The sequence below is a fragment of the Geotalea sp. SG265 genome (assembly GCF_022808985.1).
In the GTDB taxonomy this organism is placed as follows: Bacteria; Desulfobacterota; Desulfuromonadia; order Geobacterales; family Geobacteraceae; genus Geotalea.
Map to the genome: position 1 here is coordinate 57,672 of NZ_JAKZFT010000013.1, position 55,725 is coordinate 113,396.

At 54.7% G+C, this 55,725-nt stretch carries 62 protein-coding genes (2 of these 62 running past the window's edge); 45 read left to right on the top strand and 17 right to left on the bottom strand.

Annotated features, from left to right (window positions below; genetic code table 11):
• The 15 genes from ML541_RS14425 to gltX all read left to right on the top strand — a co-directional run.
• Positions 1 to 113 carry the final stretch of a DHH family phosphoesterase gene (locus ML541_RS14425; RefSeq protein ID WP_243373905.1) on the top strand. Its footprint begins 961 nt before the window's first position, so only the last 113 of its 1,074 coding nucleotides appear in the window; its start codon lies beyond the left edge, outside the window; its stop codon occupies positions 111 to 113.
• Between the two features lie 18 nt (positions 114 to 131).
• Positions 132 to 1,271, top strand: coding sequence for an aminotransferase class V-fold PLP-dependent enzyme (locus ML541_RS14430; RefSeq protein WP_243373906.1), 1,140 nt, complete (start codon positions 132 to 134; stop codon positions 1,269 to 1,271).
• A gap of 14 nt (positions 1,272 to 1,285) precedes the next feature.
• A complete protein-coding gene (locus ML541_RS14435; RefSeq protein ID WP_243373907.1) occupies positions 1,286 to 1,555 on the top strand; it encodes a hypothetical protein in 270 nt (89 codons plus the stop codon).
• 19 nt (positions 1,556 to 1,574) lie between these two features.
• Complete coding sequence (locus tag ML541_RS14440; RefSeq protein ID WP_243373908.1) at positions 1,575 to 2,891, top strand: PhoH family protein; 1,317 nt, start codon at positions 1,575 to 1,577, stop codon at positions 2,889 to 2,891.
• A gap of 63 nt (positions 2,892 to 2,954) precedes the next feature.
• Positions 2,955 to 3,980 (top strand): tRNA (adenosine(37)-N6)-threonylcarbamoyltransferase complex transferase subunit TsaD, encoded by a 1,026-nt coding sequence (gene tsaD, locus ML541_RS14445; protein ID WP_243374006.1) that lies wholly within the window; start codon positions 2,955 to 2,957, stop codon positions 3,978 to 3,980.
• Between the two features lies 1 nt (position 3,981).
• Complete coding sequence (gene rsmA, locus ML541_RS14450; RefSeq protein ID WP_243373910.1) at positions 3,982 to 4,809, top strand: 16S rRNA (adenine(1518)-N(6)/adenine(1519)-N(6))-dimethyltransferase RsmA; 828 nt, start codon at positions 3,982 to 3,984, stop codon at positions 4,807 to 4,809.
• A 102-nt stretch (positions 4,810 to 4,911) separates the two neighbouring features.
• Complete coding sequence (locus ML541_RS14455) at positions 4,912 to 6,264, top strand: UDP-glucose/GDP-mannose dehydrogenase family protein (protein WP_243373913.1); 1,353 nt, start codon at positions 4,912 to 4,914, stop codon at positions 6,262 to 6,264.
• A gap of 21 nt (positions 6,265 to 6,285) precedes the next feature.
• Complete coding sequence (locus ML541_RS14460; protein WP_243373915.1) at positions 6,286 to 7,224, top strand: UDP-glucuronic acid decarboxylase family protein; 939 nt, start codon at positions 6,286 to 6,288, stop codon at positions 7,222 to 7,224.
• Positions 7,225 to 7,242: 18 nt separating this feature from the next.
• A complete protein-coding gene (locus ML541_RS14465; protein ID WP_243373916.1) occupies positions 7,243 to 7,542 on the top strand; it encodes a septum formation initiator family protein in 300 nt (99 codons plus the stop codon).
• A 101-nt stretch (positions 7,543 to 7,643) separates the two neighbouring features.
• Entirely contained in the window at positions 7,644 to 7,817 is a 174-nt protein-coding gene (locus tag ML541_RS14470; RefSeq protein WP_243373917.1) for a hypothetical protein, read from the top strand.
• A complete protein-coding gene (argS, locus tag ML541_RS14475) occupies positions 7,817 to 9,502 on the top strand; it encodes an arginine--tRNA ligase (protein WP_243373918.1) in 1,686 nt (561 codons plus the stop codon). Before ML541_RS14470 ends, argS begins: the two co-directional genes overlap by 1 nt.
• Before the next feature lie 11 nt (positions 9,503 to 9,513).
• Positions 9,514 to 10,182 (top strand): SPOR domain-containing protein, encoded by a 669-nt coding sequence (locus ML541_RS14480; protein WP_243373919.1) that lies wholly within the window; start codon positions 9,514 to 9,516, stop codon positions 10,180 to 10,182.
• A gap of 16 nt (positions 10,183 to 10,198) precedes the next feature.
• The gene (locus tag ML541_RS14485; protein ID WP_243373921.1) at positions 10,199 to 11,188 is read left to right on the top strand and encodes a GDP-mannose 4,6-dehydratase; all 990 of its coding nucleotides are present in this window, start codon (positions 10,199 to 10,201) and stop codon (positions 11,186 to 11,188) included.
• Positions 11,181 to 11,357 (top strand): DNA gyrase inhibitor YacG, encoded by a 177-nt coding sequence (locus tag ML541_RS14490; RefSeq protein ID WP_243373923.1) that lies wholly within the window; start codon positions 11,181 to 11,183, stop codon positions 11,355 to 11,357. The genes ML541_RS14485 and ML541_RS14490 overlap by 8 nt, the downstream gene beginning before the upstream one ends.
• Before the next feature lie 32 nt (positions 11,358 to 11,389).
• Positions 11,390 to 12,799: a glutamate--tRNA ligase gene (gene gltX, locus ML541_RS14495; RefSeq protein ID WP_243373925.1), complete on the top strand. Its 1,410-nt coding sequence runs from the start codon at positions 11,390 to 11,392 to the stop codon at positions 12,797 to 12,799.
• A gap of 47 nt (positions 12,800 to 12,846) precedes the next feature.
• Here the strand turns inward: gltX and ML541_RS14500 are convergent, their stop codons facing one another.
• Positions 12,847 to 13,674, bottom strand: coding sequence for a response regulator (locus ML541_RS14500; protein ID WP_243373927.1), 828 nt, complete (start codon positions 13,672 to 13,674; stop codon positions 12,847 to 12,849).
• A 239-nt stretch (positions 13,675 to 13,913) separates the two neighbouring features.
• Between ML541_RS14500 and ML541_RS14505 the strand changes: the two genes are divergently transcribed.
• Positions 13,914 to 15,365: a sigma-54 dependent transcriptional regulator gene (locus ML541_RS14505; protein WP_243373928.1), complete on the top strand. Its 1,452-nt coding sequence runs from the start codon at positions 13,914 to 13,916 to the stop codon at positions 15,363 to 15,365.
• Between the two features lie 45 nt (positions 15,366 to 15,410).
• Here ML541_RS14505 and ML541_RS14510 read toward each other — a convergent pair whose 3' ends face one another.
• Positions 15,411 to 16,457 (bottom strand): HD domain-containing phosphohydrolase, encoded by a 1,047-nt coding sequence (locus tag ML541_RS14510; RefSeq protein ID WP_243373929.1) that lies wholly within the window; start codon positions 16,455 to 16,457, stop codon positions 15,411 to 15,413.
• A 316-nt stretch (positions 16,458 to 16,773) separates the two neighbouring features.
• On the opposite strand from ML541_RS14510, the gene ML541_RS14515 reads away from it, so the two are divergent.
• The 5 genes from ML541_RS14515 (at position 16,774) to ML541_RS14535 (ending at position 22,984) form a co-directional block, all read left to right on the top strand.
• On the top strand, positions 16,774 to 17,955 hold the full coding sequence (locus ML541_RS14515) for an efflux RND transporter periplasmic adaptor subunit (protein WP_243373930.1): 1,182 nt from the start codon (positions 16,774 to 16,776) through the stop codon (positions 17,953 to 17,955).
• 31 nt (positions 17,956 to 17,986) lie between these two features.
• Complete coding sequence (locus ML541_RS14520) at positions 17,987 to 21,130, top strand: efflux RND transporter permease subunit (RefSeq protein WP_243373931.1); 3,144 nt, start codon at positions 17,987 to 17,989, stop codon at positions 21,128 to 21,130.
• The gene (locus ML541_RS14525; RefSeq protein WP_243373932.1) at positions 21,120 to 22,169 is read left to right on the top strand and encodes a flagellar hook-length control protein FliK; all 1,050 of its coding nucleotides are present in this window, start codon (positions 21,120 to 21,122) and stop codon (positions 22,167 to 22,169) included. Before ML541_RS14520 ends, ML541_RS14525 begins: the two co-directional genes overlap by 11 nt.
• On the top strand, positions 22,150 to 22,443 hold the full coding sequence (locus ML541_RS14530) for an EscU/YscU/HrcU family type III secretion system export apparatus switch protein (protein WP_243373933.1): 294 nt from the start codon (positions 22,150 to 22,152) through the stop codon (positions 22,441 to 22,443). Before ML541_RS14525 ends, ML541_RS14530 begins: the two co-directional genes overlap by 20 nt.
• Before the next feature lie 97 nt (positions 22,444 to 22,540).
• A complete protein-coding gene (locus ML541_RS14535) occupies positions 22,541 to 22,984 on the top strand; it encodes a tetratricopeptide repeat protein (RefSeq protein WP_243373934.1) in 444 nt (147 codons plus the stop codon).
• A gap of 14 nt (positions 22,985 to 22,998) precedes the next feature.
• Here the strand turns inward: ML541_RS14535 and purN are convergent, their stop codons facing one another.
• Complete coding sequence (purN, locus tag ML541_RS14540; RefSeq protein ID WP_243373936.1) at positions 22,999 to 23,613, bottom strand: phosphoribosylglycinamide formyltransferase; 615 nt, start codon at positions 23,611 to 23,613, stop codon at positions 22,999 to 23,001.
• 6 nt (positions 23,614 to 23,619) lie between these two features.
• Positions 23,620 to 24,666 carry a phosphoribosylformylglycinamidine cyclo-ligase gene (purM, locus tag ML541_RS14545; protein WP_243373938.1) on the bottom strand — a complete coding sequence of 349 codons (1,047 nt, stop codon included), beginning with the start codon at positions 24,664 to 24,666 and terminating at the stop codon, positions 23,620 to 23,622.
• Between the two features lie 121 nt (positions 24,667 to 24,787).
• On the opposite strand from purM, the gene rimI reads away from it, so the two are divergent.
• From rimI to ML541_RS14565, 4 genes are all read left to right on the top strand, one after another.
• Positions 24,788 to 25,243: a ribosomal protein S18-alanine N-acetyltransferase gene (gene rimI / locus ML541_RS14550; RefSeq protein WP_243373940.1), complete on the top strand. Its 456-nt coding sequence runs from the start codon at positions 24,788 to 24,790 to the stop codon at positions 25,241 to 25,243.
• 17 nt (positions 25,244 to 25,260) lie between these two features.
• A complete protein-coding gene (locus ML541_RS14555; protein ID WP_243373942.1) occupies positions 25,261 to 26,076 on the top strand; it encodes a dihydroorotate dehydrogenase electron transfer subunit in 816 nt (271 codons plus the stop codon).
• An 18-nt stretch (positions 26,077 to 26,094) separates the two neighbouring features.
• The gene (locus tag ML541_RS14560) at positions 26,095 to 27,012 is read left to right on the top strand and encodes a dihydroorotate dehydrogenase (protein ID WP_243373944.1); all 918 of its coding nucleotides are present in this window, start codon (positions 26,095 to 26,097) and stop codon (positions 27,010 to 27,012) included.
• Between the two features lie 74 nt (positions 27,013 to 27,086).
• Positions 27,087 to 28,130: a KamA family radical SAM protein gene (locus ML541_RS14565; protein WP_243373946.1), complete on the top strand. Its 1,044-nt coding sequence runs from the start codon at positions 27,087 to 27,089 to the stop codon at positions 28,128 to 28,130.
• Here the strand turns inward: ML541_RS14565 and epmA are convergent.
• The 3 genes from epmA to infA form a co-directional block, all read right to left on the bottom strand.
• A complete protein-coding gene (gene epmA / locus ML541_RS14570; protein WP_243373948.1) occupies positions 28,125 to 29,048 on the bottom strand; it encodes an EF-P lysine aminoacylase EpmA in 924 nt (307 codons plus the stop codon). The genes ML541_RS14565 and epmA overlap by 6 nt on opposite strands.
• 3 nt (positions 29,049 to 29,051) lie before the next feature.
• Positions 29,052 to 29,615 carry an elongation factor P gene (efp, locus tag ML541_RS14575; protein WP_243373950.1) on the bottom strand — a complete coding sequence of 188 codons (564 nt, stop codon included), beginning with the start codon at positions 29,613 to 29,615 and terminating at the stop codon, positions 29,052 to 29,054.
• 110 nt (positions 29,616 to 29,725) lie between these two features.
• On the bottom strand, positions 29,726 to 29,944 hold the full coding sequence (infA, locus tag ML541_RS14580; protein WP_012647861.1) for a translation initiation factor IF-1: 219 nt from the start codon (positions 29,942 to 29,944) through the stop codon (positions 29,726 to 29,728).
• Positions 29,945 to 30,127: 183 nt separating this feature from the next.
• On the opposite strand from infA, the gene ML541_RS14585 reads away from it, so the two are divergent.
• From ML541_RS14585 to ML541_RS14675, 19 genes are all read left to right on the top strand, one after another.
• Complete coding sequence (locus tag ML541_RS14585) at positions 30,128 to 30,532, top strand: hypothetical protein (protein ID WP_243373952.1); 405 nt, start codon at positions 30,128 to 30,130, stop codon at positions 30,530 to 30,532.
• The gene (rlmD, locus tag ML541_RS14590) at positions 30,520 to 31,830 is read left to right on the top strand and encodes a 23S rRNA (uracil(1939)-C(5))-methyltransferase RlmD (protein WP_243373954.1); all 1,311 of its coding nucleotides are present in this window, start codon (positions 30,520 to 30,522) and stop codon (positions 31,828 to 31,830) included. The genes ML541_RS14585 and rlmD overlap by 13 nt, the downstream gene beginning before the upstream one ends.
• A gap of 10 nt (positions 31,831 to 31,840) precedes the next feature.
• Positions 31,841 to 32,848: a tetratricopeptide repeat protein gene (locus ML541_RS14595; RefSeq protein WP_243373956.1), complete on the top strand. Its 1,008-nt coding sequence runs from the start codon at positions 31,841 to 31,843 to the stop codon at positions 32,846 to 32,848.
• A 42-nt stretch (positions 32,849 to 32,890) separates the two neighbouring features.
• Complete coding sequence (locus tag ML541_RS14600; protein WP_243373958.1) at positions 32,891 to 33,166, top strand: HU family DNA-binding protein; 276 nt, start codon at positions 32,891 to 32,893, stop codon at positions 33,164 to 33,166.
• Positions 33,167 to 33,225: 59 nt separating this feature from the next.
• Positions 33,226 to 34,818, top strand: coding sequence for an OmpA family protein (locus ML541_RS14605; RefSeq protein WP_243373961.1), 1,593 nt, complete (start codon positions 33,226 to 33,228; stop codon positions 34,816 to 34,818).
• Complete coding sequence (locus ML541_RS14610; RefSeq protein ID WP_243373962.1) at positions 34,815 to 35,240, top strand: hypothetical protein; 426 nt, start codon at positions 34,815 to 34,817, stop codon at positions 35,238 to 35,240. The genes ML541_RS14605 and ML541_RS14610 overlap by 4 nt, the downstream gene beginning before the upstream one ends.
• Before the next feature lie 37 nt (positions 35,241 to 35,277).
• Positions 35,278 to 35,913 (top strand): hypothetical protein, encoded by a 636-nt coding sequence (locus ML541_RS14615; RefSeq protein WP_243373963.1) that lies wholly within the window; start codon positions 35,278 to 35,280, stop codon positions 35,911 to 35,913.
• Positions 35,914 to 35,934: 21 nt separating this feature from the next.
• On the top strand, positions 35,935 to 37,620 hold the full coding sequence (locus ML541_RS14620) for a Na/Pi cotransporter family protein (RefSeq protein ID WP_243373964.1): 1,686 nt from the start codon (positions 35,935 to 35,937) through the stop codon (positions 37,618 to 37,620).
• A complete protein-coding gene (locus tag ML541_RS14625) occupies positions 37,617 to 38,522 on the top strand; it encodes an exopolyphosphatase (RefSeq protein WP_243373965.1) in 906 nt (301 codons plus the stop codon). Before ML541_RS14620 ends, ML541_RS14625 begins: the two co-directional genes overlap by 4 nt.
• Before the next feature lie 142 nt (positions 38,523 to 38,664).
• Positions 38,665 to 40,419, top strand: a complete 1,755-nt coding sequence (gene iorA, locus ML541_RS14630) for an indolepyruvate ferredoxin oxidoreductase subunit alpha (protein ID WP_243373966.1) — start codon at positions 38,665 to 38,667, stop codon at positions 40,417 to 40,419.
• Positions 40,416 to 40,997: an indolepyruvate oxidoreductase subunit beta gene (locus tag ML541_RS14635; RefSeq protein ID WP_243373967.1), complete on the top strand. Its 582-nt coding sequence runs from the start codon at positions 40,416 to 40,418 to the stop codon at positions 40,995 to 40,997. Before iorA ends, ML541_RS14635 begins: the two co-directional genes overlap by 4 nt.
• A gap of 29 nt (positions 40,998 to 41,026) precedes the next feature.
• Complete coding sequence (locus ML541_RS14640) at positions 41,027 to 42,331, top strand: phenylacetate--CoA ligase (RefSeq protein ID WP_243373968.1); 1,305 nt, start codon at positions 41,027 to 41,029, stop codon at positions 42,329 to 42,331.
• A gap of 40 nt (positions 42,332 to 42,371) precedes the next feature.
• Positions 42,372 to 42,803, top strand: a complete 432-nt coding sequence (locus tag ML541_RS14645; RefSeq protein WP_243373969.1) for an ACT domain-containing protein — start codon at positions 42,372 to 42,374, stop codon at positions 42,801 to 42,803.
• 54 nt (positions 42,804 to 42,857) lie between these two features.
• On the top strand, positions 42,858 to 43,997 hold the full coding sequence (locus tag ML541_RS14650) for an ABC transporter substrate-binding protein (RefSeq protein WP_243373971.1): 1,140 nt from the start codon (positions 42,858 to 42,860) through the stop codon (positions 43,995 to 43,997).
• A gap of 83 nt (positions 43,998 to 44,080) precedes the next feature.
• Positions 44,081 to 44,962, top strand: a complete 882-nt coding sequence (locus tag ML541_RS14655; RefSeq protein ID WP_243373973.1) for a branched-chain amino acid ABC transporter permease — start codon at positions 44,081 to 44,083, stop codon at positions 44,960 to 44,962.
• A 2-nt stretch (positions 44,963 to 44,964) separates the two neighbouring features.
• Entirely contained in the window at positions 44,965 to 45,933 is a 969-nt protein-coding gene (locus ML541_RS14660; RefSeq protein ID WP_243373975.1) for a branched-chain amino acid ABC transporter permease, read from the top strand.
• Positions 45,926 to 46,681, top strand: a complete 756-nt coding sequence (locus ML541_RS14665; protein WP_243373976.1) for an ABC transporter ATP-binding protein — start codon at positions 45,926 to 45,928, stop codon at positions 46,679 to 46,681. The genes ML541_RS14660 and ML541_RS14665 overlap by 8 nt, the downstream gene beginning before the upstream one ends.
• 2 nt (positions 46,682 to 46,683) lie before the next feature.
• Positions 46,684 to 47,427, top strand: a complete 744-nt coding sequence (locus tag ML541_RS14670; RefSeq protein ID WP_243373978.1) for an ABC transporter ATP-binding protein — start codon at positions 46,684 to 46,686, stop codon at positions 47,425 to 47,427.
• A 16-nt stretch (positions 47,428 to 47,443) separates the two neighbouring features.
• Positions 47,444 to 48,748 (top strand): phenylacetate--CoA ligase, encoded by a 1,305-nt coding sequence (locus tag ML541_RS14675; protein WP_243373979.1) that lies wholly within the window; start codon positions 47,444 to 47,446, stop codon positions 48,746 to 48,748.
• 312 nt (positions 48,749 to 49,060) lie between these two features.
• On the opposite strand, the gene ML541_RS14680 is transcribed toward ML541_RS14675, so the two are convergent.
• The 6 genes from ML541_RS14680 to ML541_RS14705 all read right to left on the bottom strand — a co-directional run bounded on the left by ML541_RS14680 (position 49,061) and on the right by ML541_RS14705 (position 53,172).
• A complete protein-coding gene (locus ML541_RS14680; RefSeq protein ID WP_243373982.1) occupies positions 49,061 to 49,753 on the bottom strand; it encodes a carbonic anhydrase in 693 nt (230 codons plus the stop codon).
• Positions 49,754 to 49,819: 66 nt separating this feature from the next.
• The gene (locus ML541_RS14685) at positions 49,820 to 50,515 is read right to left on the bottom strand and encodes a Bax inhibitor-1/YccA family protein (protein WP_243373984.1); all 696 of its coding nucleotides are present in this window, start codon (positions 50,513 to 50,515) and stop codon (positions 49,820 to 49,822) included.
• Between the two features lie 43 nt (positions 50,516 to 50,558).
• Positions 50,559 to 51,173 carry a tRNA-uridine aminocarboxypropyltransferase gene (locus ML541_RS14690; protein ID WP_243373986.1) on the bottom strand — a complete coding sequence of 205 codons (615 nt, stop codon included), beginning with the start codon at positions 51,171 to 51,173 and terminating at the stop codon, positions 50,559 to 50,561.
• Positions 51,130 to 52,455, bottom strand: coding sequence for a DEAD/DEAH box helicase (locus ML541_RS14695; protein WP_243373988.1), 1,326 nt, complete (start codon positions 52,453 to 52,455; stop codon positions 51,130 to 51,132). The genes ML541_RS14690 and ML541_RS14695 overlap by 44 nt, the downstream gene beginning before the upstream one ends.
• A 74-nt stretch (positions 52,456 to 52,529) precedes the next feature.
• Positions 52,530 to 52,730, bottom strand: a complete 201-nt coding sequence (locus ML541_RS14700) for a cold-shock protein (protein ID WP_243373990.1) — start codon at positions 52,728 to 52,730, stop codon at positions 52,530 to 52,532.
• A 151-nt stretch (positions 52,731 to 52,881) separates the two neighbouring features.
• Positions 52,882 to 53,172, bottom strand: a complete 291-nt coding sequence (locus tag ML541_RS14705) for a putative quinol monooxygenase (RefSeq protein WP_243373992.1) — start codon at positions 53,170 to 53,172, stop codon at positions 52,882 to 52,884.
• 186 nt (positions 53,173 to 53,358) lie between these two features.
• Between ML541_RS14705 and ML541_RS14710 the strand changes: the two genes are divergently transcribed.
• Positions 53,359 to 53,814 carry a DUF6328 family protein gene (locus tag ML541_RS14710; protein ID WP_243373993.1) on the top strand — a complete coding sequence of 152 codons (456 nt, stop codon included), beginning with the start codon at positions 53,359 to 53,361 and terminating at the stop codon, positions 53,812 to 53,814.
• A 30-nt stretch (positions 53,815 to 53,844) separates the two neighbouring features.
• Here ML541_RS14710 and ML541_RS14715 read toward each other — a convergent pair whose 3' ends face one another.
• From ML541_RS14715 to ML541_RS14730, 4 genes are all read right to left on the bottom strand, one after another.
• On the bottom strand, positions 53,845 to 54,255 hold the full coding sequence (locus ML541_RS14715; RefSeq protein WP_243373994.1) for a YidB family protein: 411 nt from the start codon (positions 54,253 to 54,255) through the stop codon (positions 53,845 to 53,847).
• 135 nt (positions 54,256 to 54,390) lie between these two features.
• On the bottom strand, positions 54,391 to 54,795 hold the full coding sequence (locus tag ML541_RS14720) for a PIN domain-containing protein (RefSeq protein WP_243373995.1): 405 nt from the start codon (positions 54,793 to 54,795) through the stop codon (positions 54,391 to 54,393).
• Positions 54,788 to 54,997: a DUF2191 domain-containing protein gene (locus tag ML541_RS14725; protein WP_243373996.1), complete on the bottom strand. Its 210-nt coding sequence runs from the start codon at positions 54,995 to 54,997 to the stop codon at positions 54,788 to 54,790. Before ML541_RS14725 ends, ML541_RS14720 begins: the two co-directional genes overlap by 8 nt.
• 92 nt (positions 54,998 to 55,089) lie before the next feature.
• Positions 55,090 to 55,725: the 3' portion of a hypothetical protein gene (locus ML541_RS14730; RefSeq protein ID WP_243373997.1), read on the bottom strand. Its footprint extends 135 nt past the window's final position; 636 of the gene's 771 nt are visible here — the last part of the coding sequence; the start codon falls outside the window, past its right edge; the stop codon is at positions 55,090 to 55,092.

A 55,725-nucleotide genomic window follows, 5' to 3' on the forward strand; every position in this document is an offset into this window, starting at 1 on the left:
AACTGGAACGAATACTGACCGACCGACTTTTCGAGGCTCTTGCCATTCACAGGGAAAAGCCGGAAAAACTGATACATCTGAGGCCCATGAAAGAGTTGCCAAACAGACCTTAAAATGTTACTAAATGAAGAATGTCAGTCTATCTGGACAATGCAGCCACAACTTTTCCGAAACCTGATACTGTTTACAGCGCTGTGGAACATGCCCTCAGGGAGATTGGCGTAGGGCCTGGCAGAGGTGGTTATAAAAGAGGTTTGGCTGCATCGAGGCTGGTTTTCGAGGCTCGCGAGTTACTGGCTTCTTTCTTCGGAATTAGCGATTCTTCCCGCCTGGTTTTCACTCACAATGCCACCGAAAGTCTGAACATCGCCGTTAAGGGGCTGCTGCAGCCCGGGGATCATGTCGTTACGACGACCATGGAGCATAATTCCCTCGTTCGACCGCTGCATGACGCAGAGATCAGAGGCGTCGAAATAACCTGGATTCCTGCCGATACATGCGGCAGGGTCGAGCCTGCCTCGGTTGCTGCGGCTCTTCGCTCGAAAACGAAACTGGTAGCCCTGTCCCATTGCAGTAACGTGACCGGCACTGTTCAACCAATTGCCCAGATCGGCGCTATTACCAGACAAGCAGGCGTCGTTTTCCTGGTTGATGCGGCCCAGAGTGCCGGATACCTGCCCGTGGACGTGGCGGACCAGAATATCGATCTGCTGGCTGTACCGGGTCACAAGGGGCTGCTGGGACCACAGGGAACGGGCCTTCTGTATGTGGCCGAGCATGTGGATTTATCGCCTCTTCTTTTTGGGGGGACAGGTACTTCCTCATCGGATGCGGCCCAGCCGGAAACGATGCCGGAAAAGTTCGAGAGCGGCACAATGAATACGCCGGGCATAGCCGGACTCAAAGCGGGAGTGGAATTCATCCTGGAAACCGGCATGGAAACCATCAGGCAGAAGGAGATGCGGCTGGTCTCGCTGCTCATCGATGGCCTGAATCGGCTTCCAAGAGTGAATACCTATGCTTCGGCTGATGCCGAAGCGCGTGGCGGAGTCGTCTCCTTCACGGTTGACGGTATGGACCCTTCGACCTTGGGTTTTCGTCTGGATGCCGATTTCGACATCAGCGTCAGAGTCGGCCTGCACTGTGCGCCCATGGCCCACAGGACCATCGGCACCTTTCCCGATGGCACCGTCAGGGTAAGCCCCGGTTTCTTCAACACCGAGAAAGAGATCGCTTTCTTTCTCGATGCCGTGGAGAGTATGGTTCATTGAGGAAAGGACGGTATATGAAAAGAGTTGTCTATGCTGTTGTCTCCCTGATCTTGCTGTTTATCATGGGGTGTTCCCTGCCTCCGGAGCGCCCGGTGAAAAAGGACGAGCTGTATCGCACCGGCATCTACAACTATTACAAGATCCAGGAATCGCCAGAGCGGGTGCTTGCCGCACTGAACAAGGACGGGGAGGTCGTTCTGGAAGTGGAATACAAGAAGCAGCCGCTCTACCTGAAGATTCTCGCCACATCAAAGGGGCTGGTGCTCTCCGTCTCGGAAAGATAACTGAAACAGAAAGGACTGCATGAAACACTTCATACTGGATACCAATGTACTTCTCTACGATCCCCAGGCGGTTTTCAAGTTCGAGGAAAACAACATCATCATTCCCATTACCGTGATCGAAGAAATCGACCGTTTCAAAAAGGACATGAACGAAACAGGGCGCAATGCCAGGCAGATATCCCGCCTTCTTGACGACCTGCGCAAGGAAGGATCGCTGTCGGAAGGAATACAGCTGGAAAACGGCGGCAATCTACGGGTCGAGATCTATGAGGAGCAGGTGATGAAGAGACTCCCTCCCGAACTTCGCGAGGAGCGGGGGGACAACCGGATTCTTGCCGTAGCCTTTGATGTCAAGGCGAAGAATGAAAACGCACCGGTCATTTTCGTCACCAAGGATACCAACCTGCGTATCAAAGCCGACGCCATCGGCCTCGTCGCCGAGGATTACGAGTCGGACAAGGTTGTTATCGAGGACCTTTATTCTGGTTTTTTGGAGATAGATGCCGAAGCCGATCTGATAGACCGCTTCCATGGACAGGGATGGTTACCCATGGAAGATACCATGTATCCCAACCAGTTCGTTTCCTTCAGGGATCGATTGAACGCTACCCACACCGCCATCGGCAGGTATGACGAAAAGGAGAAAAAGGTCGTTGCCATCAAAAGGGCCGGCAAAGAGGGTATCTGGAGCATTCATCCCCGAAATCGCGAGCAGGCCTTTGCCCTGGAAGCGCTGCTTGATGATAATATCAAGCTGGTGACACTTGTGGGTAAAGCGGGTACGGGCAAGACGCTGGTTGCCATAGCTGCAGGTCTCCACAAGACTGCCGAAGAAAACGTCTACAACCGCCTCCTCGTTTCCCGCCCTGTGTTTCCCATGGGAAGGGATCTGGGCTTTCTGCCTGGGGATATCGAAGAGAAACTCACTCCTTGGATGCAGCCCATCTTCGATAACGTGGAGCTTCTGCTCACCGGTCATGAGGGTGAAAAACGCCACAGCAAGGGCTATAAGGAGTTGATGGCCATGGGCATCATGGATATAGAGCCTCTGACCTATATCCGCGGCCGATCCATCCCCAACCAGTACATGATCGTGGATGAGGCCCAGAACCTGACTCCCCACGAAATAAAAACCATCATTACCCGTGCTGGCGAAGGGACCAAAATCGTCCTGACCGGCGACCCCTACCAGATCGACAACCCCTATGTTGACTCCTCAAGCAATGGCTTGACCTATGTGGTGGAGAAATTCAAGGGGCAAAATATTGCCGGACACATCACCATGACTAAGGGTGAGCGTTCCGAGCTTGCCGAACTGGCAGCCAATCTGCTGTAATCGACAGATTTTCTCCAAACTACTGCGAGGTATGAGGGCGTGTTATCCACGCCCTTCCCGTTTATGCTCCTGCTATCCATAGAATCTTCATGTGACGAGACTGCGGCATCCGTGGTCAGGGACGGGAGAGACATCCTTTCCAGCATCGTTGCTTCGCAGATCAGTATCCATGCCGACTACGGCGGCGTGGTGCCCGAAATCGCTTCGCGCAAACACCTGGAGGCCATTTCCCTGGTCATCGAAGAGGCTTTGCGCACGGCGGGTGTCTCCCTGCCTGCCATTGAGGGCATTGCCGTGACTCGCGGCCCCGGTCTGGCCGGCGCTCTGCTCGTAGGCATCTCCACCGCCAAGGCGCTGGCCTATGGACTGAACATTCCCGTTGCCGGTGTGAACCACATCGAATCCCACATCCTGGCCGTCAAGCTGGAACGGGATGTGGCATTTCCCTTCATTGCCCTGGCTGTCTCAGGTGGGCATACACATCTTTACGAAGTTCACGGCATCGGCCGGTACCGGACCATCGGCCAGACCTTGGACGATGCTGCCGGAGAGGCCTTCGACAAGGTGGCCAAACTTCTGGGCTTGCCCTATCCAGGTGGTGCTCTCATCGATCGCCTCGCTGCCGATGGCGATCCCCGGGCCGTGAAATTGCCGCGGCCGTTGATGCATGATGATACCTGCAATTTTAGTTTCAGCGGGCTGAAAACTGCAGTTCTGAACTATGTGAAAAAGAATCCGTCCGTCGCTGAGGGTGCCGCCTTGCATAATATTTGTGCCTCATTCCAGTCTGCCGTCTGCGACGTGCTGGTGAGCAAGACCCGGGCGGCAGTCCTTCGAAGCGGCATCAGAAGGGTAGTCGTGGCCGGCGGTGTCGCCTGTAACAGCGGAGTGCGCCGGGAGATGGCCGCTTTTGCAGACAAAGAAGGGGCGGAGCTTTTCATCCCTTCACCGTCGCTCTGCTCCGACAATGCCGCCATGCTTGCCGTACCCGGCGACTACTATCTTTCCGGCAGAGCTGTAGCCGGTTTCGATCTGGATGCCCTTCCCGTATGGCCCCTTGATGCCATCTCTTCACCGGAAGGACCCTGAAATGGAGCGTTTTCGAGCCAAAAAATCAATGGGGCAGAATTTCCTGGTGGACGGGAATGTGCTGGCACGGATTGTCGAGGCAGTTGACCTGGCAGCGGGCGACCGGGTGCTGGAGATCGGTCCCGGCCGGGGAGCCTTGACCTCACTCTTGGTGAAGAGAGCCGAACAGGTGCTGGCCGTTGAGCTGGACCGGCAGCTGGTTCCCTTGCTGGAAAAGGAATTCTCCTCCTCGGACAATGTGGAATTTGTCCAGGGGGATATTCTCAGGATTGAGCTTCCTGTTGTGTTGGGCAGTCGCTGGAGCGGCAGATGGAAAGTGGCCGCCAACCTGCCCTACAATATTTCCAGTCAGGTGATCTTCAAATTTCTCGACAACGTCTCCCTATTCTCATCGCTGGTGCTCATGCTGCAAAAGGAGGTAGGGGATCGCCTGATCGCCTCTCCCGGTACCAAGGACTACGGTATCCTCTCGGTATTTTGCAATCTCCATTTCGATGTGTCACGGGTTCTGATCGTCAGGCCGGGGTCTTTCCGGCCCATTCCCAAGGTGGATTCGGTGGTGCTCAAGTTCGTGCCGTTGCCGGCACCCCGGCAGGATGTGGGAGACGAGGCCCTCTTCAGACAGGTGGTCAAGGCAGGTTTCGGCCAGCGCCGCAAGACCCTGATCAACTGTCTGAAATCAGCAGGGATTGCCGGAAGTAGCGATATTAATGATATTCTTTGCCGGGCTGGCATCGACGGCGGACGCAGGGGGGAGACCCTCTCTCTGGAAGAATACGCCCGGTTAACCAAAGAAATTATGCACGCCCAAAAACAGGGAATGTTCTGAAGTGCTGAACATTTCACGTTTTTATCCCGAAAGGGGTGGCGGAACGGCATCTTCTGTGGTATATAAAACTGCTACACTATCCGCGCTAGGAGGCATTCTGTCATGAAAATCTGCATTATCGGAACAGGCTATGTGGGACTGGTTGCCGGAACCTGCTTTGCCGAAAGCGGTAATGACGTTATCTGTGTTGATGTGGACGAAGCCAAGATCGAAGGGCTTAAACAAGGTGTCATCCCCATCTACGAACCCGGCCTCAAGGAACTGGTCGTCAGAAATTTCGGCGAGGGGCGGCTTTCCTTTACCACCGACCTTGCTGCAGCCGTCAAAGCATCCCTCATAAATTTCATCGCTGTTGGAACCCCGCCTGGTGAAGACGGTTCCGCCGACCTTCAATATGTGCTGGATGTGGCCCGGGTGATCGGCCGCAACATGGAAAGTTTCAAGATCGTGGTGGACAAGTCGACGGTACCTGTCGGCACGGCCGACAAGGTCCGCGGCGTCGTCAAGGAGGAGCTCGAAAAACGGGGCAGGGATATCGAGTTCGACGTGGTTTCCAATCCGGAATTCATGAAGGAGGGGGCCGCCATCGACGATTTCATGAAGCCGGACCGGGTCGTGATCGGCACCGACAATGTGCGCACCGCCGAAATCATGAAGGAACTTTACTCTCCGTTCATGCGCAAGACCAACCGGTTGATCATCATGGACATCCGTAGTGCCGAGATGACCAAATATGCAGCCAACGCCATGCTCGCCACCAAGATTTCCTTCATGAACCAGATCGCCAACCTCTGCGACCGCATGGGTGCCGACGTTTCTGCAGTCAGGGAGGGGATTGGCTCCGATTCCCGCATCGGCTACGATTTTCTCTTTCCGGGTGTCGGCTACGGCGGGTCATGTTTCCCCAAGGATGTGAAAGCCCTGGTCAAAACCGCCGAAGAGAACGATTACGACTTCATGCTCCTCAAGGCGGTGGAAGCGGTCAACGAGCGGCAGAAACTGGTCCTGACCGACAAGATTACCGGCTGCCTCGGAGACTGCTCGACCCAGTCACTCAAAGGGAAGACAATCGCAATCTGGGGGCTTTCTTTCAAACCCCGGACCGATGATATGCGGGAGGCGCCATCCGTCGTCATAATCCACCGGCTGCTTGAGCTCGGCGCAAAGGTTGCCGCCCACGACCCGGAGGCGATAAATGAAGCGCGTAAGATCTTCGGCGAACGCATTATTTACAGTAACAACCAGTACGAGATCCTCAAAGGGGCCGATGCACTGGCCATTGTCACCGAGTGGAACGAGTACCGGACTCCCGATTTCGACAGGATAAAGACCCTGCTGAACCGGCCGCTCATCTTTGACGGCAGGAACCTCTATGAACCATCCCGTATCAAGGAAGCCGGCTTTGAGTACTTGCCCATAGGGCGGAACGGCAAGCATTTCAGCACGGCCAGCTGAATCGGGGGGAAAGCAACTACCATGCGTATACTCGTTACCGGCGGCGCCGGTTTTATTGGTTCCCATCTTTGTGAAAGACTTCTTGCCGAGGGCAACGAGGTAATCTGCCTCGACAATTTCTTTACCGGCAGCAAGCAAAATATTGAAAAACTGTGTGACGATCACCGGTTTGAACTAATCCGTCACGATATTACAGAGTCGATCCTGCTGGAGGTGGACCGTATCTACAACTTGGCCTGTCCTGCTTCTCCCATCCATTACCAGTACAACCCGGTAAAGACCATCAAAACCAGTGTCATGGGAACCATCAACATGCTGGGGCTGGCAAAGCGGGTGAGGGCGAGGATACTCCAGGCTTCCACATCGGAAGTGTATGGCGATCCCCAGGTTCATCCCCAGCGCGAAGAATACTGGGGCAACGTCAATCCCATCGGCATACGAAGCTGCTATGACGAAGGCAAAAGGGTGGCCGAAACCCTGATGATGGATTACCATCGGCAAAACGGGGTGGATATTCGTATCATCCGCATCTTCAACACCTACGGGCCGCGCATGGCCGTCAACGACGGCAGGGTTGTCTCCAACTTCATCGTCCAGGCCTTGAAGGGGGAAGATATAACGGTCTATGGAGAAGGCAAGCAGACCCGTTCCTTCTGCTATGTGGATGATCTGGTGGACGGAATGATCAGGATGATGGAATGCGACGGCTTCACCGGCCCGGTCAATCTGGGCAATTCCGCGGAGACCACCATTGTGGATTTTGCACGCTGGATCATTCGCCTGACCGGCTCCAGCTCCAAGGTTGTTTATAAAGAACTTCCGGCAGACGATCCGAAGCAGCGGCAACCCGATATCTCCCTGGCCCAGGAAAAACTGGACTGGCGGCCGAAAGTCGATGTGGAAACGGGACTGAAGAAGACTATTGACTATTTTTCCTCTCTCATTCCGAAGGGGCATTGATCCTAGGGGACGTGAACCATGCGGAAGCGGATGCTTCTTCTACCAGCCGGCATCATCCTCTTTATCCTGTTTTTTACCGTTTTTGGTGACAGGGGACTGTTGCGCATATACCACCTGAACAAGGAAAACAAGGAGATTCAGGAACACCTCCGGCTGTTGACGGCGGAAAATGAGCAGCTGAAGCGGGAGATCGAGGCGTTGCGCAGCGACCGGCGCTACCTGGAGAGCATTGCCAGGCGGGACTTCGGTCTCGTGAGACAAAACGAAGTCATTTATCAGTTTCCCCAGGAGAAAAAAGATCAGTTGACGCAGAAATAAGCCGGGTCTGCCCGTGAGGGAAGCCGCACCTGATTACCCCACTGACTGTTAGACGTCGATTCCATTTATTCAACTAGGCAGACCAATTCGAGGATTGAACCGTGAGTAGCAACAACTCTCTGCAATGCTGCGCCATCTGTGCATGGCGTGAAAATTGCGCCAAAAAATTCTGTGTTCCCGACGGCGGCGCCCATTGCCCTGACTTTACCAGGGATATTTCCATCAAACATCCTGTTCACGAGAACAGTTCATCCAAAGAGAAACAGGAGAAGTAATGAAGGAACTACTCCGCACGCTGATCTCCAAGGGGCTTGCCGACTGTTATGCCGATGGCAGCCTTTCTTCCGGGCAATTCCCATCCATAGTCATGGAAACGCCTGCCCATGCCGAACATGGTGACTTTGCGACCAATGTGGCGATGCTGCTGGCCAAGGCGGAAAAAAAAGCGCCACGCATGGTTGCCGACACGCTGGTCAGGCATTTTACCGATGAAGCCGGAATATGCGAGAAGGTGGAGATTGCCGGTCCTGGATTTATCAATTTCCACCTGAAAGACGCCGCATGGAGAAAGTCGTTGCTGGATATCGACCGTCTCGCCGGCGATTACGGCAAAAGTGCCGTCGGTGGCGGCCGAAAGATTCAGGTGGAATTCGTCAGTGCCAACCCTACCGGCCCCCTGCATATCGGGCATGGCAGAGGGGCTGCCCTGGGTGACACCATCTGCAGGCTGCTCGCCTTTTCGGGGTGGGACGTAACCCGCGAATTTTATTACAACGATGCCGGACAACAGATCGCCAACTTGGCGCTTTCCGTACAGGCACGCTGCCTGGGCAAGGGACCTGAGGACCCCTCCTGGCCGACAGACGGCTATCAGGGTGAATACATCATCGACGTTGCCCGTGCCTATATGGCAGGCGAGAAAGTGGATGCCGACGATCAGCATGTGGTTGCCGCAGGCGATCCCCTGGACCTGGAGGCCATCCGCCGCTTTGCCGTCGCCTTCCTTCGCCGCGAACAGGATCAGGATCTTACCGCCTTCGATGTGCACTTCAATGTCTACTCCCTGGAATCCGATCTTTATAAGGATGGAACGGTGGACATGGTCGTCCGGCGTCTCGTGGAAAGCGGCCATACCTTTGAGCAGGATGACGCCCTCTGGTTGCGCACCACCTCCTTCGGCGATGACAAGGACCGGGTTATGCGGAAATCGGGTGGGGGATATACCTATTTCGTTCCCGATGTGGCGTATCACCTGCGCAAATGGGAGCGGGGGTTTACTAGGGTCGTCAACGAGCAGGGGGCGGATCATCACAGCACCATCACCCGCGTCCGGGCCGGATTGCAAGCTCTCGGAGCAGGTATACCAGCCGGATGGCCTGAGTATGTGCTGCACCAGATGGTGACAGTCCTGCGTGGCGGTGAAGAGGTAAAGATCTCCAAGCGTGCCGGCAGCTATGTTACACTGCGCGACCTGATCGACGAGGTTGGCCGCGACGCCACCCGCTTCTTTTTCGTCATGCGCAAGCCAGATTCGCAACTGGTATTCGACATCGACCTTGCCAAGCAGAAATCCCTGGACAACCCGGTCTATTATGTCCAGTATGCCCATGCAAGGATCTGCAGCATCTTCGAAAACGCCGCAGAAAAGGGCTTTGCCGTGCCCGATGCCGGTAGCGTGGATCTCGACCGTCTGACGGAGCCTGAAGAAATGGCGCTGATCAAGGCCATTGCCGCCTTTCCCGAAGTGGTTGAAGGAAGTGCCGCCAATTTCGAACCCCATCGCGTCGCCAACTATCTCCAGGAAGTGGCCGGTCTTTTCCATGGTTTCTATAATAAAAACCGGGTCATTACCGAAGACAGCCAGCTGACCTCAGCCAGGCTCTTTCTGTTGCAGTGCGTTGCACTGACCCTGAAAAACGCTTTGACGCTCCTGGGGATTTCAGCTCCGGAGAAAATGTAGCAGAGGCTTGTATGGTGCTGGATTATTGCGAACGCAGACCAGTAAGTAAGAACCGTCCCAAAAAGCAGCCGGTCGGCATGCTGGTGTTCATTATTGTCGGTGGGGCTGCCATTTCCTTCGCGGCAGGCTTTGCCGGAGGTTGGTATTTCGGCGGCCGGGCCGCAAAAAAGAGCATCGAAGCGGCCGCCGTCACCAAGGCTGTGGCAACGGCGGCGACTGTACCCCAGGCAAAGCCTGCAGGGCAGGATGTGCCCTTAACCTTCTACCAGACGCTGCCGAACGGAGCGAAGGCGGTCATAGGGAGCGGCCTTAATCCATCGAAGGCGCATGAGGAGCAGAAAAAGATTGCCGAGCCATCGAGTCCTGAACGCAAGCCTCTTCCGCCGACCGCCGCTGGTACCGGTCCTGAGGCAGCCGCCGATCCCAAGCCCATGGTCAAGGGGCAACAGGCCGGAGGAGGCTCCTACTGTGTTCAGGTAGCTTCATTGAAGGACAAGAAAGAAGCCGAGGCCATCAAAGCCAAACTTTTGGCCAAAGGACAAGCGGCTTACATTCTGGAATCCACTGTGCCAGATAAGGGAGTCTGGTACCGGGTGCGCTTGGGCAGGCATTTGAACCAATCTGAAGCGGGCGAGCTTGCTGCTAAGGCAGGCAAGGGCGCCATCGTTATTGCCGAATGAGATTCGGAGGATTCTTATGCGAATAGTGATAACCGGAGGCGCTGGTTTCATAGGATCTCACCTTGCAGAGCGGCTGCTTACTTCCGGCCATGATATTGTCATAATCGACAACTTCAACGATTTCTACTCGCCAGCCGTTAAACGGCGCAATGTGGCAGAGATTGCCGGGAACGCCGACGCCAGCGGAAAAACACTGCTTGTCTGCGAAGGGGATATTCGTGATGGTGAATTCGTTCAGGCGATATTCGCCCAGGAACGGCCCGATGCCGTGATACACCTTGCAGCGGCTGCCGGCGTCAGGCCTTCCATAGAGAACCCCCTCCTGTACGAAGAGGTGAACATCCGGGGGACGATGAACCTGCTTCAGGCGGCAAAGGAAGCAGGCCTGCGGCTTTTTCTTTTCGCATCCAGTTCTTCAGTATATGGCAACAACCCGAAAGTGCCCTTTGCCGAGGCCGATCCCGTCGATCATCCCATTTCGCCATATGCTGCCACGAAAAAGGCGGGAGAACTCATCTGTCACGCCTATCATCACCTGTACCACATCAACATCGCCTGTCTCAGGTTTTTCACCGTCTATGGACCACGACAGCGTCCGGACCTGGCCATCAGCAAGTTCGTCCGGCTGATCGACCAGGAAAAACCGGTGCCGTTCTACGGCGATGGCAGCACCAGCCGGGATTACACCTATGTTGCCGACATCGTTGCCGGAATAGAAGGGGCGCTGCACTGGATAAGCGGCGGCGGAAAGCGCTATGATGTCTTCAATCTGGGGGGCTCCAGTCCTGTTTCCCTTAATCGGCTCCTTACGATGATCGAAGCTAGGCTAGGGAAAAAAGCGATCCTGGAACGCCTGCCCATGCAGGCGGGGGATGTGGAGCGCACCTTCGCCGACCTGGAAAAATCATCCTCGATCCTGGGATATGGACCGGCGACCGCCATTGAAGATGGCATTTCCCGCTTCATCGACTGGTATCATGAAACGAAACAACGCTGCCATGAATGAGACTGCTCATCATCTTTGCCCCCACTGCCACAGAGAAACAACCTGGCAGGACAACCCCTATCGTCCGTTCTGCTCCGAACGGTGCAAGATGATAGATCTGGGTGCCTGGATTGCCGAAGAATACACCATACCCGGCGAGAAAAAACCCGCCGAAGAAGACAGCCATTAGCTGCGCATAATTTTCCCGGAAGGAGTTCCACCATGTCACACGTTCGTCTCCGTTTCGCTCCCAGCCCGACCGGCTACCTCCATGTCGGTGGAGCGAGGACCGCTCTTTTTAACTGGCTTCTGGCCAGGAAGCAGAAGGGGACATTCATTCTCCGCATCGAGGACACGGACGTGGTCCGTTCGACCCAGGAATCGGTGGATGCTATCCTCCAGGGGATGGAGTGGCTTGGGCTGGACTGGGACGAAGGCCCCTTCTACCAGTCGGATCGCTTCACCGTGTACAAGGAGTTCGTCCAGAAATTGCTCGATTCGGGCAAGGCCTACAAATGTTACTGCTCTGCCGAAGAACTGGAGGCGAAACGGGAAGCGGCCCTGAAGGAAGGGCGGAAACCGAAGTACGACGGCACCTGCCGCAATCTGTCCGCCGGTGCTGCCGACGACAGGCCCTACGTGGTGCGTTTCAGGGCACCCCAGGAAGGTGTTACTGCCTTTGACGATCTCATCAAGGGGAGAATCTCCTTCAATAACGATGAGCTGGACGATCTCATCATCCAGAGGAGCGACGGTACCCCCACCTATAATTTTGTCGTCGTCATCGATGATGCAACCATGGGGATTACGACGGTCATCAGGGGGGACGATCATGTGAACAACACCCCGCGGCAGATCCTTCTCTATGAGGCACTCGGCTATTCGGTTCCTGCTTTCGCCCACGTGCCGATGATCCTCGGCGCCGACAAGACGCGGCTCTCCAAGCGCCACGGTGCCACCAGCGTCATGGCCTACCGCGATATGGGATTCCTTCCTGAGGCCCTGGTGAATTATCTGGTGCGGCTGGGCTGGAGCCATGGCGACGAGGAAATCTTCAGCAAGGAAGACCTGATCGAGAAGTTCAATATTGAGCAGGTGGGGAGGTCCGCCGGGGTTTTTAACCCGGACAAGCTGCTCTGGCTCAATGCCCATTACATAAAGACTGGCGACGCTGTCCGTCTTTCCGAACTGCTGAAACCGTTTATGGCAGAGAAAGGAATTGATGCGGGCACCGGCCCGGACCTGGTCCAGGTGGTGAAAACCCTGCAGGAGCGGGCCAGAACCCTTGTGGAAATGGCCGAAGGGGCGGTATTCTATTACCAGCGGGATTTTGCCTACGAAGAAAAAGCGGTGGATAAGTTTTTAACTGCTGATACTCCCTCCCTATACCGTCTGCTCATAGAAAAGCTCTCTTCACTGGCTTCATTCGACCATGACGGCATCGAGTCCATCTTCAAGGGGATCTGCGAGGAGAAAGGCCTGAAGTTGGGGCAAGTGGCCCAGCCGGCCCGCATTGCACTTTGCGGAGGTACTGCCGCACCAGGTATTTATGAAGTAATGGCTGTCCTGGGGAAAGAGGAAACCTGCCTGAGGCTGGAGCGGGCGGCTGCTTTCGTGGAAAAGAAGGGTTAATGCCCCCGGTCTCCTGTTGCTTAGGCTGCCGCCGAAAGGAAGGCAGCCTATTTTTTTATCTGCTTGAGTAGATGCATTGCCCTTTCTACGCGGGAAACGACCCGCATGGGCATGACCGGCTTGGCGATGAAGTCGAGAAAACCCGACTTCAAGGCTGCATGTTCCTCCTCGGGAGAGGCCTTCGAAGTCAGCAGGATAACGGGAATATCGACGGTATCGGCATTGGCCCTGAGGGAACGTATGAAGGCGAAGCCATCCATGCGGGGCATGACGGAATCGCAGATGATGAGCGTGGGCTTGTGGTGAATGGCCAGTTTCAGGCCTTCCACCCCGTCGCTGCCGACAACCACGTCGTACCCTTCCTTCTCCAGTGCCACCTGGATGATGGTCGCCACTGGTTTTGAATCATCCACCACCAGGATCAAGGTCCTTTCCGATTTTTCCACCCCTTTCAGATAGAATTTTTTCACTGCAGCCATGATATCTTCGGGGGTGGCCAGAACCGGTATGGTTTTACAGCCGGTTTTCTTCCCAAGATACTCCAAGGTGTCAGTATCGAAGGGGTCGGTGATGGCAATGGCCAGCATTCCGTCTTTCAGCTTCAGAGGAAACACGAGTTTCTGCAGAGCCATGTCTTCCGGGACCAGGTCCAGTAGCTCCTGAGGATAGCTGAAAGATGCGATGTTTTTCACCGTCTTCATGGCGAATTGTGCGGCAACGGCTGTAACCAGTTCATCGCCGGTGACCACTCCCATTTCCTCAAGGACGGTCCCGAGCCGCTTCCCGGTACCTTTTTGCCGCTGTAGGGCCCGTTCCAGAGTGGTATTTGTAATGATTCCCGCTTCTACCAAAAGGTCACCCAACTGTTTTTTCATAGCTCCCGTCCATCCGCTGTTTGATTTGCCTGCCTCACCTGTTCTATGGGCATTGCCATGGGATTATACACTATAAAATGAAAAAAAGGCCCCTTTTAGCCGCCTTTGCTTAAGGCGGCTTTTTTCTATGTGCCATTATTGACGTCTATTTTCAATGAACCAGCAATAGTTTTTCAAAGCCTGCTAAAGGAGTGCATTTTGCAGCCGATACGTATCCCAAGAAAAGGAGAATCCTGCCCATGTTTGCAAAGCTGCTGATCCTCGACGACGACCCTGATATTCTCCGGATGCTGAAGGCCGTTTTTCAGAGCGAAGAGATGGAGGTCATGCTGGAAAACGAGAGCGAAACCGCTCTTAAATTGATATTGACGGAACGCCCAAATGTGGCCATCATCGACATCAACATGCCTGGCAAGTCCGGGTTTCAGGTGCTGCATGAGGCAAAAAAAATTGACCCGGGACTGTCAATTATTATGACTACCGGTCAGAAAACCACACAGAACGCCATAGAAGCCATGAAATTTGGCGCGTACGATTATGTTACAAAACCTTTCGACAACGCAAAGCTCCGATCTTCTGTGCAAAAGGCGCTGGAATGCAACCTGCTCAACAGGAAGGTGCGGTATACCAAAGATACGCACCAGCTGGGGATGGAAGAAGACGCCGATGACATCATGATCGGCTCCTCCGCGGAGATGATCGAGATCTGGAAGATGGTGGGGAAGGTTGCCGATTCCGACGCCACCGTCCTCATCCAGGGGGAGAGCGGTACGGGCAAGGAACTCCTCGCCCGCGCCATTTACAACAATTCACGGCGCAAAAACCGCTCCTTTCTGGCCGTCAACTGCGCGGCACTTCCCGAAGCACTGCTTGAATCCGAGCTCTTCGGTCACGAAAAAGGAGCATTCACCGATGCCCATGCCAGGAGGATCGGCAAGTTCGAGCAATGCAACGGCGGCACCATCTTCCTTGACGAGATAGGAGAGATGAGCCTTGCCAACCAGGGTAAACTGTTGCGGGTGCTGGAAAGCCAGGAGTTCGAGCGGGTAGGGGGGAACGAAACCATACGGGTGGATGTGCGGATCATTGCCGCCACCAATCGGAGCCTCGTCACTTCAGTCAAAGAAAAGACTTTCAGGATGGATCTCTTCTACCGCTTGCGGGTGGTCAATTTTTTCCTTCCCCCCCTCAAAGACCGGACAGAGGACATTCCCCTTCTTATAGATCTGTTTGTCAAGAAGTTTTCCCGCAAATACGGCAAGACCATCAGGCGGATTGCTCCGGAGACGATGGATCTGCTGCAGAAGCATCCTTGGGAGGGTAACATTCGGGAGCTGAAGAACGTCATCAACTCGGCGACCGTCTTCTGCAAAAGCGACGTGCTCATGCCGGAAGACCTGGAGTCGTTTTTAACTGCCAAAGCCGGATTCAAGGAAGTGGATCTGGATAGCGCCGGGGATGATTATTACGAGGTCTTCTGGAAGATGCTGGAGCCGGTTTTCGACGGCATCTGTCTGAAAAACAAGGGAACCATTTACGAGAGTGTCAACATGGGACTTGAAAAAGCGCTCATTCATATGGCCATGGAGAAGAGCAACAACAACCAGGTCTTTGCAGCCAAGCTGCTCGGCATCAGTAGAAATACCCTTCGCGATCGTCTGGAGCGGTACAAGATCGGCTTGAACGAGTAGTTGCCGTTATTCCTGAGCCGACGGTATCTGCCGTGGCTTCAGGGTCTATGCGAACATTTTCCCTGCCGCAGTTTCCCATTCCCCTTTACCGATTCCAAGGAAGACGTCCACCAGTTCAGGATCGAACTGGTAACCTCTGCATCTGACGACTTCATCGATGACTGCCTGGAAGGGAAGTGCCTTCCGGTATGGCCGATCCGATGTCATGGCATCGAGGGTGTCGATCAGCGCGAAAATCCTGGCGCTTATGGGAATGTCCTTGCCTTTGAGGGCATGGGGATAACCATTGCCGTCAAAACGTTCATGGTGACACAGTACCAGCTCGGCCGCACCCTTGAAGTACCTGATTCCCTTGAGGATGTCGTAGCCCACCTGGGGGTGGCGCCTCATCAGTTGCCACTCTTCGTCGCTCAGCTTACCCGGTTTAAGCAGTATGTTGTCGGAAATGCCGATCTTGCCTATGTCATGGAGGAGGGCTCCCTTTGCCATGGCAGTGGAATCCTCTTTGTCGATGCCGAGTCTTTGCGCCATGAGCACGGTATAGGTCATGACACGTTCAGAATGTGAGCCGACCTCTTTTTCCCGTGCATCCAGTGCCCGAATGAGGGCGGTCAAGGTATGCTCATAGGCGAGGTTTACTTCTCCCATGGCTTCCCGAATGACCTCTGTCTGTTCGCGGACCTTTAATTCCAGATTTGTCTGATATTCCCTGTTGTCCTTTATCAGGCGACGTTTTTCCGAGATATTCCGCACTGTCAGCAGAACCCGGTCCAGATTGAAGGGTTTGGTGATGTAATCCTCGGCGCCCAGATGGATGCAGGACAGAGCCGTATCCATGTCATTCAACGCCGTTATCATCAGGACGCTGATGTCGGGTTTTTTGCTCCTGGCGTCCTTGAGCAGCTCGACCCCGGAGCGCCCGGGCATCATGATATCGAGAAAAGCAATTTCTATGGGCTCGCTTTCCAGCATGGCCAGTCCTTCATCGGCATTGCTCGCCTGATGGCAGTGATACCCCTCTTTCCCCAGGGTGGCACTGAGAAGGTCCCTGATCATCTCCTCATCATCGGCAATGAGTATGTGCTCTTTCATCTCTTGACTCCTAGTTCGGTTTTAGCGGTATGATTAGCGAGCGATTCGTTTATTTTATCCACCAGCATTCTATTGGCAAATGGCTTGGCTATGAAAGGAGACGATCACAGCTCTTATCGGGACAGAACCGGAATATATTTAGGAAATTGTTTGCCATGACAGCAACAATGATGAGCTTTTGCCGATTCATGCCGGTTCATGCTTTGCTGCGGATTGGATTTCCTGCACAGGAAGAATGCCTCAGATAAGGAGAACTTGTTTAACAAATCCGATAAATATGCTAAAAGCAGATGACTATCATCGTCGGAGGATCTGGGTGGTTGCATCTTTCTTTAAACCGGGCTATTCCCCGTGTATTCAAATCGTCTTCGTGCTGCTTTTGCCTTATCTCCTGCTGGCCGGCTGTTCAAGTAAAAAGGAAAAGCCCAAGGGAAGGCCGCCGGTACCTGTTGCCGTCGCTGCTGTCGAGCAGAAAACCGTACCGGTAACGGTCAATGCCATCGGCACTGTGGAAGCCTTTAACAGCGTTCCGGTCAAAACCCAGGTCAATGGGGTCATTGCTCAGGTCCATTTTCGCGAAGGGCAGGATGTGCGGAAGGGCGACCTGCTTTTTACCATCGATCCCCGTCCATTCAATGCCGCATTGAAACAGGCCGAGGCAAACCTGGCGCGGGACCTGGCCCAGTCAAAGAACGCTGCGGAACAGGCGCGGCGCTACGCGGGCCTTCTTCAGGATGGAATCGTCACCCTGGAACAGTACGATCAACTCAAGGCCAATTCAGAGGCCTTTTTGGCAACGGTGGCTGCAGACCGGGCGGCAGTAGATAACGCCAGAATACAGCTATCATATTGCTATATCCGCTCACCCATCTCTGGCCGTACCGGGAGTTTCCAGATAAATGTGGGGGCTTTGGTCAAAGCTAACGATACCGCTGCACTGGTGACCATCAATCAAATTTCTCCCATCTATGTAAGTTTCACCGTTCCCGAGAGACAGCTTGCCGTCATCAAACCCAAGGCGGCGGAGGGTAGGATGGTCGTCCAGGCCAGGGTGCCCAACGACCCGAAGGAGGGCGAGCAGGGCGTGGTCAGCTTTCTGGACAATTCGGTAGACACGGCTACCGGCACCATTCGTCTCAAAGGCACCTTCCACAATGGGGACCGGCGGCTGTGGCCCGGGCAGTTCGTTAACGTTTCGCTGATTCTGGGTTCCAGGCAGAATGCCGTGCTGGCTCCTGCCGCAGCAGTCCAGAACGCCCAGCAGGGGCAGTTCGTCTTTGTCGTCGGCACCGATAAAAGGATTGAACAGCGGCCCGTCGTAACCAGCATCATGGATAACAACAGACTTGTCATCGACCGTGGGCTGCGTCCCGGTGAAGTCGTCGTTACGGACGGCATCATGAACCTGACGCCGGGGACAAGAATCGAAGTAAAAAGAGAAGGACCGGTTACTATCCAGGCCTCGGCCAACCAAAGGGGCGCAGGAGTATCGCGGTAACGACCGTCACATGCACTTCGGAATTCGGTAAATGCACCTTTCGGAACTTTTCATAAAACGACCGGTCATGACATCGCTGGTAATGCTGGCGGTCATGGTTTTCGGCCTGTTTGCCTACCGGCTCCTGCCGGTCAACGACCTGCCCCGCATCGACTACCCAACCATTCAGGTCACGGCAAATCTCTCGGGGGCAAGTCCCGAGACCATGGCCAGCGCCGTGGCGACACCGTTGGAACGGCAGTTTTCCACCATCTCCGGCCTGGACTCCATGAGTTCCACCAATGGCCAGGGCGTTTCCAACATCGTCCTTAAATTCGATCTGGATAGGGACATTGACGCTGCCGCCCTGGACGTGCAGGCGGCAATATCCAAGGCCGCCCGTCAGCTGCCCCGTGACATGACCACGCCGCCGTCGTTCCAGAAGGTCAACCCCGCGGATCAGGCGGTGCTCTATCTGGCACTGAGCTCACAGACCTTGCCGCTCTCCGCGGTCAACGAATACGCCGATACCATTATCGCACCGCGCATATCCATGATCAGCGGCGTTGCCCAGGTTCAGGTCAACGGCTCGCAGAAATATGCGGTGCGGGTCCAGGTGGACCCCAATGCTTTGGCTTCATTGAAAATCGGTCTGGACGAAGTTGCCGCGGCACTGGATAAATGGAACGTAAATCTGCCTACCGGCGGCTTGCAGGGAGAACGTCAGGCTTTTACCATCCAAGCTTCCGGCCAGTTGTATGACGCAGAAGCATTTAAAGGCCTAATTGTCACCTACCGGGGCAATTCTCCCGTCAGACTTGCCGACATCGCCACCGTTACCAACAGTGTGGAAAACGACAAGGTCGCTGCCTGGTACAACACCAAGGGAAAATCCACCCGGGCTATTGTCCTGGCCATTCAGCGGCAGCCAGGCACCAACACCATCGAAGTGGTGGACAGCATTAAAAAACAGATTCCCAGTTTCCGCAGTCAGATTCCTGCTTCCGTAAACCTGGACATTCTCTTCGACCGAACGGAGACTATCCGGGAATCGGTTGCCGATGTTAAATTCACCCTGCTCCTGACCATCGCCCTGGTCATCATGGTCATCTTCCTCTTTCTACGCAACTTGTCCGCTACGGTTATTCCCAGCCTCGCATTACCCCTTTCCATCATCGGCACCTTTGCCGCAATGTACGCCTTCGGCTTTTCCGTCAACAACATCACACTCATGGCCTTGACACTGTCGGTGGGATTCGTTGTGGATGATGCCATCGTCATGCTTGAAAACATCGTCCGTCACATGGAGCATGGCGATAATCCGCGGCAGGCAGCGTTGCGCGGTTCAAAGGAGATCGGTTTCACCATCGTTTCCATGACTATCTCGCTGGTGGCGGTCTTTATCCCAGTGCTGTTCATGTCTGGAATGCTGGGGCGCATGCTCCACGAATTCGCGGTTACCATAACCGTGGCCATTCTTATCTCAGGCCTTGTCTCCCTTTCCTTGACCCCAATGCTGTGCAGTCGGTTCCTTAAGCCGCCTGCCGACATCGAGCACGGCAAGTTTTATTATCTCATGGAAGCATTTTTCGAGAAGATGCTTGAGCTGTACAGGCAGATGTTGTCGAGGGTTCTCCAATACCGGAGGACGACCGTTGCCGTAACGGTAATCATGACGGGAATAACGGTCTGGTTGTTTTGGACTATGCCCATGGGCCTCTTGCCCCCCGATGACATAGGCGCGATTCAGGCCACCACAGAGGGTGCCCAAGGCGTATCTTTCGAGGAGATGAAACGGCACCAGCAGGAATTGGCTCGGGAGGTACTCAAGGAGCCCAATATCGAGGCCTTCATGTCATCGGTGGGAGCCACCGGCTCCCGCGTCGGGTCCAACAGCGGTTCAATGTTCATCAAGCTGAAGCCACGGCACCAGAGGAAGCTTAACGCTGATGAAATCATTCAAAAGCTGCGACCGAAAGTGACCAGTATTCCCGGCATTACCATGTTCATGAACAATCCTCCACCGATCCGCCTTGAAGCCAGCTCATCCAAATTGCAATATCAGTTTGTACTGCAGTCTCCGGACAAGGAAACTCTTTACGAAAATGCTGCCGCTTTTGAGGGAAAGTTGCGTGGGCTTCCCCTGTTGCAGCAAGTAACGAGCGACCTGCAAATCAAGAATCCGCAAATCAACATGGATATCGATCGCGATCGGGCCGCAGCCCTAGGAGTAACGGCGGAACGTATCGAGGATGCCCTTTATTCTGCCTACGGCAGTCGTCAGGTGTCGACGATCTATACGCCAAACAACCAGTATCGCGTCATCATGGAACTGGCTCCCCAATACCAGACAGACCCGTCAGCCCTGTCCATGCTCTACGTCAGATCCAATGTCGGCCAGCTGGTGCCAATTTCTTCCCTGGCGACCCTCACCAACGGACTCGGTCCCCTGTCGGTCAATCACCTGGGGCAGATAACCTCGGTAACCATTTCATTCAATATCAAACCGGGAACTCCCTTGGGTGATGCAGTTGCAGCGGTTGAAAACGAAGCCAGATCATTGCCCGCATCCATAACCACCGGTTTCCAGGGGACGGCCCAAGTTTATCAGAAATCCACCAAAGGATTGGCGCTGCTGCTGGTCATGGCCATTCTGGTCATCTACATCGTGCTTGGTGTGTTGTACGAGAGTTACATCCACCCGCTGACCATACTTTCGGGCCTTCCATCAGCAGGCTTCGGAGCCCTGATCACCCTGCTAATATTCGGCAAGGACCTCAATCTTTATTCCTTTGTCGGCATCATCATGCTGGTGGGAATCGTCAAGAAAAACGCCATCATGATGATAGATTTCGCCCTGGATGCCCAGCGCAACGAAGGCCTGCCCCCCCTGGACGCCATATATCAGGGTTGCCTTGTGCGTTTCCGGCCGATCATGATGACCACCATGGCGGCATTGATGGGGACGCTTCCCATCGCCCTCGGTTTCGGTGCCGGGGCGGAATCCCGGCGGCCCTTGGGTTTGGCGGTTGTCGGGGGGCTTCTGGTATCGCAGCTTCTGACCCTCTTTATCACGCCGGTCGTCTATTATTACATGGACCGCTTTCAGCAGTTTCTCCGCAATAGGGTGGTGAAACGCGCATCGGCTCCGGGATCCACCATACGTGAGTTGACAGGAGCCAGGAATGCTGATTAACGACGAAGCGCAGAGGCAGCTGCTCCAGTTATTCGCAAGGTCCTCGAACATCCCGAAGATCGAAGCCGAGCAGCAGTCGGCCTCGCAGCTGCAGTTGACACCAGGGCAGCAGGTCCAGGCCGAGGTGATGGCAAAGCTTCCCAACCATCTTTTTCTGGCGCGCATTGCCGGCGAACTCTTCAAGATGGAACTCCCCCTGAATGTGCAGCCGGGGGAGACCATGCACCTGACCTTTGTCAGTGCCGAGCCCCGTTTCATTTTTGAACTGGCAAGACCCGAAAACGGCCGGCTTCCAGTGACCATCAGTACTACCGGCAAGTGGCTCAGCTCGCTTGTCAACGGTTCCGCTGGCGAAGCGGGCAGGGCCAATCAGAGTGGTTCCTCGGCGCAGATTCTGGATGGGCTCCCCACCGATACAGGGTATTTTGCAACTAGGCTGAAGGAGGCCCTGTCCACGAGCGGTCTCTTCTATGAATCGCATCTAGCGGAGTGGGCGAGGGGGGAACGTCCCCTTGATCAGCTCATGATGGAACCCCAGGGGAAATTGTCTCCGCGGCTGAAGGTGCAGAATCGGGAAGGGGGGCTGCCCGAAAACCTCGAAACACACGGTAATGTGATGAAGGGGATTGCCGAAGAAAAAGTGAATTCCAAAGCATCCGCCCCTCCTATTGCCGATCACCAGGCACTTCCCATCATCAAGGACCAGCTGGCGGCCCTCAACTCCGGCATGATCCTCTGGAGCGGCCAGGCATGGCCGGGGCAAAATGTGGAGCTGGCGGTACAGGAACGTGAAGCCGGCGGTTCCGACCGGCTGGAGCGGGAATGGGAAACCACCATCAAACTGCAGATGCCCGTTCTTGGAGGAATTTCCGCGACCCTGCATTTTTCGGCAACAGGCCTGCATATTGCTCTGCGGACAGATGAAGCATCGACCGAGGCAATCCTGCGCCAGGGTGCTTCCCTGTTGCAAGAGCGGGTAGACGGCATGGGGATCGATTTGATCGGGATAGTGGTGAACGATGAAAAAGGCGGAGAATGAGCTAAAAAAAGCGGTGGCCCTGGCGTACAATCCCGCCGGGGACTACGCTCCGCGAGTGGTGACCAAAGGATGCGGCATTACTGCGGAAGCAATCATTGCCCTCGCCCGGGAAAACGGTGTCTATGTGCATGAATCGCCGGAGCTCGTAAACCTGCTGCTCAAGGTGGACCAGGACTGTTTTATCCCCCCGGAGCTGTATCGGGCGGTAGCTGAATTGCTTGCATGGCTTTATCAGCTGGAACAGCAGGCGGGGGCTCCTGGGAAAACGATATGAAAGAGCCGGATGGGCAGTAAGAAGTAGTATACCAGATGATTTTTCCATGGAGCCTGCTACCGAGCGGCTTCCATCATGCAATCAAGGAGGGGTGACCATGTCTTCCACCGAACCGGAGAAAATTTTTACACGGGGCCTGACAGCTTTTAAGAGCGACGATACCCTGACGGCCCTGGTTCTTTTTGAAAAGGCCTGCCAGCTTGAGAACAATCCAGGCTTCTTCTCCTACCTGGCCTACTGTCTTGCAAAGGAGCGAGGACAGTACAAAAAGGCGATAGCGCTCTGCAAGGAATCCATGGAGAAAGAGCCGGACAAACATGCCCATTATCTCAACCTTGGCCGGATCTACGTGTTGATGGGCAACAAGCCGGACGCCATCCTCGCTTTCAGGGAAGGCCTGGCCCGCGGGGTATGCCCGGAGATATCGGAGCAGCTGGAAAGGCTTGGTGCTCGCAAGAAGCCCGTTATTCGTTTTATGAGAAGGGATAATCCAATTAATAAGTTCATCGGACTGTTGCTGGGCAAGCTGGGACTGAGGTAGGGGGTGGGGGGAGATTACAGGAGACGATTGACTTTTCTTCCTTCGATCTTCAGGCGCCGTTCCGCAAAAAGCCGTATTGCTTCTGGAAATATGCGATGTTCTTCCATCCGTATTCTGGCGGACAGGGTCTCCTCGGTGTCCTCCTGCTCCACCGGAACCGTGGCCTGCATGATGATCGGCCCGGTATCGGTCCCGGCATCGACAAAATGGACGGTGCACCCGGTCACCTTTACCCCATAATCCAGCGCCTGCCGTTGGGCGTGCAGACCCGGGAAGGCTGGTAAGAGGGCCGGATGGATGTTCATTATGGCGTTGGGGAATGCTTCGATAAACCCGGGGGTGATGATGCGCATGAATCCTGCCAGAACCACCAGCTCTACGCCATGGGCCTGTAATACCCTGACCAGCTCCGCATCGTAAGCGGCTCTGCCGCTGAACTCCGTGTGTCTCAGGCAGATCGCAGGAATTCCGTGGCTGCGTGCCCTTTCCAGTGCAAAGGCTTGTTCGTTGTTGCTGATGACGCAGGATATGGCAGCGGGGATGGAGCCATCTTCACAACGGTCAATGATCGACTGCAGATTGGTGCCGCTTCCCGATACCAGTACGCCTATCTTAAGCTGTGTGCCCATGGTCGGCTATACCAGTTCCACGCATTCGGAGCCGGCATCGCATTTGGCGATCTCGCCGATGACGAAAGCGTTCTCGTTCAGGCCGGAAAGCCTGATCAATATCTCTTCCGCTTCCTTTTCAGGGACGGAGAGGACCATGCCGATGCCGCAGTTGAAGGTCCTGAACAATTCCTTTTCTTCCACGTTGCCCGCCTGCTGGATGATACTGAATATCTCCGGAACCTGCCACGTCCCTTTGTCGATGATCGCCTTGCAGCCGTTCGGCAGAATCCTCGGCACGTTTTCCAGCAAGCCGCCGCCGGTTATGTGGGCGATTCCATTTATAGTGAAATCCCTGAGCAGGTTGAGGATCGATTTGACGTAGATGCGGGTCGGAGTCAGCAGTTCCTCGGCAACTGTCTTGTTGAGGCCGGGGATCGCATCGTTGATTCCCAGTCCCATGACATCCATGATGATTTTGCGGGCCAGGGAATAGCCGTTGCTGTGCAGACCGCTGGAGGCAAGGCCGATTAGCTTGTCGCCGACCGTAATGGTCGAGCCGTCGATAAGTTTGTCCCGTTCCACAACGCCCACCGTGAAGCCGGCCATGTCGTACTCATCGCCGGCATAGAATCCGGGCATTTCGGCTGTTTCTCCCCCGATGAGAGCACAACCGGCCTGGATGCAGCCTTCTGCAACTCCTTTGATGATCGAGGCGCCTTTTTCGGGATGCAGCTTGGCGGTAGCGAGGTAATCCAAGAAGAAGAGAGGTTCCGCACCCTGAACGATGATATCGTTGACGCACATGGCCACCAGATCTATGCCGATGGTGTCGTGGCGGTCGGCGAGAAAGGCGATTTTCAGCTTGGTGCCGACACCATCGGTGCCGGAAACGAGAACTGGATTTTTGTACTTGCCGGAACTAAGGGAAAAAAGTCCGCCGAACCCGCCGATGTCAGCAAGCACTTCCGGTCTTGAGGTGGCTTTGACGAGTGGTTTGATGAGTTTAACGAAAGTATTGCCGGCATCTATGTCTACACCGGCGTCTTTGTAAGTGATTCTGGCTTTGCTCAAAACTGTCCTCCCTGTTATATGGAGCGAAAAATCTAAACTATCGTACGGTAAATGTCAAATTCAAACTGGTGACCAAAAAAGGGTTTACATTGAAACGCTCTTTGCATATGATGCCCCGAAGATGGACAACCGGCTTGAAGAACTTACAATCTGTCCCATGTCCGAATCGGACCTCGACGGGGTTCTCGCCATCGAGTCCGACTCATTTCCTCGGCCCTGGACCAGGGCACATTTCCTTGCCGAACTGGAAGCCACCCATTCTTTTCCCCTGGTAGCGCTGGGTGCCGATAATCGTGTCATCGGTTATATTTGCCCCATGCTGGTCCTGGACGAGGGGCATATCCTCGATGTGGCTGTTCATAGATGTTACCGCGGCAGAGGGATTGGACGATTGCTCGTCGAAAGGGTCCTCCTGGATTGCGGTGAAAGGGGGGCTGCGTTCGTATCTCTGGAAGTAAGGCTTTCCAATGCCTCTGCCATTGCCCTTTACTGGCGACTCGGTTTCACGGAGACCGGCCGCAGGAAAGCCTACTATGAAAATGGCGAAGATGCACTCCTGATGGAGTATAGTTACTAATATTGATGAGGTCCCTAATGCAGTTCAAATCCATGGTCATATCAAACGTCCAGGTCTCACCAGGCTATTTCAGGATGAGAATGACGGCCCCTCCCGCCATTGTTGCGGCAACGCCCGGCCAGTTCGTCATGGTCAGGGTGCGTGATGCCATCGATCCGCTGCTGAGGCGCCCTTTCGGCATTTTCGACCTGGGCACCTTCACCACGGAATACACCGATTGCGGTCGGCAGACATTCTGCGAAATCCTCTACAAAGTGGTGGGTAAAGGGACGGAGATGCTTGCATCCCTGCATCATGGCGATCACCTGGATCTTTTGGCTCCGTTGGGAAAAGGGTTTGCTGCAGGCGAGCCTGCCGAAGAAAAGATTCTCGTCGGCGGCGGTGTCGGGCTCGCCCCACTGTATTTTCTGGCAAAGGAACTGGCAAAGACCTCCAAAGTCCGCCTTTTTGCCGGGGGACGCAACAAGGAGGACATCCTCTGCATCACCGAATTTGAGCGGCTTGGGGTGGAAACCTATGTGGCTACCGATGACGGTACTCTGGGGGACCAGGGGTTGGTCACCCAGGTTCTGGAAAAGCACCTGGCTGCCACCGGCGGCAGTAAAACCCTCTTTGCCTGCGGCCCCTTTCCCATGCTGAAGGCCGTTGCAGGAATCGCCGACCGGTACAACCTGGAGTGCCAGGTGTCCCTTGAAGGGTACATGGCCTGTGGTGTCGGTGCCTGCCTTGGCTGCGTCACAAAAGGCAAGAACCACTCCGAAGAAACTCCCGATTTCCGTTGTGTATGCAAGGACGGCCCGGTATTCCCGTACCGGGAATTGAAATGGGATTAAAAGAATGAAGGAGATGTGATGGCAAAACCCGATCTTTCGGTTGAAATTTCAGGCATCAAGCTGCGCAATCCGGTAATGACGGCGTCCGGTACCTTCGGCTACGGCAAGGAGTTTTCCCAATACCTGGACCTGGAAAAAATCGGTGCCATTATCACCAAGGGACTTTCCCTGAGGCCCAAAGCGGGCAACCCCACGCCGCGAATCGTAGAAACACCGGGGGGGATGCTCAACGCCATCGGTCTGCAGAACGTGGGTATAGATGCCTTTATACAGGAAAAGCTGCCCTTCCTGCGCACTGTCAATACGCCGGTCATTGTCAACCTCTATGGGAATACCCTGGAAGAATACGGGGCACTGGCGGAGAAGCTGGACCGGTTGCCGGAGGTCGCAGGCCTGGAGGTGAACATATCCTGTCCCAATGTGAAGCAGGGGGGAATTGTTTTCGGTACCGATCCAGCCGCCGCCGCCGAAGTGGTTGGGCTTGTCCGCAGATCCACATCTAAACCCTTGATTGTCAAGCTTTCACCCAATGTGACCGACATTGTCCGCATGGCAGATGCCTGTGTATCGGCAGGCGCAGATGCGTTGTCGCTCATCAACACCCTTACGGGCATGGCCATAGACCTGGAGAAGCGCCGTCCGGTCCTTGCCAACGTCACAGGCGGCCTTTCCGGCCCGGCCATAAAGCCGGTGGCGCTGCGCATGGTCTGGCAGGTATCAATGGCGGTCACGGTTCCCATAATCGGTATCGGTGGTATAATGTCGGCAACGGATGCCCTTGAATTCATTCTTGCCGGGGCAACTGCCGTCCAGGTGGGAACGGCAAATTTCCTTGACCCTTCAGCCGCCCAGACCGTTGCCGCAGGCATTGAAGATTACCTGGCGAAGAACGGCATCGGTCACATCAAGGAGTTGATCGGCGCCTTGCGAGTCTAGCGCGGGCGTTATATACCGTATCCCAAAGGCGGCGGATTGATTTCCCCGCCTTTTTGCTTTCTTGAGGAAATCCCATGAATCGCTGGCAAAAACTTCTGGCGGGTAGCGTTGTCGCGCCCGATGAATTGTCCTCGCTTTTCACAGTTGATACTGAACCGCTCGTCCAGGTGGTGAAACGGTATCCCATGAGGATCACCCGTCATTATCTGGGGCTGATCGAGAAGCCGGGGGATGCCATCTGGCGTCAATGCGTGCCGGATCTGCTCGAGCTGGAGGATGAATCCCAGGCGGAAGATCCCCTGGATGAAGAGCAGCTCAGCCCGGTCCCCGGACTGATCCATCGCTATCCGGACCGGGTCGTCTGGCTTGTTTCATCTGTCTGCGCCGTATATTGCCGCTTCTGCATGCGCAAGCGTCGGGTTGGGTGCACGGGAATCGCCGGCCCGGGAACACGACAGGCAGCGCTGGCATACATCGGGGCGCATCCTGAAATCAGGGATGTTGTCCTGTCAGGGGGAGACCCGCTTCTCAATGAGGATGACGTTCTGGAGGAAATACTCGCGGGCCTGCGACTGATTCCCCATCTGGAGATCGTCCGGATCGGCACGAGGGTTCCGGTGACGCTGCCGGAGCGGATCACCGCAGGGCTGTGCCGCATGCTGAAAAAATTCCACCCGCTGTACATCAATACCCATTTCAATCATCCCAGGGAGATTACCGCCGCCTCTGCCCGGGCATGTGCACGCCTGGCCGATGCGGGAATTCCCCTGGGAAACCAGTCCGTACTGCTGAAAGGGGTGAACGACGACCCGCAGGTTATGAAGCGGCTCATGCAGCTTTTGCTGTCAATACGGGTCAGGCCTTATTATCTTCACCAGATGGACCTGGTCAAGGGTACTGCCCATTTCCGTACCAGCATCAATCGAGGACTGGAGATCATGGAAGGTTTGCGGGGGCATACCTCGGGCATGGCCTCGCCCTATTACGCAGTGGATTTGGCAGGGGGGAAGGGGAAGGTGCCGCTCTTGCCCGGCTATGTCAGGCGGGAGGACGACGCTCTTCTGTTCAGGAGTTATCGAGGTGAGGTGGTGCGCTATCGGGATGTGGACGAATCATAGCTCCTCGGGGGTAAATGATACCACCTCGCCGATATCGGCACTGTTCAGAAGGAGCATGACAAGCCTGTCGATGCCCAGGGCAATGCCGGCGGCCGGTCCCATTTCCGACAGCTCATTGAGGAACCGGTCCGGCATCGGATAGGATGTTTTGCCCAGTGCAGCCCTGAACGCAGCTTCTTTTTCGAATCGTTCCCGCTGTTCCCGGCTGTCGTCCAGCTCAGAAAAACCATTAGCCAGTTCAATGCCTCCCACATACAGCTCGAACCGCTCGGCAAGGCTTCGATTTTCAGGTTTCAGGCGGGCAAGCGCCCCCCGTGCAGCCGGGTAATCGTAGATAAAAGCAGGATGCTTCACCCCCAGATTGGGCTCTATTTCCTTAACCATCAACTCATCGAACAGATCCCTTTCTTCTGCCTCTTCCATGGACATGGACGTGTAGCGGCGGAAGGCTTCCGCCACGGTGACCCTTTCCCAGGGGGCTTCCAGCTCAATGGTCGTGCCCTGGTAGGAGATAACCCGGGTCCCGTTGACCGCCTGTGACAGAAACCGCACCAGCGCCTGGCAATCATTCATGAGGTCGCGGTAATCCGCATCCAGTCGATACCACTCGAGCATGGTGAACTCGGGGAGATGCAGCCTGCCGCGTTCGCCGTCTCTCCAGCAGGGACATATCTGGAAGATGCGCTCGTATCCTGCTGCCAGCAACCTTTTCATGCAGATTTCAGGAGAAGTTTGCAGGAACCACTCACCTGAAGGAACGGCATCGATATAGGATTCCGGGGCAGGGGCGGGAATGCGAAGGGGGGTATCCACTTCCAGATACCCCCCTTCGTTGAAAAACTCCCTGATTTTTCGTATTACCGAGCTTCTGCCCTTGAGTGCCTCCTTACGGGCGGCCAAGGACCGATTTTTCGCCATATCTTATCCCTTGACCCTAGTCGAGTACTCGCCGGTACGGGTATCTATGGTTATAAGCTCGCCTTCCTCGATGAAAGGAGGAACACGCAACACGTAGCCCGTTTCCACCGTTGCCGGTTTGGAATCGCTGCCAGAGGTGTCACCCTTGGCCCATGGATCGGTCTGGACGACGCGCAGGTTGACGAAGTTTGGTACATCGATGCCGATTGCCTTTTCCTTGAACAGCAACACATCCACCTGGAGGTTGTCGATCAGGTAGTTCTTGGCATCACCAAGGGCGCTCTCGTCCACATGGAACTGCTCGAAGGACTGGTTGTCCATGAAACAGTAGTGGTCGTCTTCCTTGTAGAGGAACTGCATTTTGCGGTCCTCAAGACTGGCCGGTTCAAAGGTCTCACCCGAACGATAGGTTCTGTCGAGGATCGTGCCGTTGATCATGTTACGCATTTTGGTGCGGTAAAGGGCTTGCCCCTTGCCCGGCTTGGCAAAGTCGAAGGCGATGACGATGTACGGGTCGCCGTCGAGGGTGATCTTCAAACCTTTTCTCAAATCTGCAACTGTGTACATTTTTGCTTCCTTTGTTCTGTTTTAGATGGATTTTATGCCTATATCAGAAGGCTGATCGTGACCGGTACGTGGTAACGCAGTGGTGTTTTCGACGATAATCGGAGGCGGGATTATTTGGCGCGATAGGTAATGCGGCCTCTGCTCAGATCATAGGGGGACAATTCAACGGTTACTTTGTCGCCGGGGAGGATTTTGATGAAATACTTACGCATCTTACCCGAAATATGGGCGAGAACGATATGGTCGTTTTCCAGTTTTACCTTGAACATTGCATTGGGCAATGGCTCGATGACGGTTCCTTCAACTTCTATTGCTTCTTCTTTACTCATCTCAACTCCTTGAGTTCTGTTTTCAACCGCAAATTATACGAGATGCAGCAACTAATTGCAACCATTGTTTTCTTTTTTGATTTTCATCCCGCCACGACAATTCCTGCGATAAATGCCTTTACAAAACAATAAAAACCATATTATTAGTAACTTACACTAGGATAGAGCAAAGGAAAGGTGTGCATGCACAATAGTAGCGAAAAGAACCTGTTTCAGGACGAAAACTTGACCGTAATCTGCCGTGATATCTCACGCAGATATTTTGGTGATTTTCATGTGGTTTCTCTTGAAATTATATGCGAAATGGATATACTGCCTCGTCATTTTAAAAAGGCATCGTTTCATGAAGAAATAACCGCCGCCATCGGCAAAAAGATCACACTCCTCAGGAAGATTCAGCAGATGGGGGTTCCTTCGGCAAGAGTAAGCCATGTAAAGGATGATCTCATTCACCACTTCAAGCAGAACTCGCTTCCTTACTTCAAGTCATCTTCCTTTCCAGCAAAGGCTATTTGGGCTGAGATTCGAAAATCCGGAAAGGCGTGTCGCATATCCACTGAGGCCATCGATTCTCTATGCGCCAAATAAAGGTCGCAATCGAAAAGCTTGCCAATGGCGGTGCCGGCTTCGGCCGTTGCGACGGCAAGGCTTTCTTCGTACCATTCACCGCCCCAGGGGATGTCGCCCTCGTTCGGACCACTGTTGAAAAAAGCTCCTATGCAGAAGGAGCGTTGATCGATCTCCTCACAACGTCGAACCAAAGGGTAGCCCCGCCGTGCCCGATATTCGGCGTATGCGGCGGATGCAATTGGCAACATGTGGCGTATGCAAGCCAGCTAAGGGAAAAATCGCAGATATTTGCCGATCTTTTGTGGCGAAGCGCCCGGGTTGAGCCGGCTCTTGTTTCGCCGGTCATACCGGCCCCGGAAGTCTACGGATATCGGTCCAGGGTCCAGGTAAAGGTCCACTGTCACGGTGGGAAGATCGACTTGGGCTTTTACCGGCCCAAATCACACCAGGTTGTCGATTGGCCGGGAAAATGTGCCATCAGTCATAGAAGCATCAATCTCGCCCTTGAATGTCTGCGCCAGCTGCTACAAGCCTTTCCTGGCGCGGCTGGCGTAAACCAGGTGGACCTGGCAAGAAGCGACGACGACCATGTCAGTGTCGTTTTCACCTATACCGGAAATTCCCCGGAATCTCTGGCGGAGCACCTCCTGCACTGGGAGGAGCGCGAATCGATCGGCTCCGCGCATATCAGGCATCACAAAGGCACGATCAAGGTTTTCGGAGAGGATCCCCTTTCATATCGCATACCGGAAAATACGCTGCCGGGACTGCCGGAACGGACACTATTCTTCAGCACAGGTGCTTTTTCCCAGATCAATTATCGCCAGAACCTGCAGTTGATTCGTCTTGTGGCCGAGTTTGCCGCGCTGACCGGCACCGAAAGGGTTCTCGACCTGTTTTGCGGTAACGGCAACTTTTCCATACCCCTTGCCCATGGAGCGAGTCACGTCACCGGTTATGAAGGGTATGAACCTTCCGTTCTCGACGGCAAAAAAAACGCCGTTCATAACGGGGTGGAGAATATTTCTTTCCATTGCAGCGATGCGGCGGCAGCAGTCAGATCTCTTGCCGCAGCAAAAGAGATTTTCGAGGTGATCGTGCTCGATCCACCCAGAAGCGGAGCGGCGGAAACAGTATCGGCCATCCGGGCGCTGCAAGCCGAAAAGATCATTTACGTCTCATGCGATCCGGCGACCCTGGCCCGTGACCTGAACATCTTGAAAAACAATGGTTTTCACGTGAGGAAGAGCCAGGGGGTAGATATGTTCCCCCAGACCTATCATCTGGAAAGCGTCACGCTGCTGACAAAAAGTTGACGGGAGGCATATGTTCAGTTTCTTTAAAAGTGATTATCGGCACCACATTGCTAAAGGAGAAAGGTATCTCCAGCAGGGGCGATACGTGGATGCGAAATTTTCCTTTAACACCGCACTGGAAAAGATCAATACCTCCAACAGCGACGGTAGGGGCGAAGAAGCGCTGGTGCTGGCAAAATTGTCAGAAATCAACAATTCCCTGGCAAACCTCAATCTGCAGGAAGCGGAATATGCCTTGAACTCAGGAAATCCCATAAAAGCTGAGGAGCATCTGCAGATGGTCCTTGAACTGGCAGAAGACGTAGCTCTTAGGGAAAAGGCTGAAAAATTTGCTGCCAATATCGCGAGCCGGAATGATTTCCATAACTTAAACAATAATAATGGCTGTTCCGGTTGCCATACATCTCATGGGACGGAAAGTAGTTTTCATGCGGATTCGCACCTTTCCATGGAGGAGAAATTCGAGCTTCTGGTCAGTACGCTGCCTGCTCCTTTACCCGAGCGTTATGCCTCTTTGGGAAAGGAATTTGCATGCTGTTACCTGTCAATCCATGACGGAGAAGATGACAAAGCACAGCCGATACTGGAACGACTTCTGCGCAGCACTGAAGATGATATTTTATTTTATGAATTAGCTTTAATAAAATTCAGGCAAAACGATTTCAGTTCTTGTGAAGACCTTCTGAAAAGAGCGATTGCAATAAACCCTCAAAACCCGTTATGCTATCTGGCACTCGTTCAACTGAGGATAGAGACTGGACAAGTAGCAGACGCCATCCCGTTGCTGGAGCAAATGATACAGTCCGACATTCTTTCAGGTCAGGCACGAATCATCCTCGGAGATGTTACTGCCATGCTTGGTGAAGACGACAAAGCTATAGATATTTTTTCCACAGCTTTGTCCGTGCACGGCATTTCCCGCGAGGCAGCCGAGAGATTGCTACCCTTGCTGGTCAAACAGGGCCGGCCGGCCGATGCCGAATACATCAAAAAACAGTATCTGAAAGGGTGCTGTTGAACAATAAGGTTGTAACATCAACTCTGGTGGAGGCCGTTGAATATGAACAAGTCGGAATTAATCGAGGCTCTGGCGGCAAAAAAGGGTTTGTCCTACAAAAAAGCTGAAGAGATAATAAACTCCATCTTCGAATCCATGACCAATGCGCTGTTGGCCGGTGACAGAATTGAGATAAGAGGGTTTGGCAGTTTTGTCGTCAAGTCCTATCAGTCCTATATGGGTAGAAACCCGAAAACCGGCGAGTCCATAGCCGTCAAGTCCAAGAAACTGCCGTTTTTCAAGGTAGGCAAAGAGCTTAAAGAAAAGGTCTCCGGCTGAATCGGCTCTTTCACTGTGCAAACTGCTGTCCCATTGGAACATGGCTACCATTTGACTTCATGAGAATATCTCTTCTACTATTCATTGTCTTTGTTTTTTCAGCACAGGCGTTGGCGAATCCCACACAAACCGGCGTGACAGGGCTTGTCACCGTTCCGACCGCCGACACCCTCGATGCCGGCAATATTTGCGTCGGTGTTTGGGGAAATTTCGGCAAGGCCGAAGGAAAAGACTTTGTAATCATGCCAGCAACGATCACCCTTGGCGTGGGCTCGTTCTGGGAGATCTACGGCACATATCCGAACCTTCTGTTCAACGACCGGGAGACCCGATCGGGCAGAGGAACCGTTGATGCGGGCTCTAAAATCAGGTTTTTCGGCAAGCGGAGCTCCACTTTCAAGCTTGCTGGGGATGTTTTCGTACAGAAACACATTTCCGAGGATCTTTCAAAAGACGGTATGACCGATGTTGGAGGGCGGCTCATTGCATCCCTGAAGCTCGATCCGGTGAGCGTGCACATCAATGGCGGTTACCTTTCCTCCGATATTGACGGCAAGGAATATATCTACGGTGGAGGTTTGGAATACCTGCTTACGCCGAAAACCAAGCTCACCCTGGAAGTCTCGGGAAAAGGGACTGCACCGGTGGAAGCGCTTGCCGGTCTCCAGTACTACCTCTCACCCCATCTTACCCTCAATCTGGCTGGTGGTGGAGGGATCACCTCCGGCAGCCCCGACTGGCGGGCAATAGTCGGCCTCAGCACCTGCCAGGGCATCGGTAACTATATCAAGCCGATTCCAACCATTGCCTCCGAGGAAGAGGAAAAAAACAAAAAGGCCCAGTTGGTGAAGCCGGTCAAGATAATGCCGATCAGCTCTCTGATCAGGACAGCATTGCCGGCGGTGCCGGTGAGCAAACTGGAAATTCCTGTGGATCCGGACAAGGAAGAAATAGTCATTAAACCTTTCGGCCAGATTGTCATACCTGCGCAGCCTGTTGCTCCTCCAGTAGTGCTGCCCCTGATGCCACGCGAGCCGAAGGTGCAGCCGGTACAACCGAAGGTTCAGCCGAAGGTGCAGCCGGTCCAGCCCAAGGTCCAGGAACCTAAGATAACCAAGCTGGAAACGGAAATCACCATTGAGCCGAAAAAGGAAATTCCCACCGATCTCAATCCCGTTGAGGAATCGACCGTTGAAGGGGTATCGCCCCTGTACGGGATGGAGATGCGGGGAGACAGCCTGGAAATTTCCGCTGCCAAAGCTGCGCCGATTTCTGCAAAAATGGTGGTTTACCGCAAATTCCGTTTCGCCGATATAATGTTCGAATTCGGCCAAGCTGACCTGTCCGAGGAGGTGAAAAAATCTCTCTCGGAGGTGGCGGAACAGGCGCGTACCGATAAAAACTGGACCTATATGCGCATCGACGGTCATACGGACAGCATCGGTTCAACCGGTTACAATATGGACCTGTCGGTCAAACGCGCCATTGCCATTGCCAGTTACCTGATCATCAAAGAAGGCATCGAACCTTCGCGAGTCTTTATCAAAGGACTCGGCAAATCGAAATTGATCGGCGACAACAGCACCACCGAAGGGAGAAGGTTGAATCGTCGTTTCGAAATTCTGTTCCTGGTACCGAAGGGAAAAAAATGAAAGGTTTTTTCATCTGCTGTCTGCTGGTTTTAAGCTTGTATAGCCAGGCTAGTGCCGAAGAAGATAAAGGTCTGCCTCCGGAAGAAAGCCGTCTGGTGGGGGAAACAATTGTAAAATCCGATTCCTTCAAGAAAGATAAGAAAGCCATGCGCACCATCGATGCCATGGTTCCCGTCCTTAAAAGGCTGGGTAAGGGGAAGGTCGTACGGATTGAAGGGAACTTTGCGCCAAGCCTGAGCAAGGACGAAAAGGTTAGAAAGTCGCTGAATCTTGCAAAGGAAGTGGAGCAATATCTTCGCCAAAAACACAATCTCCCCCTTGACTTGTACATAGCCGCCCAGGATGATATTGTTGATAAACGTTCTCATCGGTGCGTGCGTATTCTTGTACTTCAGACGGAATTCAGCGAAGCCAGCCTTTAAAATTCAATAGCATCCGGGATTCAGAGGGAGAAAAACCATGAAGACATCACTTTCTGTCCTTTTGATATGCATCTTTCTTTCGGCGGGTTGCTCCATGAAGGTCGTGCCGGTCCAGGTCGAGTCAGGTGTGATCGATGAGAAGAATTTTTCCCAAACCCTCAGCAGGGATAACGTTTCCGTAACAGCCGGCAGTGCCGAATCCCAGCTCTACAATTACAATCTCGACGGTGCCGTGTCCGCTTTTTCCGTTGTTATAGAAAATCGGGGAAGTAGTGAGCTGCCTGTCGACCCCGGCATGTTCCTGCTGATGGATAACGAAGGGAAGCAGTATGTTCCGCTGACCCCTGACAAGGTAAAAGAAATAATCTCCAGAGATTCCTACTATCTCATTCCCTATCCCTATGTCGGTTTTTACTACCTGGAAGATTACGAAAAATCCTCCTTTTACAACACATTCACCTCAGAAAAACCTTACTATTTTGAGGTTTACCCCCAGGATATCTATACAAAGGCTCTCGCCGTGGGAACACTCATTCCCAAAGCGAAGATGTCGGGACTTGTCTACTTCAAGATCGACTTGCACGGCAAAAAAGATGTCAAACTCCTCGTCTACAAGCAGGGAACATCAAAATCGTCTCCAGCCGATTTCACCTTCCCCTTCAAAATCCAGTAACATGATCGGAGAGCGGCTTCCATGCCTTTTTCTTTCCTGATGGAGGCATTGGGTGGTCTCGGACTTTTCATACTCGGTATGAAGTTCATGTCCGAGGGGTTGCAGAAGCTGGCCGGTGAAAAACTCCGGCAGGTACTGGAAAAAATCACCGGTAACCGCTTTGCCGCCGCTCTCACGGGAAGTGCCCTGGCATCCCTTCTCCAGTCGAGCAGCACCGCTTCCATTATCGTCATAGGATTCGTCAATGCTGGGCTGATATCGTTATATCAGGCACTGGCAGTCCTTATCGGCACCGGTCTGGGCACCACAATAGCCATCCAATTCATTGCCTTCAAGATTTCCTTTTTTGCCTTGCCGCTTATCTTTGCCGGGGTGGTCCTGCGCTGTTTCAGCAGCAGAAGACGCTGGGTCAATGTGGGAACGATGCTGCTGGGCGCCGGCCTGGTTTTCTTCGGCCTTCATCTCATGGAAAACGGCTTTGCTCCCCTGAAGGACAATACCCTCATTCACGGTCTGGGGCAGCATTTTCTCTCCTGGCGGTTGCCGGCCATGTTGCTGGGAGCACTCATCGCCTTCTTGATGCAGTCCGGCAGCGCCGCCATAGGTATCGTCATCGCCTTTGCCGGCAGCGGGCTGGTCGGTTTCAATACAGCAGTAGCCATGGTTGTCGGAGAATCCCTGGGGAGTTCCATTATTACCGCCATCGCTTCCATAAACGGCACCTTGGCAGCACGACGGACCGCTCTGCTGTATATCCTCGTTAACTTTGCGGCCGTAAGCCTCGCCATGATCCTGTTTCCCCTCTTACTCCAGCTGGTCAGACACTTCTCCCCGGGGGAGGCAGATTTTGCCGTACAGGGGATGAGAACTCTCACGGTTGCGCCTCTCGTTGCCGAGACAAAGCCATATATTGCCCGACACCTGGCTAATGCCCACACCATTTTCACCGCATTATCCGTTCTCCTCTTTCTGCCGCTGGTGGGATTTTTTGCCAGATCGGCCCCCCTGATCGTTCCCGGCCGAGAAGGTGACGGTGACATGGACCCCCGGCCGCGATATCTGGATCAACGGGTCCTGAACACACCGACGATCGCACTGCTGCAGGCAAAAAAAGAGGTCAAAAGAATGGGCGAAGTTGCCGGCACCATGTTTTTAGAGATGGCGGCACAGTTCGAGGGCTTCAACGCCCGCACCGCCGGCCGCCTCAAACAAAAGGAAGAGGTGCTTGATATCCTTCAGCGGGATATCTCCGCCTTTCTCATCACTCTTTCGCGACGGCAGCTTTCCACAGAAAATGCCATGGAGTTGCCGGTCCTGCTCCAGCTCATCAACGAACTTGAGCACCTGGGGGACCAAGTCGAAGCTATCATGGACTACCTGCGGCGGAAGAAAGAAGACAAGCTCAGATTCTCCAACGCGGCCATGGCTGAGATCAGGACCCTGTCGGTTCTCGTTTCCCGGGTGGTGGCAACGGCGGTGAATTCCCTTGATCCTGAACAGACTCCCGTTGAGGGAGAAGACCCTGGCCCAGCCATGAAGGAAATCGAGTTAGCTCTGGCAACGCTCCACCTCAACCATACCAAGAGACTTCACAGCGGCAAATGCAGTGTCTCTGCAGGCCTTCTTTTCTCCGACATCATCGCCTCCTTCGAGAAAATCGCCTATATTGCCTACTCTACCATCAAGAAAAGCAGGGAATTACAATGACCGATCTCAAAGCATCCATCGATCTGGGAACAAACACCGCCAGGCTCCTGATCGCCATCAAGGAAGACGAGCAGACCATCAAGCCGGTCCTTCTGAAACGGCAGATCACCAGGCTTGGGGGAGGTTTTACCCGTGAGCATGGCATTTCTACCGAAGCCGAAGCCAGATCCCTTGCCGCCATGCGTGAGTTCGCAGGGGAGATTCGACTCCACAAGGTGGAAAATATTCGCGCCGTGGCCACTAGCGCCGTTCGGGATGCCGTTAATGGAGCGGCATTCTGCCGGAAAATTTTCGAAGAGACGGGCATTCAGCTTCAGGTCATCTCCGGCGAAGAGGAAGCACTCTTTACCTTGCGCGGCGTACTGGCCGGACTTGACCACCGGGAAGGCACGTTTCTCGTTTTTGACGTGGGTGGTGGAAGCACCGAATATACCCTTGCCCAGGGCAGCACCCCCCTCTTCACTCGCAGTCTCCCATTGGGGGTGGTTCGTCTCACCGAAGGAAAACCCAATCCCGAGGCAATGACGGAAAAGATCTGCCGGGAACTGCGGGCATTGGGCGAAGAGATGCAACGAGCGTCAGTCGATCCCCATAATGCTGTCCTGGTGGGTACCGCCGGCACCGCGACCACCCTTGCCGCGATCCATCTGGAGATGACGGACTACGATTACCGGCGTGTCAACAACCACATCATGACTCTGGCAGACATCAAAGCGATCCATGCACGCCTGCTCCCTCTGTCCCCCAAGGAGCGGCTGCAGGTAAAAGGTCTGGAGAAGGGGAGGGAGGACCTGATTGTGGCAGGGACGCTTATTACCATCAATACCATGAGACATTTCGGCTTTGACCGGCTCAAGGTTAGCGATTTCGGGCAACTTGAAGGGCTGCTGCTGGCTGATTGAGAATTCTGTCAGGCAATGTGCCGCGAACGGCAAGGGGGGCGGGCCGGTGGCATGGATTGGGTTGACTAAGACAGCTTCTTTCTGTATTCTTTTGGCTCTTTAACGGAGGCATTCCTCTTATTTCCATGTACGAAGGTGTTCAATGAAGGAAATTCTTTCCGGCAACGAGGCCATTGCCCGCGGTGCATTCGAAGCGGGGGTCAAGGTTGCCAGCGCGTATCCGGGTACTCCATCCACAGAAATACTCGAAAACATTGTCCAATACAAAAATATCGATGCCTCATGGGCACCCAACGAAAAGGTGGCACTGGAGGTGGGCATCGGCGCCTCGTTCGGCGGGGGCAGGGCTCTGGTCACCATGAAACACGTGGGGGTCAACGTTGCCGCCGATCCGCTCTTCACCTTTTCCTATACCGGTGTCAACGGCGGTCTGGTCCTTGTCAGTGCCGATGATCCTGAAATGCATTCTTCCCAGAATGAGCAGGACAATCGCAACTACGCCAAGTTCGCCAAGATCCCCATGCTGGAACCCTCTGACTCCCAGGAATGCAAGGATTTTACGAAGCTTGCTTTCCAGCTGTCCGAGCAGTTCGACACCCCGGTTATGCTCCGTACCACCACCCGCACCTCCCATGGCAAATCCATCGTCACTCTGGAAGAGCCCGTTGCCGGTTTGCCCACACCTAAGCTGGCCCGGAATGCAGCCAAGTTCGTCATGCTCCCCGGCAATGCCAAGGTCCGCCATCCCTTCATCGAGGAGCGAACCCACAAGCTCAAGGAATATGGGCGGACTCTGTCTATCAACCGTGTGGAGATGCGGGAAGCCGCCATCGGCGTCATTACTTCCGGGGTCCCTTACCAGTACGTGCGCGAAGTGCTTCCCAATGCGTCGGTGTTGAAGCTGGGCATGGTCTACCCTCTGCCGGAAGCACTGATTCGCGAATTTGCGGCCAAGGTTGACCGGCTCTACGTGGTTGAAGAACTGGATCCATTCCTTGAAGAGCAGATCAAGGCTTTGGGAATCACCGTTACCGGCAAGGAAATCATCCCCATCTGCGGCGAACTGACCCCCGGCATCCTGCGCAGGTCATTCGAACTGCCCGAGCCGGAGAGTTCCACGGTGGAGAAACTGCCTGGGCGCCCCCCCAACATGTGCCCCGGCTGTCCCCATCGCGGCGTCTTCTTTACTCTTAATCAGCTGAAAGCCTTTGTTACCGGCGACATCGGCTGTTACACCCTCGGTTTCCTTCCCCCTCTTTCCGCCATGGACACTTGCGTCTGCATGGGGGCCAGCATCGGCAATGCCACGGGCATTACCAAGGTCCTTTCTGCCGAGGAACAGAAAAAGGTCGTTGCCGTCATCGGCGATTCCACCTTCCTCCACTCGGGTATCACGGGGCTTCTGGACATGGTCTACAACAAGGCTCCCGCCACGGTCATCATCCTCGATAACCGCATTACAGCCATGACCGGGCGACAGGAAAACCCCGCTTCAGGCTATACCCTCATGGGTGAAGAAACCTTCCAAGTGGATCTGCCCCGACTGGTAGGCGCCTTGGGGGTTAAGAACATCCGCGTTATCGATCCCCTCGACCTTGCCGAGACAAAAAAGGCGCTGCAGGAGGAAATGGACCGTCCTGAACCGTCGGTGATCATCACCAAGAGGCCCTGCGTGCTCATCAAAAGGGAAGGGGTCTTCAAGAGGGGCAGTACCTTTGAGGTTAACCTTGAACTCTGCACCGGTTGCCGGGCATGCCTCAAGCTGGGTTGCCCCGCCATTATCTGGCAGGCGGAAGGTGAGAAAAAGGGGAAAGCGACGATCGATCCGCAGCTCTGTACGGGCTGCACCATCTGCGAGCAGGTCTGCAAATTCAACGCAATCGGGGCAAAAAAATGAGCGGTGCGGTTACCAATATACTCATGGTCGGTGTGGGGGGGCAGGGGACGCTGCTTGCCTCGGAGATCCTCTCGGAGGTCCTTAAAGAGGCCGGTTTCGACGTGAAAAAGAGCGAGATCCACGGCATGTCCCAGCGCGGCGGTAGTGTCGTTTCACATGTCCGCTTCGGCAAAGAGGTGAATTCCCCCATCATTCCCGAAGGGGAGGCGGACATCCTGCTCGGTTTCGAGCTGCTCGAATCCTATCGTTATCTCCCCCTGCTGAAAAAAGGGTGCAAACTGGTTGTCAACGACTTGAAGATAAATCCATCCATCGTTTCCACTGGAGGAGAACCCTATCCCGAAGGGCTGGAAGAGAAGATCCGGCAGCGCTTTCCCGACTGCGTCCTCCTTGACGGAGAAAAACTCGCCATTTCGGCGGGCAATGCCAAAACGGCCAACACGGTCTTGATCGGTGCTTTATCGAAGCAGATCGACATCGACGAGAAATACTGGCTGGCGGCAATAGAAAAGATGGTGCCGGCAAAAGCGCTGGAAATAAACCGGAAGGCGTTCTATCTGGGCAGAGAAGCTGCCTGACATCGCAGACTGGAAAGGGGGTCTTCCCTATGTTCAATGAAGAATTCGAAACGCTTCCCCGTCCCGCTCTGGAAGCCCTGCAACTGAAACGCCTGCAGACTATGCTGGAGCGAATCTACGCCAATGTTCCCTTCTACCGGCAGGCCCTGGACAAGGCTGGGATAAAGCCTTCCCAGGTCAAGTCACTGGAGGATCTGCAGCGCCTCCCATTCACCTATAAACAGGATATGCGGGATAGCTACCCATATGGCCTCTTTGCCGCCAGGATGGAGGACATCGTCCGCATTCATGCCTCTTCCGGCACCACCGGCAAGCCGACCGTCGTCGGCTACACCCGCAAGGACATCGAGACGTGGTCTGAACTTATGGCCCGCTCCTTTGCCGCTGCCGGCGTCCACCGGGGAGACATTATCCATAACTCCTACGGCTACGGCCTTTTTACCGGCGGCCTTGGTGCCCATTACGGAGCGGAGCGACTTGGAGCCTCGGTCATTCCAATGTCCGGCGGCAACACCAAGAAGCAAATCATGATCATGAAGGATTTCGGCTCGACGGTACTCACCTGCACCCCGTCCTATTCCCTATTCATGTCCGAGGCGGCCGTTGAAGAGAATGTGGATTTCAGGAACCTGAGCCTGCGGGTAGGGATTTTTGGCGCCGAGCCCTGGTCAGATTCCATGCGCAAGGAAATCGAAGGCAAGCTGAACCTGTCGGCCATCGATATCTACGGTCTTTCCGAAATTATGGGGCCGGGAGTAGCCATCGAATGCCAGGAGGCCAAGCAGGGGCTGCACATCTGGGAGGACCACTTCATTCCCGAGATCATCAACCCTGATACAGGTGCAGTCCTTCCCCCCGGCTCCCTTGGCGAGCTGGTGATCACCACCATCACCAAGGAGGGCATTCCGCTGCTCCGTTACCGGACCAGGGATATTACCAGCATCACCTATGCGCCCTGCGTTTGCGGCAGGACCCACGCCCGCATCGCCCGCATGAGCGGTCGCAGCGACGACATGCTCATCATCCGCGGCGTCAATGTCTTTCCATCCCAGATCGAGTCGATACTCATGGGCATCGAAGGGGTCGAACCCCATTACGTGCTGATCGTTGACCGCAAGGAGAACCTGGATGTTCTCGAAGTGCAGGTGGAAGTCGGGGAGAATATCTTTTCCGACGAGGTCAAGCATCTTCAAGCCCTTTCCCATGGCATCGAGAAGGAAATAAAGGATATGCTCGGTATCAGCTGCAAGGTACGGCTGGTCGAGCCAAAGACCATCGCCCGCAGCGAAGGAAAGGCAAAACGGGTCATCGACAACAGAAGCCTGGGAAAATGATCACCGGAACTGCAGTCATTATTATGTAACGGAGGTATCTATGCAGGTAGAGCAGATCTCCATTTTCATCGAAAACAAATCGGGACGTCTTGCCGAAGTTACCAGGATACTGGGGGAAAACTGCATCAATATCCGCACCCTGTCCCTAGCTGACACCTCGGATTTCGGCATCCTGCGGTTGATCGTCAACGACCGGGAGAAGGCGTGCAGCGTCCTCAAGAGCAACGGGTTCACCGTCAACCGGACCGAGGTGGTCGCTGTCGAGGTGCCAGACCGTCCCGGTGGTTTATCGGCCATTCTTCAGGCCCTTGACCGTGCATCAATCAACGTTGAGTACATGTATGCCTTCGTCGAGCGATGTGGGGAGAATGCCGTCATGATTTTCCGTTTTGACGAAACGGCCAAGGCCATCACCACGCTACAGAGCAATAATTTCAGTATCCTGCCCGGCGAGAGGCTTTATACCATGTAAGTGATTGGCTCGTCCCGAACGGCGAGCCATGAAATCATCATTTCGGAGGGTTCCATGGGGCACAGATTACTGTCATACCTTTTAGCAGCAGTCTTTATGCTATCCGGTGCATCGGCCTTTGCGGCGCCGACCATAAAAATAGGCGCGCTTTTCTCCGTGACCGGTCCGGCCGCCTTCCTTGGAGAGCCGGAACGAAACACCGCGGTGATGGTCGTTGACCAGATTAACAAGGCGGGCGGCATCAAGGGTAAGAAGATCGAACTCATCGTCTACGATACCAACGGCGATGCCACCAAAGCAAAGCAGCTGGTCAACAAACTGATCAAGAACGACAAGGTTTCGGCCATCATCGGACCCAGCACCACCGGTGAATCCATGGCCATCATCAATGATGTGGAAAAGGCAGGGGTGCCGCTCATCTCCTGTGCGGCCGGCATAAAAATTACCGAACCGGTGAAGAAATGGGTTTTCAAGACCGCCCAGAACGACAGCCTTGCCGTTGCCCGGATCTACGAATACCTGCAGAAGAACCGCCTGAACAAGGTGGCGATACTCACCGTTTCCGACGGCTTTGGCCAGTCGGGTCGGGAACAGCTCAAAGCCCAGGCGAAGAAATATGGCATATCTGTTGTTTCCGACGACACCTATGGACCGAAAGATACTGACATGTCCCCCCAACTGACCAAGATCAGGGGCTCCAAAGCCCAGGCCCTGATCTGCTGGGGTACCAATCCAGGACCCGCAGTCGTCGCCAAGAACGCACGCCAGTTGGGGCTGAAAATGCCCGTTTTCATGAGCCACGGCGTCTCGTCCAAAAAGTTCATCCAGCTTGCGGGAGATGCGGCCGAAGGGCTCAAACTCCCCTCCGGCAAAGTGATCGTTGCCGATCTGCTGCCGGCGTCCGACCCCCAGAAAAAATCACTCATGGCTTTCGTCAACGACTACAAGAAACATTACCGGGCTGAAGGTGACCATTTCGGCGGTCATGCCTGGGATGCAGTTATGTTACTCAAAGGGGCCATCGAGCGGGGAGGGGACACCCCTGCAGCCATTCGCGACCAACTGGAAAAAACCAGACAGTTCCACGGCATCGGCGGGACCTTCACCTTTACGTCCCAGGACCATGCCGGTCTGGGTAAAGACGCCTTCGTCCTGGTGGAAGTGAAGAACAAGGACTGGGTAATCGTCAAGTAACGGCGACCGGGGGCCGGAATCCCGCTTTTAATCGACAAAGAGACACGTTTCCGTGTCTCTTTGTGCGTATGATGTCGAGGTACATGCAGTTGGAACAGATCTTACAGTATTCTCTCTCGGGCATTGCCACCGGGGCCATCTATGCGCTGATCGGCATCGGCTTCTCCATCATCTACAACGCCACCGGCATCATCAACTTTGCCCAGGGGGAATTCGTCATGCTTGGCGGAATCCTCACCTTCTTCTTCCTGGACATCCTCCAGTTCCCCCTCTGGGGCGCCATCATCCTGGCAGTGACCGGTGCCACCCTCTGCGGTCTCCTCTTCGAACGATTGGCCATACGCCCCCTGGCCAAAGCAACACCAATCAACCTGGTCATCGTCACCATTGGCGGCAGCATCCTCATCAGAGGGCTGGCCATGCTCATCTGGGGAAAGGATACCCACTCCGTACCCTCCTTTTCCGGTGACAATCCCATCGCCATCGGCAGTGCAACACTGCTGCCGCAGCATCTCTGGATCATGGGCATCACCCTGGCGGTTATCTGCCTGAACAAATATTTCTTCTACCATACCATCAACGGCAAGGCCATGCGGGCCTGCGCCTACAACCCGCGCGCTGCCGGTCTGGTCGGCATCGACGTGAAAAGGATGGTACTCCTTTCCTTTGTCATCAGTTCAGCCATGGGCTCCCTAGCCGGCATCATCATCGCCCCTCTTACCATGACCGCCTATGACGTGGGAGTCATGCTCGGCCTCAAGGGGTTCTGTGCCGCCATTATCGGCGGCATGAGCACCGGCATGTCAGTCGTCGTCGGCGGCCTTCTCCTGGGGGTACTGGAATCCCTGGGAGCGGGGCTGATCTCCTCGGGCTACAAAGACGCCATTGCCTTCATCATCCTGCTCCTCATTCTCTTCATTCGCCCCCAGGGGCTGTTCGGCAAGGCCGAAACGGAGCGGGTATAAACATGATCAAGCACCCCCTGTGCAAATATACTGCTTTTGTGGCCCTGATCCTCATCATCCCCTTTGTGCTGAAGGGGAGCTACCTGATCAATGTCATGGTCTTCGTCGGCATCAACACCATGCTGGCCATCGCCTTAAACCTGCTGCTGGGCTATGCGGGGCAGATTTCCCTCGGGCATGCCGCTTTCTTCGGCTTGGGCGCCTATCTTTCCGGCGTCCTCACCGCCACCCACGGCATGAATCCCTGGCTGGTGATGGTCGCGGCCGCTGTCGGCGTCGGTCTCCTGGCCTTTGTCATAGGATTCCCCATCCTCAGGCTTAAAGGACATTACCTGGCCATGGCCACCCTCGGCTTCGGCATCATCGTCTATATCGTCTTCAACGAAACGGTCGATATCACCGGAGGACCTTCCGGCCTGTCAGGCATACCCAATCTCAAACTGGGACCGGTGGCCTTCGATTCCGACCTGAAGAATTACTACCTGGTCTGGATCGTTACGCTGCTCGTGGTGCTTTTGGCGGTAAATCTTGCCGATTCCCGCATCGGGCGCTCCCTGCGGGCAATCCACGACTCTGAAGTCGCCGCCCGGGTAATGGGGGTCAATGCCCGCCTGCTCAAGGTGCAGATTTTCGCCCTTTCCGCCGTTATTTCTTCCCTTGCCGGCAGTCTCTATGCCCATACCATGGCCTTTGTCGCTCCAGCATCCTTTGGCTTCAATTTTTCCGTTGAGCTTCTGACCATGGTGGTGATCGGAGGTCTCGGCAGCATCTATGGCTCCTTCCTCGGCGCGCTTCTGCTGACGCTGCTTCCCGAGTTTCTTCGCTTTCTCCACGATTACGACATCGTCTTCTATGGTCTGCTGCTCATGGTAATGATAATGTTCATGCCCGGCGGGCTGGTTCGCGGCATTCCGGCGCTTTTGCGCAGAATGATGACCGGACGGAAGAAAGGAGAGACCGTCGATGCTTGAGGTGAGGGGAGTCAGACAGGTTTTCGGCGGGGTAACCGCCCTGGACGATGTCTCGTTCCGCGTCAACCGCGGCGAGATCACCGGCGTCATCGGCCCCAACGGGGCAGGGAAGACCACGCTCTTCAATATCATCACCGGCATTTACTCCCGTACCGCCGGTGCCGTCTTCCTCGAAGCCCGGGACATTTCCGGCCTGCCCGCTGAGCGGCTAGCCTCACTGGGAATGGTACGCACCTTTCAGAACATCGAGCTCTTCTCCCACATGACCGTCTTGGAAAACGTCATGGTCGGCCTCCATGCCCGCAGCAAAAGCGGCATGCTCGCCTGTGCCCTGAAGATGCCCTGGACAGTGGCCGAAGAACGGAGGATCCGCACGGAGGCCATGGCATGGCTGGAATTCGTCGGCATCGCCGACCTGGCCCAGGTGGAAGCCGGCAACCTTCCCTTCGGCAAGGGACGACTGTTGGAACTGGCCCGGGCCATGGCTTGTGAGCCGCGCATACTCCTCATGGACGAGCCTGCCGCGGGATTGAACAGCCAGGAAACCCTGGGGCTGGCCCGGCTGATCCGGGCGGTTCGGGAAAAAGGGGTGTCGGTGGTACTGGTGGAGCACGACATGGAACTGGTCATGGACATCTGCGACAGGATCATCGTCCTCAACCTGGGGAGAAAACTGGCCGAAGGGACCCCGCGGCAGATACAGGAGAATCCGGAGGTCATCTCCGCCTACCTCGGGGAGGAGCTTTAGCCATGCTGCGACTGAAGAACGTCAATACCTTCTATGGCAAGGTCCATGCCCTAAAGAACGTTTCCCTGCACCTGGAAAAAGGAGAGATCGTTACCCTCATCGGCGCCAACGGGGCAGGGAAGACGACCATCCTCAACACCATCTCCGGAGTCACTCCCGCAGCTGCAGGAGAGATCCTATTCGAACGGGAGCTGGTGCAGGCATTGTCTCCCGATCGCATCGTCAGGACCGGCATTGCCCAGGTTCCCGAAGGGCGCCAGGTCTTCAAGCCCCTATCCGTGGAGGACAACCTGGAATTGGGGGCCTATCTCCGCTACCGGCAAAGGGAGGCGAAAAGCCGCATCCAACAGGATAAGCAGGAGGTATTCAGCCTGTTTCCGCGGCTGGAGGAGCGGCGCAAGCAGTCAGCAGGAACGCTATCAGGGGGGGAACAGCAGATGCTGGCCATCGGTCGGGCCATGATGACGCGACCGAAGCTGATGCTCCTTGACGAGCCCTCCATGGGGTTGGCGCCACTGGTGGTCCAGGAGATTTTCAGGGTCATCGACAACCTGCGTAAACAGCATGGGACGACAATACTCCTGGTGGAGCAGAACGCCAAGGCAGCGCTCAATCTGGCCGACCGGGGGTATGTGCTGGAAACTGGTAAAGTAATACTTGAGGGATTGTCATCGAACCTCTTGGAAAATAAAGATGTGCAACGTGCTTACCTGGGCAGGGAAAAGAAAGAGCTCTGGGAAAGGTAATCTTGCTGGGGGAATTATGGAACTGATCTGGGACCCGACATACGAGTGCATGGAGCGGGAAGAAATCGAGCAGTTGCAGCTGGAGCGGCTGCAGGCCACCTTGAACCGCGCCTACAAGAATGTGAGCTGTTATCGCAACAAGTTCAACGAGCTGGGTATAGTCCCCGAGGATATCCGCTCCCTGGCCGATCTCGCCAGGCTTCCCTTTACCACCAAGGAAGACCTGCGGTTGAACTATCCCTACGGCATGTTCGCCGTGCCCCTTCGGGAAGTAGTGCGAATCCATTCATCCTCGGGAACCACCGGCAAACCTACCGTCGTCGGTTACACCAAACATGATCTCCAGACCTGGTCAGGACTGGTGGCCCGGTTCATGACCGCTGCCGGCGTGACCCACGACGACGTGGTACAGATTGCCTTCGGCTATGGGCTTTTTACCGGCGCCTTCGGGCTCCACTACGGTTCCGAGACCATCGGTGCCAGCGTCATTCCCATGAGCTCGGGGAACACAGAAAAGCAGATCATGATCATGCAGGATTACAAATCCACCGCCCTGGTCTGTACGCCCACGTATGCGATTACCCTGGCTGACAAGATGGAGCGGATGGGGGTTGATCCGAACTCCCTCTCATTAAAAGTTGGCCTTTTCGGCGGGGAGCCCTGGTCGGAAAGCATGCGCAAGGAAATTGAAACGCGGCTCGGATTGAGTGCTACCGATAATTATGGCCTCTCCGAGGTGATCGGCCCCGGTGTCGCCGGTGAGTGTCCGCATAAATGCGGCATGCACATCTTCGAGGATGCTTTCATTGCCGAGATTATCGACCCGGAAACCTGCCAGGTGCTGCCGCCGGGGAGCGTCGGCGAACTGGTGCTGACGACCCTGACCAAGGAAGCACTTCCCATGATCCGCTACCGCACCCGTGACATAACCTCCCTGGACTACAGCAAATGCGCCTGCGGCCGGACGCTGGTACGGATGAAGAAAACCATGGGGCGCAGCGACGACATGCTCATCATTAAGGGGGTCAACGTCTTTCCATCCCAGATCGAAGAAGTGCTCTTTGCCATCGAGGGGTGCCAGCCACATTACCAACTGGTGGTAGACCGGGTCGGCGCCATGGACGACCTGGAGGTGCGCATCGAGGTCACGGAAAACATCTTCTTCGACGAGATGAAAAGGCAGCGTGCTTTCCTGGAGATGGTGGAGAAAAAGATCGCCTCCATGCTCGGCGTCGGAGCAACGGTCAAGCTGGTGGAACCGAACAGCATTCCACGGCAGGAAGGCAAAGCCAGCCGGGTCATCGACAAGCGAAAAATCTGAACCGGCTCTGTCAATTAGCTACTAAAGTAAGTCCAGAAGCGGCTTTGCAAGGCAAACTTCCAAATTTGCCCTGTAGGGCCGTTTTTCTTTTCCGCCCATGGGGAAGCCTGAACCGATTTGAAGAGCATTTTGGGCAGACTGCCCCAAACTGACCACTTATGTCCGATAAGATATATTATGTAAAGTACGATATATGATTGAGGTTTCTTGTCCGTTCGAGTGTGTGTGTTATCAATTTAAGCAAAAGTGGACAAGAAAAAAAGCCCGTGCAGAAAATCTGCAGGGCTTTCAGGGCTTGCGGTTGCTTTGGCTCTATTTGAGCAGTGTTATCTTGCCGTCGTCCAGATCATACTTGGCGGCAACAATCTTGACCTTGCTTTCGGCAACCAGGTGCTCGATGACTTTGGATTGTTTGGTCAAGGCGGCGGCAACTAGTTTCACGTTGTCGTCTATGGCGGTTTCCACCAGTTCCGGTTTTGATTTGCGGGCAGATTCCTTCCTGGCCTGTTGCACTGCCGGAGTTATGGCACGGACAATCGAGCCCAGATTTCCTTCTGCTTTGCCTTTTGCCTCAACCGCAGCGGTTACTGCACCACAGCGTTCATGGCCAAGAACCATGATCAGCGGTGACCCCAGGTGTTCCGCTCCGTATTCGATGCTCCCCAGGATAGCCGGATCGGCAACGTTTCCGGCAACGCGGACGACGAATATCTCCCCGAGTCCCTTATCGAAAATTATTTCCGGCGGCACGCGCGAATCGGAGCAGGAAAGAATGATGGCATATGGTTTCTGATGCTTGGCCAGGCTTTCACGGGTGGTCAGGTCGCACAGTTTATGCCCGGTCATCTGATTGGAAACATAGCGCTGATTGCCATCCAGCAGGCTCTTCAACGCCTCGTCGGCAGTCATGGTGCCTTGGCTGTCGGCGCCAATGACAAGCGTTCCGGTCAGTGCAATCGTAACAACAGCGATCCAGATTACTTTCAACAACCTCCCTTTATCCATGGGAACCCTCCTGAAGATTTTCTCCAGAAAGTAGCATTAAAATATTTGAAAGAAAATAAATTTAATTTAACGCCGGTTTCCCAGCAGGCGCAGCAGCATGAGAAAGAGGTTGATGAAGTCCAGATAGAGAGTAAGTGCGCCGAGGATGGCCGGCTTGCGCCCATGTGCACCGCCTGCGGCCATGGCCTTTATTTTCCAGGTGTCGTAGGCTGTCAGGCCGGTAAAAACGATGACGCCGATGGCGGAAATGATCCACGACGCGGCGCTGCTCTTGGTGAAGATATTGACCACCGAAGCGATGACGATGCCGATCAGCCCCATGAAAAGGAAGCTCCCCCAACCGCTCAGATCCCGTTTCGTCACAGTCCCATAGATGCTCATGGTACCGAAGGTGGCGGCGGTGATAACAAACGTCGAGCCGATTGATTCGGCGGTATAGACGGCGAAGATGGCGGACATGGTGACGCCGTTCAGGGCGGCATAGAGCAGGAAAAGGCCCGATGCGGCAGCGGAGCTCAGCCGGTTGATGGCGCCGGAGATGGCTACGACCAGACCCAGCTCGCCCAGGATGAGGGCGTAGAATACCAGACGGTTGCCGAAGATGACGTTGAGCATGGCCGGCGAAGAGATGGTGAAAACGGCCAGCAGTGCGGTAACGAAAAGTCCGCCGGCCATCCAGGCATAAACCTGCCTGATGAGGGTATTCTGGGCGATGGCGACCTGGTCGGCGGTGCGTGGATAATTGATGTTGAAGTCTTCCATGTTCGAGCTCCTTTCCTGTTGTATGTGCTGAATAAAGTGATGATTACTCACCCATGGCGGCGCCGCGCATGGCACCAGGGGGTCTGATAAACGCCGAGAAACGCTCCTGCAGGCGTTCGGCCTGCTCTACATGCCCGGTGCTCCGCAGGATCTCAATGACACATTCCGCCGTGCAGAGGCAGGATTCCTTCTGATTCTTTCTCAGGTTGTAGCGCGACAGACCGTCCGGTTTGAGACTGATCCGCCTGACCTTGCGCAGGTATGGGCTTTGCTGGTGGATTTTGCGGGCCTGGTTCCAGGTGCCGTCGATGAAAATGAAGCGGGAGATGCGGGACAGGTCACCATTACTATCTTCAACTTCGACCGGCCCGGGATAGACCAGCGCCACCCCTCCCCTTTCGATCTCCTCCACCAGCCCGGCTGGCGGATTGATCCGATCCCAGCGCACCACTTCCGCAGCATCCCCCATAACCTCCATAACGAGGCGCCCCGTATTGGAGCGCTTGCCTAGTTCCCTGAAATGGGTCAAAAGGGTTATCTTCATTATCTGGAAAGTATCATGGATTACAGGATTCAACAAGGGTATCGACACAGTGACCGGGCAACGTACAACCTTAACGGGCGCGTCGGGAGCGATGAACCCGGGACTGAGCTGCACTGGGACGTGCCTCCTTTGCTGAATGGCCTGTGGCCGGTTGTGCCGCCTGTTTTATCTGGGGCGCAGCAGTGGTCTTGGCCGGCTGCTTTGTCCTCGGCTGTTTCCTGACCTGTGGCGTTCTCGGCGGCCGGGCGAATTCCGCATCCTGTCGAGGTGCCGGCACGTTATAATCGAAGCCTTCCACCAGCCGACGCTCCAATGGGGCTCCGAGGGTCTTTTCTATGGTGCGCACCATTGCCGCATCATCCGCCGTTACCAGTGTGAAGGCGTCGCCGGTTCTGGAAGCCCGGCCGGTGCGGCCGATGCGATGGATGTAGGTTTCGGCCTTGTCGGTGATATCGTAATTGACCACATGGGAGACCTGGCTGACGTCGATGCCGCGGGCAGCGATATCTGTGGCGACCAGTATCTGGAACGAGCCATCACGAAAGCCCTCCAGTGCAGCCTGCCGCCGGTTCTGGGAAAGATTGCCCTGGAGCGATGCGGCCCTGTAGCCCGCTTTTTCCAGTTGCTCGCCGACACGTTTTGCCCGGTGTTTCGTCCGGGTAAAGACCAGCACCGACTGCTTGTCCGTGTGGCGCAGCAGCTCCAGGAGCAAAGGGGTCTTGAGGTGCTGCGCAACCGGATAAATGGCATGGCTTACCGTCACCGGCGGTGCCGTCGTGCCGACCTGCACCGTTACCGGATTGTGCAGGATATCCGCGGCCAGACGCTTGATGTCGGGGGGCATGGTTGCCGAAAAAAGCAAGGTCTGCCGCTTGCTCGGCAGTTGCCCAAGGATGCGCCGAATATCGGGAAGAAAGCCCATGTCGAACATCTGGTCGGCCTCATCCAGAACCAGTACCTCAAGATTGGCCAGATCGATGGTTTTCTGCCCCATGTGGTCCAGAAGCCGCCCGGGACAGGCAACAACGATATCGACCCCGTTGCGCAGCTTCTGTATCTGCGGTTTGATGTTGACACCGCCGTACACGGTGGCGCTCCGCAGGCGGGTCTGTTTCCCTAGCACGGCAATGCTCTCGTTGATCTGCTCGGCCAGTTCGCGAGTCGGCGCGATGATCAGGGCTCGGATCTTCCCTTGTGGCCCCTTAACAAGCCGCTGCAGGATCGGCAGCACGAAGGCGGCTGTCTTACCGGTGCCGGTCTGGGCCAGCCCCATGACGTCGCTTCCTTTCATGACGGCAGGTATGCCCTGGGCCTGGATCGGCGTCGGCGTCACATAGCCTGCCTCCTTTACTGCGGCACTGATCGACGGGTGAAAATTGAAAGACTGAAAATGCATATAAATCCTTTTTTCCAAAAAAAAAGCCGCGGATTTCTCCGAGGCTTTTTCTGCGTTAACGAAGTACTGATGCGTTAAATTCTGGTGACGTTTGCTGCCTGAAGGCCTTTCGGACCTTTGGTGACTTCAAACTGAACCCTATCGCCTTCAGTAAGGGACTTGAATCCGTCGCCGGTGATAGCGGAAAAGTGGCAGAATACGTCTTCGCCATTTTCCTGCTCAAGAAACCCAAAACCCTTGCTGTCGTTAAACCATTTTACTGTTCCGGTTACCATTCGTTACTTTTCTCCGATTTCTTTACTGCTTGATATTGTTGTCCGGCACAATCCGGACCAAAGGTACCTTAACAGCATTGTTCGTACCGAGTCAAGCTAAATAAAAAATTTCTCAATTTTTTTTGCCGATGCAAATGGCCGGCAAGGAACGCTACATGACGCCGGTCATGAGATTGACCGCCTTATCGGCGATCAGCGGTTCGGTTGCCTTGACATAGGCCTGGAAATGGGACGAGTTCATGTGGCGCTCAAGAGCCGCCATGTTTTCCCAGTTTTCATAAAAGATAAAAACGGCTGGGTCATTATTGTCCCGGTGCAGCCGGTACTCGATGCAGCCCTGCTCCTGGCGGGTCGGGGCGACCAGCTTGATCAGCTCCGCCTCTAATGCCTCGATGGATTCCTTTTTTGCCGTTACCTTGGCAATGACGGTCAGCTTCGCCATGATCACTCCTTCTCACCGATTGGGATGACGGTCAGTATACAGAATTCAGCGGTAAGTTCAACAGGATACCAGCGCGACATCCTCTCTTTCCTGAACAGCCTTCCTCTACCTGATTTCTGCAATAGGGCACCATCGTTCAGGTGTGCCCGCAGCGGCGCGCGGTATAATTTACACAGGAGAAACTTCGTGCGCGAGGGGAAAAAGCAACAATTGACGCTGCCGGAAGTGGTGACCCACATCCTCGAGGAATGCCGGATGGTTCTGCCGGGCATCCAGGCACTGTTCGGATTCCAGTTGATTGCGGTATTCAACCAGGGATTTGCCGAAAAGCTGACGTCAATGGAGCAGTATCTTCACCTTGCCGCCATCGGGCTCGTCGCTATCGCGGTAGCGCTCGTAATGACACCGGCCGCATACCACCGCCAGTCCAGCCCCGAGGAGGCGACGGCTGATTTCATCACCATCTCAACACGGCTCCTGCTCTATTCCATGTTCCCCCTGATGCTGGGCATCTGTCTCGACTTCTACATCATCGCCACCGTCATAACCCGTCATCATGCGCTCAGTGCCCTATTAAGCGCGCTGCTGCTCAGTATCTTCTCTGCCCTGTGGTTCATGCTGCCGTGGCGGAAAAAGAACTGAAAATCCATTGTCAGCAGTTCACTTGGCCCTTTACCGCGAAAACCGCCCCTTGATGAATTCCATCCCTTTCTCCATCCATCCCCCCTCCTGGACATTGCCGTCAGGGGTAAGTTTGTCCACGAAATCAGGCAGGTGACTGGACAGGTGCCCGGCGGCTTCGTCCTCGGAAACCCCTGCCTTGGCAGCAAGGTCCCTGACCTTGTCGTTACCAAGTCCTTCCCTGACCTGGTCCGGAGAAATGGGCTTGTTTTCTCCCCTGCCGACCCAGGAGGAGACGATGTCTCCCATCCCTTTCTGCTGGAACGAGCCGATCAGTCCCTGCAGTCCGCCCGATTCCCGGCCGGAAAACATCTCCATCACGCCGCCTAGAAGTTTACCCTTTGCATCCAGACCACCAGTCAGACCACCCAGTTTACCGGTAATGTCATCCAGGATACCCATGATTGACCTCCTGTTCCGGTTTTGCAGGTTTTTTGGGAGCAATTGAGCCCAAGCAGGCTATAAGACAATTGAAACAGCAGTCGGTGATCTGTCAAACGGGAAGATGGGTGGGGGTTGCTGCAGGCAGACAGCCGGTCACTTCCGGCCTGGGACTGGGTAGAGCGAGATTTTAGCTGCTTTTTTAACTTTTTCGAAATGGGCATCCAGTGTGGCCAACGGGACGCCGGCTTGTGCGGCAGCGGTGGCGATGAAGCAGTCGGCAAGACCGATGGTTTGTCCCGAGCGGCGCAGCTTGAAAGAAAGCCGTCCGGCTGCAGCCCATAATTCCGTGTCTTCGGAAATAAATTCGAAGACCTGCGGGAAGTCTGCGAGTACTGCAAGCTCTTTATCTGATTTTGCCCCCTGCATAAGTTCGGCAAGGATGATCCCGGTGCAGCAGACCTGTTCTTCGTCGATCAGCCGCGTCACCAAGCTGAAGCAGGGCTCATGCCTGCGGAAGAACTCGATCCAGACGGAAGTATCGACGAGAACCTTAGCCAAGGCGGTGGTCTCCATGTCTCAGTTCATCAGCCTCCGCTATGAACTCCATCTTTCCGGCCATGGCCTTTATACGTGCTGCCTTGCGCAGGCGTATCTCATCCCTGACAGCGGTAACGACAGCTTCAGTCTTGGTCTTGGCGTCTACCAACGACATGAGTTCGGTTAAAAGGTCCTGCGGGAGGGTAACTGTTGCACGTGCCATAAGAGTCTCCTTCATTTCACACACATAATTATACCTATTATGTGCTCAAAGCCAACACAAAAAATCAGTGATTATTCATGGTGGTTTGACACTCACCGTTTTTCATTGGCTTTGTTTTCGGCGATTTCCATCCTGGCGACGCTTGCCAGGGGAAAGATCATGACTCCCCTGCCCTTCTGGTACAAGGCGCAGTGAGTGGCGGAGGTTTGGATGAGGTGGCCAGTGTAGGTGTCGAAGCCTTTGGATGGGTTGGTGATGAGGAGGGTGGCGCGGGAGGAGAAAGGTTTGGTGCTGGGTTTGCCGGAAATAATCTCCTTGTGAACCTGGCGAGCGAGTTCGTCGCCCCGCTCGCCTGCCCATAAATATGTCACAGCCATAATGGGGACTGAGAAGATCAAAGCTGAAATTGCCATGAGAAAAAACCACAACCTAGTAACAAACCTGTCGATACCATCACTTATATGCACATGTTCAACAACCTTTGGTTGTAACCAATCAGCTACATTTTTGATGGCCAGTTCCAACTTTCGTTGTATGACTCGAAGGCAGCACAGCATTGCTAAAAACATAAGCCCTACAGCAATAAAGAACACAATGGTCACATAGTCGAGCAGCACTTTAAAAAACACCAAAATATAGGCCATAATACCGCCTATAACAGATTGTTCCTTAGACAATGAGAACATGTCCGCAGGCAATCCCCAGTATAAGTTATAAGCCCCATAGTA

Bases quoted from the DNA above. Each gene is read 5' to 3' on its own strand.
- ML541_RS14465 (WP_243373916.1), top strand. From the start codon at position 7,243: ATGCGGAAGCGGATGCTTCTTCTACCAGCCGGCATCATCCTCTTTATC.
- ML541_RS14705 (WP_243373992.1), bottom strand. From the start codon at position 53,172: ATGGCGAAGCTGACCGTCATTGCCAAGGTAACGGCAAAAAAGGAATCC.
- ML541_RS14660 (WP_243373975.1), top strand. From the start codon at position 44,965: ATGATCAAGCACCCCCTGTGCAAATATACTGCTTTTGTGGCCCTGATC.
- rlmD (WP_243373954.1), top strand. From the start codon at position 30,520: ATGCGCCAAATAAAGGTCGCAATCGAAAAGCTTGCCAATGGCGGTGCC.
- ML541_RS14525 (WP_243373932.1), top strand. From the start codon at position 21,120: ATGCTGATTAACGACGAAGCGCAGAGGCAGCTGCTCCAGTTATTCGCA.
- efp (WP_243373950.1), bottom strand. From the start codon at position 29,615: ATGTACACAGTTGCAGATTTGAGAAAAGGTTTGAAGATCACCCTCGAC.
- ML541_RS14500 (WP_243373927.1), bottom strand. From the start codon at position 13,674: ATGAAAAAACAGTTGGGTGACCTTTTGGTAGAAGCGGGAATCATTACA.
- rimI (WP_243373940.1), top strand. From the start codon at position 24,788: ATGGACAACCGGCTTGAAGAACTTACAATCTGTCCCATGTCCGAATCG.
- ML541_RS14430 (WP_243373906.1), top strand. From the start codon at position 132: ATGTCAGTCTATCTGGACAATGCAGCCACAACTTTTCCGAAACCTGAT.
- ML541_RS14695 (WP_243373988.1), bottom strand. From the start codon at position 52,455: ATGCATTTTCAGTCTTTCAATTTTCACCCGTCGATCAGTGCCGCAGTA.
- iorA (WP_243373966.1), top strand. From the start codon at position 38,665: ATGAAGGAAATTCTTTCCGGCAACGAGGCCATTGCCCGCGGTGCATTC.
- ML541_RS14600 (WP_243373958.1), top strand. From the start codon at position 32,891: ATGAACAAGTCGGAATTAATCGAGGCTCTGGCGGCAAAAAAGGGTTTG.
- ML541_RS14460 (WP_243373915.1), top strand. From the start codon at position 6,286: ATGCGTATACTCGTTACCGGCGGCGCCGGTTTTATTGGTTCCCATCTT.
- ML541_RS14480 (WP_243373919.1), top strand. From the start codon at position 9,514: ATGGTGCTGGATTATTGCGAACGCAGACCAGTAAGTAAGAACCGTCCC.
- ML541_RS14645 (WP_243373969.1), top strand. From the start codon at position 42,372: ATGCAGGTAGAGCAGATCTCCATTTTCATCGAAAACAAATCGGGACGT.
- rsmA (WP_243373910.1), top strand. From the start codon at position 3,982: ATGGAGCGTTTTCGAGCCAAAAAATCAATGGGGCAGAATTTCCTGGTG.
- purN (WP_243373936.1), bottom strand. From the start codon at position 23,613: ATGGGCACACAGCTTAAGATAGGCGTACTGGTATCGGGAAGCGGCACC.
- infA (WP_012647861.1), bottom strand. From the start codon at position 29,944: ATGAGTAAAGAAGAAGCAATAGAAGTTGAAGGAACCGTCATCGAGCCA.
- ML541_RS14650 (WP_243373971.1), top strand. From the start codon at position 42,858: ATGGGGCACAGATTACTGTCATACCTTTTAGCAGCAGTCTTTATGCTA.
- ML541_RS14530 (WP_243373933.1), top strand. From the start codon at position 22,150: ATGAAAAAGGCGGAGAATGAGCTAAAAAAAGCGGTGGCCCTGGCGTAC.
- ML541_RS14700 (WP_243373990.1), bottom strand. From the start codon at position 52,730: ATGGTAACCGGAACAGTAAAATGGTTTAACGACAGCAAGGGTTTTGGG.
- ML541_RS14560 (WP_243373944.1), top strand. From the start codon at position 26,095: ATGGCAAAACCCGATCTTTCGGTTGAAATTTCAGGCATCAAGCTGCGC.
- ML541_RS14675 (WP_243373979.1), top strand. From the start codon at position 47,444: ATGGAACTGATCTGGGACCCGACATACGAGTGCATGGAGCGGGAAGAA.
- ML541_RS14505 (WP_243373928.1), top strand. From the start codon at position 13,914: ATGTTTGCAAAGCTGCTGATCCTCGACGACGACCCTGATATTCTCCGG.
- ML541_RS14535 (WP_243373934.1), top strand. From the start codon at position 22,541: ATGTCTTCCACCGAACCGGAGAAAATTTTTACACGGGGCCTGACAGCT.
- epmA (WP_243373948.1), bottom strand. From the start codon at position 29,048: ATGGCGAAAAATCGGTCCTTGGCCGCCCGTAAGGAGGCACTCAAGGGC.
- ML541_RS14435 (WP_243373907.1), top strand. From the start codon at position 1,286: ATGAAAAGAGTTGTCTATGCTGTTGTCTCCCTGATCTTGCTGTTTATC.
- ML541_RS14635 (WP_243373967.1), top strand. From the start codon at position 40,416: ATGAGCGGTGCGGTTACCAATATACTCATGGTCGGTGTGGGGGGGCAG.
- ML541_RS14595 (WP_243373956.1), top strand. From the start codon at position 31,841: ATGTTCAGTTTCTTTAAAAGTGATTATCGGCACCACATTGCTAAAGGA.
- ML541_RS14520 (WP_243373931.1), top strand. From the start codon at position 17,987: ATGCACCTTTCGGAACTTTTCATAAAACGACCGGTCATGACATCGCTG.
- ML541_RS14685 (WP_243373984.1), bottom strand. From the start codon at position 50,515: ATGGAAGACTTCAACATCAATTATCCACGCACCGCCGACCAGGTCGCC.
- ML541_RS14490 (WP_243373923.1), top strand. From the start codon at position 11,181: ATGAATGAGACTGCTCATCATCTTTGCCCCCACTGCCACAGAGAAACA.
- ML541_RS14620 (WP_243373964.1), top strand. From the start codon at position 35,935: ATGCCTTTTTCTTTCCTGATGGAGGCATTGGGTGGTCTCGGACTTTTC.
- ML541_RS14605 (WP_243373961.1), top strand. From the start codon at position 33,226: ATGAGAATATCTCTTCTACTATTCATTGTCTTTGTTTTTTCAGCACAG.
- ML541_RS14625 (WP_243373965.1), top strand. From the start codon at position 37,617: ATGACCGATCTCAAAGCATCCATCGATCTGGGAACAAACACCGCCAGG.
- ML541_RS14655 (WP_243373973.1), top strand. From the start codon at position 44,081: ATGCAGTTGGAACAGATCTTACAGTATTCTCTCTCGGGCATTGCCACC.
- ML541_RS14485 (WP_243373921.1), top strand. From the start codon at position 10,199: ATGCGAATAGTGATAACCGGAGGCGCTGGTTTCATAGGATCTCACCTT.
- ML541_RS14565 (WP_243373946.1), top strand. From the start codon at position 27,087: ATGAATCGCTGGCAAAAACTTCTGGCGGGTAGCGTTGTCGCGCCCGAT.
- ML541_RS14725 (WP_243373996.1), bottom strand. From the start codon at position 54,997: ATGGCACGTGCAACAGTTACCCTCCCGCAGGACCTTTTAACCGAACTC.
- tsaD (WP_243374006.1), top strand. From the start codon at position 2,955: ATGCTCCTGCTATCCATAGAATCTTCATGTGACGAGACTGCGGCATCC.
- ML541_RS14610 (WP_243373962.1), top strand. From the start codon at position 34,815: ATGAAAGGTTTTTTCATCTGCTGTCTGCTGGTTTTAAGCTTGTATAGC.
- ML541_RS14615 (WP_243373963.1), top strand. From the start codon at position 35,278: ATGAAGACATCACTTTCTGTCCTTTTGATATGCATCTTTCTTTCGGCG.
- ML541_RS14640 (WP_243373968.1), top strand. From the start codon at position 41,027: ATGTTCAATGAAGAATTCGAAACGCTTCCCCGTCCCGCTCTGGAAGCC.
- ML541_RS14585 (WP_243373952.1), top strand. From the start codon at position 30,128: ATGCACAATAGTAGCGAAAAGAACCTGTTTCAGGACGAAAACTTGACC.
- ML541_RS14670 (WP_243373978.1), top strand. From the start codon at position 46,684: ATGCTGCGACTGAAGAACGTCAATACCTTCTATGGCAAGGTCCATGCC.
- argS (WP_243373918.1), top strand. From the start codon at position 7,817: ATGAAGGAACTACTCCGCACGCTGATCTCCAAGGGGCTTGCCGACTGT.
- ML541_RS14440 (WP_243373908.1), top strand. From the start codon at position 1,575: ATGAAACACTTCATACTGGATACCAATGTACTTCTCTACGATCCCCAG.
- ML541_RS14680 (WP_243373982.1), bottom strand. From the start codon at position 49,753: ATGGATAAAGGGAGGTTGTTGAAAGTAATCTGGATCGCTGTTGTTACG.
- ML541_RS14715 (WP_243373994.1), bottom strand. From the start codon at position 54,255: ATGGGTATCCTGGATGACATTACCGGTAAACTGGGTGGTCTGACTGGT.
- ML541_RS14665 (WP_243373976.1), top strand. From the start codon at position 45,926: ATGCTTGAGGTGAGGGGAGTCAGACAGGTTTTCGGCGGGGTAACCGCC.
- ML541_RS14555 (WP_243373942.1), top strand. From the start codon at position 25,261: ATGCAGTTCAAATCCATGGTCATATCAAACGTCCAGGTCTCACCAGGC.
- gltX (WP_243373925.1), top strand. From the start codon at position 11,390: ATGTCACACGTTCGTCTCCGTTTCGCTCCCAGCCCGACCGGCTACCTC.
- ML541_RS14455 (WP_243373913.1), top strand. From the start codon at position 4,912: ATGAAAATCTGCATTATCGGAACAGGCTATGTGGGACTGGTTGCCGGA.
- ML541_RS14510 (WP_243373929.1), bottom strand. From the start codon at position 16,457: ATGAAAGAGCACATACTCATTGCCGATGATGAGGAGATGATCAGGGAC.